The 57671-nt window shown below is 39.8% G+C and carries 47 protein-coding genes and 1 rRNA gene (1 of these 48 running past the window's edge); 31 read left to right on the top strand and 17 right to left on the bottom strand.

All coding sequences use genetic code 11. From position 1 onward, the window contains the following. Positions 1–506 carry the 3' portion of a non-canonical purine NTP diphosphatase gene (locus tag WH223_RS02175; protein WP_340045886.1) on the top strand. It extends 67 nt beyond the left edge of the window, so the window shows 506 of its 573 coding nt (coding positions 68–573); its start codon lies off the left edge, out of view; its stop codon occupies positions 504–506. Positions 507–552: 46 nt separating this feature from the next. Here WH223_RS02175 and WH223_RS02170 read toward each other — a convergent pair whose 3' ends face one another. Next, positions 553–2883 (bottom strand): OstA-like protein, encoded by a 2331-nt coding sequence (locus WH223_RS02170; protein WP_340045885.1) that lies wholly within the window; start codon positions 2881–2883, stop codon positions 553–555. Positions 2884–2978: 95 nt separating this feature from the next. Between WH223_RS02170 and tilS the strand changes: the two genes are divergently transcribed. Next, the gene (tilS, locus tag WH223_RS02165) at positions 2979–4310 is read left to right on the top strand and encodes a tRNA lysidine(34) synthetase TilS (RefSeq protein ID WP_340045884.1); all 1332 of its coding nucleotides are present in this window, start codon (positions 2979–2981) and stop codon (positions 4308–4310) included. Between the two features lie 4 nt (positions 4311–4314). Beyond that, positions 4315–4803, top strand: a complete 489-nt coding sequence (locus WH223_RS02160) for a hypothetical protein (protein ID WP_340045883.1) — start codon at positions 4315–4317, stop codon at positions 4801–4803. Positions 4804–4859: 56 nt separating this feature from the next. Here WH223_RS02160 and WH223_RS02155 read toward each other — a convergent pair whose 3' ends face one another. The 4 genes from WH223_RS02155 to WH223_RS02140 all read right to left on the bottom strand — a co-directional run bounded on the left by WH223_RS02155 (position 4860) and on the right by WH223_RS02140 (position 12962). Continuing rightward, positions 4860–6632, bottom strand: coding sequence for an alpha-L-fucosidase (locus WH223_RS02155; protein WP_340045882.1), 1773 nt, complete (start codon positions 6630–6632; stop codon positions 4860–4862). A gap of 107 nt (positions 6633–6739) precedes the next feature. Then, positions 6740–8632: a SusD/RagB family nutrient-binding outer membrane lipoprotein gene (locus WH223_RS02150; protein WP_340045881.1), complete on the bottom strand. Its 1893-nt coding sequence runs from the start codon at positions 8630–8632 to the stop codon at positions 6740–6742. A 10-nt stretch (positions 8633–8642) separates the two neighbouring features. Further along, complete coding sequence (locus WH223_RS02145; RefSeq protein ID WP_340045880.1) at positions 8643–11759, bottom strand: SusC/RagA family TonB-linked outer membrane protein; 3117 nt, start codon at positions 11757–11759, stop codon at positions 8643–8645. Between the two features lie 12 nt (positions 11760–11771). Continuing rightward, a complete protein-coding gene (locus WH223_RS02140; RefSeq protein ID WP_340045879.1) occupies positions 11772–12962 on the bottom strand; it encodes an ROK family protein in 1191 nt (396 codons plus the stop codon). A 476-nt stretch (positions 12963–13438) separates the two neighbouring features. On the opposite strand from WH223_RS02140, the gene WH223_RS02135 reads away from it, so the two are divergent. The 3 genes from WH223_RS02135 (at position 13439) to pnp (ending at position 17415) form a co-directional block, all read left to right on the top strand. Beyond that, positions 13439–14650 carry an acyltransferase family protein gene (locus tag WH223_RS02135; protein ID WP_340045878.1) on the top strand — a complete coding sequence of 404 codons (1212 nt, stop codon included), beginning with the start codon at positions 13439–13441 and terminating at the stop codon, positions 14648–14650. An 89-nt stretch (positions 14651–14739) separates the two neighbouring features. Continuing rightward, entirely contained in the window at positions 14740–15018 is a 279-nt protein-coding gene (rpsO, locus tag WH223_RS02130) for a 30S ribosomal protein S15 (protein WP_340045877.1), read from the top strand. 216 nt (positions 15019–15234) lie between these two features. Then, entirely contained in the window at positions 15235–17415 is a 2181-nt protein-coding gene (pnp, locus tag WH223_RS02125) for a polyribonucleotide nucleotidyltransferase (protein WP_340045876.1), read from the top strand. Between the two features lie 47 nt (positions 17416–17462). Here pnp and WH223_RS02120 read toward each other — a convergent pair whose 3' ends face one another. Together WH223_RS02120 and WH223_RS02115 are read right to left on the bottom strand one after the other, a co-directional pair. Continuing rightward, entirely contained in the window at positions 17463–17792 is a 330-nt protein-coding gene (locus WH223_RS02120) for a DUF493 domain-containing protein (RefSeq protein WP_340045875.1), read from the bottom strand. A 93-nt stretch (positions 17793–17885) separates the two neighbouring features. Continuing rightward, a complete protein-coding gene (locus WH223_RS02115; protein WP_340045874.1) occupies positions 17886–20123 on the bottom strand; it encodes a GH92 family glycosyl hydrolase in 2238 nt (745 codons plus the stop codon). Positions 20124–20277: 154 nt separating this feature from the next. On the opposite strand from WH223_RS02115, the gene WH223_RS02110 reads away from it, so the two are divergent. Next, positions 20278–21279 carry a LacI family DNA-binding transcriptional regulator gene (locus WH223_RS02110; RefSeq protein ID WP_340045873.1) on the top strand — a complete coding sequence of 334 codons (1002 nt, stop codon included), beginning with the start codon at positions 20278–20280 and terminating at the stop codon, positions 21277–21279. Here WH223_RS02110 and WH223_RS02105 read toward each other — a convergent pair. Then, positions 21254–21643 carry a methionine-R-sulfoxide reductase gene (locus WH223_RS02105; protein WP_340045872.1) on the bottom strand — a complete coding sequence of 130 codons (390 nt, stop codon included), beginning with the start codon at positions 21641–21643 and terminating at the stop codon, positions 21254–21256. The two genes, WH223_RS02110 and WH223_RS02105, sit on opposite strands and share 26 nt — an antisense overlap. A gap of 399 nt (positions 21644–22042) precedes the next feature. Between WH223_RS02105 and WH223_RS02100 the strand changes: the two genes are divergently transcribed. The 17 genes from WH223_RS02100 to WH223_RS02020 all read left to right on the top strand — a co-directional run bounded on the left by WH223_RS02100 (position 22043) and on the right by WH223_RS02020 (position 40230). Then, complete coding sequence (locus WH223_RS02100; RefSeq protein WP_340045871.1) at positions 22043–23323, top strand: c-type cytochrome; 1281 nt, start codon at positions 22043–22045, stop codon at positions 23321–23323. 38 nt (positions 23324–23361) lie between these two features. Further along, a complete protein-coding gene (locus WH223_RS02095) occupies positions 23362–26373 on the top strand; it encodes a TAT-variant-translocated molybdopterin oxidoreductase (protein ID WP_340045870.1) in 3012 nt (1003 codons plus the stop codon). A 27-nt stretch (positions 26374–26400) separates the two neighbouring features. Next, positions 26401–27882 carry an NrfD/PsrC family molybdoenzyme membrane anchor subunit gene (gene nrfD, locus WH223_RS02090; RefSeq protein ID WP_340045869.1) on the top strand — a complete coding sequence of 494 codons (1482 nt, stop codon included), beginning with the start codon at positions 26401–26403 and terminating at the stop codon, positions 27880–27882. Positions 27883–27887: 5 nt separating this feature from the next. Next, positions 27888–28424 carry a DUF3341 domain-containing protein gene (locus tag WH223_RS02085; protein ID WP_340045868.1) on the top strand — a complete coding sequence of 179 codons (537 nt, stop codon included), beginning with the start codon at positions 27888–27890 and terminating at the stop codon, positions 28422–28424. After that, positions 28396–29046 (top strand): c-type cytochrome, encoded by a 651-nt coding sequence (locus WH223_RS02080; RefSeq protein ID WP_340045867.1) that lies wholly within the window; start codon positions 28396–28398, stop codon positions 29044–29046. The genes WH223_RS02085 and WH223_RS02080 overlap by 29 nt, the downstream gene beginning before the upstream one ends. Positions 29047–29065: 19 nt before the next feature. Continuing rightward, the gene (locus tag WH223_RS02075; RefSeq protein WP_340045866.1) at positions 29066–30301 is read left to right on the top strand and encodes a quinol:cytochrome C oxidoreductase; all 1236 of its coding nucleotides are present in this window, start codon (positions 29066–29068) and stop codon (positions 30299–30301) included. A gap of 42 nt (positions 30302–30343) precedes the next feature. Next, on the top strand, positions 30344–31663 hold the full coding sequence (locus WH223_RS02070; protein ID WP_340045865.1) for a cytochrome c oxidase subunit II: 1320 nt from the start codon (positions 30344–30346) through the stop codon (positions 31661–31663). Between the two features lie 27 nt (positions 31664–31690). Then, positions 31691–33565 (top strand): cytochrome c oxidase subunit I, encoded by a 1875-nt coding sequence (locus tag WH223_RS02065; protein WP_340045864.1) that lies wholly within the window; start codon positions 31691–31693, stop codon positions 33563–33565. A gap of 50 nt (positions 33566–33615) precedes the next feature. Continuing rightward, positions 33616–34659 carry a COX15/CtaA family protein gene (locus tag WH223_RS02060; RefSeq protein ID WP_340045863.1) on the top strand — a complete coding sequence of 348 codons (1044 nt, stop codon included), beginning with the start codon at positions 33616–33618 and terminating at the stop codon, positions 34657–34659. A 70-nt stretch (positions 34660–34729) separates the two neighbouring features. Continuing rightward, complete coding sequence (cyoE, locus tag WH223_RS02055; protein WP_340045862.1) at positions 34730–35638, top strand: heme o synthase; 909 nt, start codon at positions 34730–34732, stop codon at positions 35636–35638. Next, the gene (locus WH223_RS02050) at positions 35638–36222 is read left to right on the top strand and encodes a cytochrome c oxidase subunit 3 (RefSeq protein WP_340045861.1); all 585 of its coding nucleotides are present in this window, start codon (positions 35638–35640) and stop codon (positions 36220–36222) included. Before cyoE ends, WH223_RS02050 begins: the two co-directional genes overlap by 1 nt. A 9-nt stretch (positions 36223–36231) precedes the next feature. Continuing rightward, entirely contained in the window at positions 36232–36969 is a 738-nt protein-coding gene (locus WH223_RS02045) for a cytochrome c oxidase subunit 3 (protein ID WP_340045860.1), read from the top strand. Between the two features lie 33 nt (positions 36970–37002). Continuing rightward, a complete protein-coding gene (locus WH223_RS02040; RefSeq protein WP_340045859.1) occupies positions 37003–37383 on the top strand; it encodes a cytochrome C oxidase subunit IV family protein in 381 nt (126 codons plus the stop codon). 19 nt (positions 37384–37402) lie between these two features. Beyond that, on the top strand, positions 37403–38122 hold the full coding sequence (locus WH223_RS02035; RefSeq protein ID WP_340045858.1) for an SCO family protein: 720 nt from the start codon (positions 37403–37405) through the stop codon (positions 38120–38122). Position 38123: 1 nt separating this feature from the next. Next, complete coding sequence (locus WH223_RS02030; RefSeq protein WP_340045857.1) at positions 38124–38669, top strand: DUF420 domain-containing protein; 546 nt, start codon at positions 38124–38126, stop codon at positions 38667–38669. A gap of 8 nt (positions 38670–38677) precedes the next feature. Then, positions 38678–39142 carry an ABC transporter ATPase gene (locus WH223_RS02025; RefSeq protein WP_340045856.1) on the top strand — a complete coding sequence of 155 codons (465 nt, stop codon included), beginning with the start codon at positions 38678–38680 and terminating at the stop codon, positions 39140–39142. Between the two features lie 407 nt (positions 39143–39549). Further along, positions 39550–40230: a hypothetical protein gene (locus tag WH223_RS02020; RefSeq protein WP_340045855.1), complete on the top strand. Its 681-nt coding sequence runs from the start codon at positions 39550–39552 to the stop codon at positions 40228–40230. A 57-nt stretch (positions 40231–40287) separates the two neighbouring features. Here the strand turns inward: WH223_RS02020 and pckA are convergent, their stop codons facing one another. Together pckA and WH223_RS02010 are read right to left on the bottom strand one after the other, a co-directional pair. Next, a complete protein-coding gene (pckA, locus tag WH223_RS02015) occupies positions 40288–41892 on the bottom strand; it encodes a phosphoenolpyruvate carboxykinase (ATP) (RefSeq protein ID WP_340045854.1) in 1605 nt (534 codons plus the stop codon). 196 nt (positions 41893–42088) lie between these two features. Continuing rightward, on the bottom strand, positions 42089–42994 hold the full coding sequence (locus tag WH223_RS02010) for a S66 peptidase family protein (RefSeq protein ID WP_340045853.1): 906 nt from the start codon (positions 42992–42994) through the stop codon (positions 42089–42091). A gap of 97 nt (positions 42995–43091) precedes the next feature. Between WH223_RS02010 and metG the strand changes: the two genes are divergently transcribed. From metG to WH223_RS01995, 3 genes are all read left to right on the top strand, one after another. Beyond that, the gene (metG, locus tag WH223_RS02005) at positions 43092–45161 is read left to right on the top strand and encodes a methionine--tRNA ligase (protein WP_340045852.1); all 2070 of its coding nucleotides are present in this window, start codon (positions 43092–43094) and stop codon (positions 45159–45161) included. Positions 45162–45357: 196 nt separating this feature from the next. After that, positions 45358–45678, top strand: a complete 321-nt coding sequence (locus tag WH223_RS02000) for a type II toxin-antitoxin system RelE/ParE family toxin (RefSeq protein ID WP_340045851.1) — start codon at positions 45358–45360, stop codon at positions 45676–45678. Positions 45679–45765: 87 nt separating this feature from the next. Then, positions 45766–46113, top strand: a complete 348-nt coding sequence (locus WH223_RS01995) for a helix-turn-helix domain-containing protein (protein ID WP_340045850.1) — start codon at positions 45766–45768, stop codon at positions 46111–46113. A gap of 99 nt (positions 46114–46212) precedes the next feature. On the opposite strand, the gene folP is transcribed toward WH223_RS01995, so the two are convergent. From folP to WH223_RS01975, 4 genes are all read right to left on the bottom strand, one after another. Further along, entirely contained in the window at positions 46213–47052 is an 840-nt protein-coding gene (folP, locus tag WH223_RS01990) for a dihydropteroate synthase (protein ID WP_340046039.1), read from the bottom strand. Between the two features lie 126 nt (positions 47053–47178). After that, entirely contained in the window at positions 47179–47655 is a 477-nt protein-coding gene (locus WH223_RS01985; RefSeq protein ID WP_340045849.1) for a DUF4920 domain-containing protein, read from the bottom strand. A gap of 6 nt (positions 47656–47661) precedes the next feature. After that, the gene (locus WH223_RS01980) at positions 47662–48240 is read right to left on the bottom strand and encodes an L-threonylcarbamoyladenylate synthase (RefSeq protein WP_340045848.1); all 579 of its coding nucleotides are present in this window, start codon (positions 48238–48240) and stop codon (positions 47662–47664) included. Positions 48241–48246: 6 nt separating this feature from the next. After that, complete coding sequence (locus WH223_RS01975) at positions 48247–49068, bottom strand: 2,3,4,5-tetrahydropyridine-2,6-dicarboxylate N-succinyltransferase (protein ID WP_340045847.1); 822 nt, start codon at positions 49066–49068, stop codon at positions 48247–48249. A 108-nt stretch (positions 49069–49176) separates the two neighbouring features. Between WH223_RS01975 and WH223_RS01970 the strand changes: the two genes are divergently transcribed. Further along, positions 49177–49590: an RNA-binding S4 domain-containing protein gene (locus tag WH223_RS01970; protein ID WP_340045846.1), complete on the top strand. Its 414-nt coding sequence runs from the start codon at positions 49177–49179 to the stop codon at positions 49588–49590. A gap of 47 nt (positions 49591–49637) precedes the next feature. Here the strand turns inward: WH223_RS01970 and mtgA are convergent, their stop codons facing one another. After that, positions 49638–50375 (bottom strand): monofunctional biosynthetic peptidoglycan transglycosylase, encoded by a 738-nt coding sequence (gene mtgA / locus WH223_RS01965; protein ID WP_340045845.1) that lies wholly within the window; start codon positions 50373–50375, stop codon positions 49638–49640. Positions 50376–50488: 113 nt separating this feature from the next. On the opposite strand from mtgA, the gene WH223_RS01960 reads away from it, so the two are divergent. Next, complete coding sequence (locus tag WH223_RS01960) at positions 50489–51484, top strand: hypothetical protein (RefSeq protein ID WP_340045844.1); 996 nt, start codon at positions 50489–50491, stop codon at positions 51482–51484. Between the two features lie 38 nt (positions 51485–51522). Here the strand turns inward: WH223_RS01960 and lat are convergent, their stop codons facing one another. Continuing rightward, entirely contained in the window at positions 51523–52809 is a 1287-nt protein-coding gene (gene lat / locus WH223_RS01955; RefSeq protein ID WP_340045842.1) for an L-lysine 6-transaminase, read from the bottom strand. A gap of 4 nt (positions 52810–52813) precedes the next feature. Continuing rightward, positions 52814–54343, bottom strand: a complete 1530-nt coding sequence (gene amaB, locus WH223_RS01950) for an L-piperidine-6-carboxylate dehydrogenase (protein ID WP_340045841.1) — start codon at positions 54341–54343, stop codon at positions 52814–52816. Positions 54344–54458: 115 nt separating this feature from the next. Between amaB and WH223_RS01945 the strand changes: the two genes are divergently transcribed. Continuing rightward, positions 54459–55625: an acyl-CoA dehydrogenase family protein gene (locus WH223_RS01945; RefSeq protein ID WP_340045840.1), complete on the top strand. Its 1167-nt coding sequence runs from the start codon at positions 54459–54461 to the stop codon at positions 55623–55625. Positions 55626–57133: 1508 nt separating this feature from the next. Next, positions 57134–57671, top strand: a 16S ribosomal RNA gene (locus WH223_RS01940); the annotation flags it as partial.

Below are 57671 nucleotides of genomic sequence, written 5' to 3'. Positions count from 1 at the left end.
ACCGTTTTGTCATTAAATCGCTTACAGATATTGACTGTCATGACGATATTCCCGAAACGGGAGAAACCTTCGAAGAGAATGCGAAGCAGAAGACGGATTATTTAGTTCGTAAGTATGCTGTTTCTTGTTTCGGTGATGACTCCGGTCTAGAGGTTGATGCCTTGGATAATGCTCCTGGTGTATATTCAGCACGTTATTCTGGCTCACGAGACATGGAAAAGAATATTGACCTTGTGCTCGAAAGCTTATTGGATAACCCAGAGCGTACAGCACGTTTCAAGACGGTTATATCGCTTTATTTGGACGGTGAACAACATTTCTTTGAAGGCAGTATCGAAGGTACTATCATCACAGAACGTAGGGGAGAAGGAGGATTTGGCTATGACCCTATCTTTATTCCTGATGGTTATACAAAGACTTTTGCGGAGATGACTGCTGAAGAGAAAAATCAGATTAGCCATCGCGCTATAGCGGTGCGTAAATTAGCCGATTTCTTAAATAGTTAGTCCGGCTAAAAAAATAAGCGACCCTTTTTGAGGATCGCTTATTTTTTTATTTGGTAAGCTCTTTGGCTTTTTCTTTTTTCTCTTCTACGCTTGTTTCTTCTTTCGTTTTCTCGTCTTCTTCTATTTCTTCTTCAAGCGTTATTTCTTTTTTCTTTTCGATTTTTATAGCGTTATTTTCCGCTTTGTTTTGGCCATCAGCTGTAGGTTTTATCGCTTCCTTCTCTACGCCTCTCTTGCGATGCATCATATCCTCTTTGGAAGTTGGCCGGTCTTGCGGTCGCCAAATAAATCCGGGGAGTACTTCATTTTCTTGCGTGACCAGTTTAAATGGATATACCTTTTGATCTACTTTGCGGACGGTGATGTAGTCGATAATCTTTTTATCCTCCATCGTAATCTTGATGCGTGAGCCACGGTCGTGAAACATATCCGTGATGGTGTGCGTTTGATCATTGGTGCTAAAGATGAGGTTCTCGGCATTACCATCGACGAATATTTTTTCAATCGCATTGTTGGCAAAGAAAGCTGTTATTTTTCGACCTTTAAGCTGGTTGAACTTCAAGCTGTCCAATACGGCATTTACCATGAAAGCATTGCCAATAAGTAGGGCGTTATCCAACTTTTGGTTTACCGCCTGCATATAAATCGTGTCTGCAGCAATCTGTGACCCCTGCGACCAAATCATCGGTTTTCCCATAAAACGAAACATCGAATCGGCCATTCCATAATAAGCGGAGTCCGCTACGGCTTGTAAATCCGATTTGTAGAGACGTACATTGTGGTAGGCTTTGATGATACGTGTTCGTGCCGTATCGCGATAGGCCGAATCCTTACCCACCAGAGCCATTGTTGAATCGGGAGTCTTAGCGATGGCCAATGCCTTCGTAATTTGATTGTCTGCTTCCGCTAAAGCTGGAATAACCGCTTTTTGACGAAGTATAGAGTCTTGCTTTAGCGTTTTGTCAATGCTAAGCGAGTCATTTGTCTTTTTAACAATAGCGGCACCTTTTGCTTTCGGTGCTACATTCTTTTTTACTACTTGAGCAGTCTTTGCTGCGGTTGCAATTGCTTTACTCGGCAGGCTATCGATGGCTACTGTAGCGCTACTATCTGTTGGTAAATCTATATCAATAGCATTTTCCTCGTCGTCTTCATCATCACCATAATCCTGTTCTTTTTCCACTTCAAGGGCACCGCCATTTCTGTCTAAATTGAAATGAAGTGGTTTATAGTCTTTCAGGAAAATAACTTTAGAATAAAGGGTATCTGCCGTCGTATAGACAGAGTCGTAAGCGACCAGCTTATTTTTATCCTCCGCAGGCGGAACAACAGCTGCGCCTTTAGGAAGCTCTTTAGTCGTTTTTTTACCGTCTTTATCGAGCTCTTCCTGTTGTGTCAAAACCATTTCTTTATCGGCTTTATCTTTACTTTTTTTATCCTTTTTATTAAGCTCTGTTTCTTTTTTGAACGCGATACTATCTGGTGTTGATTTATCAGCAGAGTCTTTTTTAACAACGGTAATGATCAATGGATTTTCCGTCATGGTGATGGAGCTGTCTCCTTGGTTGTACAGTCCATATCCGCCGTAGGCGTAAAATTTATCCGTCGTGTCGACGAATACTACATTTTTGAAGGCTTTACCAGTTCCGGATTGACGTTCATAGTAAAGACTGTCGCCTTTTAAGAAGCGTGACCCTTCCGTGTATAAGTTGTTCTTCGAGAAGCGTGCTACGCCGGTTGCGGTGTTGTAATTACCTTTCTCGGTGTATAAGTTTTCTCCTTTATTTCCCTTGATATTGGTTGGCCCATAGAAATTGGTGACACGGCTTATCCCGTTGTACAGCATACTATCGGTATATATTTTAACATCTGGTGTACGAACGACTACTTTATTGCGGAAGTAGGCATCTTGCGTGTCTTCAAAGTAATAGGCTGTTTTTGACGTTATGGTATCGGCTTGACTTACGATACGTCCTCCGCCGGTATAGATACCTACGCGGTCACGCATTTTGTAAACCAAGTTATTTGTTGTCAACACCGAATTAGGATTGACCATACGAATATTATTGTAAAGCGTAGCTGTTTGCGTAGAGGCTTCGTAATGCAATTTATCTGCATAAATAAGGGTTCCTGTACTTTGGTGGATAACGATGTTACCAAAGGCTTCAAAAAACTCTCTTCCTATTTGATCTTTATAAAAGATACCACTGTCGGCAGACATGGTATGGCCCTTGTGGCTATAAACAGGATTAATACTACTCAAGCTATTTTGCTCGGTGATATTACCACGGGTAGATGATACAATTCTAACCTCATCTTGTGCCCACAAGGAGGTCATGCTAAAAAGGCTGAATAAAAGGGCTAAATAATACTTCACGAGGCAAAAATAGTTAATTAAATAGCAAAAAATTGTTAAGGTCAAAATTTTAATCCTCCCTACGCATTAGCAGGATTATTGTTTTAACTTTGGATATGGGTTTGCTAGCAGATTTTCAGTCTTTCGTAACGCATACAGTCGGTATTCAACGGCAGGATAAGGTCTTGTTGGCGGTAAGTGGCGGTCGCGATTCTATGCTAATGGCGCATCTTTTTCAGGATGCTGGATTCGACTGTATACTTGCGCATTGTAACTTCCAGTTGCGTGGTGAAGATTCTGATTTGGACGAAGCTTTAGTACGTGGCTTTGCCGATGCTAAACAGATTCCCCTTTTTGTTAAGCATTTTGATACCAAGCGTTATGCCGAGGAAGAGCATGTCTCGATACAAATGGCGGCACGTGATTTACGCTATGCTTGGTTTGAAGAGCTGCGTCTAGAGGTTAGTGCCGATTGGATTGCCGTAGCGCAACATAAGAATGATCATATAGAAACTGTATTACTAAATCTTACACGTGGCACTGGCCTGCTTGGGTTGCAAGGTATTCTCCCAAAGCGTGGAAGGATTGTTCGCCCTTTGTTATTTTTGACTTCTGCGCAGGTGACGGCTGCTATGGAGGAGTTGGAAATCGCTTATCGTGATGATCAGTCAAATTTTTCAACAAAATATGCTCGCAATAAGATTCGCTTGGATATCGTTCCGGAGTTTAAGAAAATAGCTCCCGATTTTGAGGATATCATGGCGCGTAATATTCAGCATTTTCAAGAAGCGCAAACGCTCTTAGCCTCTTTCATTGATCCGCTGCGGGAGCAAATTTTTAGGGATGCTGATGGTGGATTAGTAAATGTGCGTAAGACCGATTTGCAGGGATATATTCATAATTTGCCGTTATGGTTTGAGCTTTTTCGGCCCTATGGTTTTTCAAAGGAGGTATTGTCGGATGTGCTATCCTGCTGGGATGGTGAATCTGGGCGTATCTTCCATTCATCGAGCCATGAACTGCTATTAGACCGTGAAATGTTGTATATACGCACAGTTCACCAGGAGGAGGCTGCTCATACCTTGTCTCTCCTTGATGGCGAAGTGTCTTGGTATTTTGCGGGAAGGTCCTTTCATGCGACTATCTCGGATGATACAGCGCTGGTGCGCGATACGCATATCGTGCAACTTGATGCAGACAAATTGGTCTTTCCTATGCAGCTGCGGTATTGGCAGGAGGGCGACTTTTTTATCCCCTTGGGCATGACTGGCCGTAAGAAGTTAAGTGATTTTTTTGTTCAGCAGAAGCTTAGTCTTTTTGAAAAAAGACTAGTGCCATTATTGGTGAACGGTAATGGAGAAATTGTTTGGTTAGTGCCATATCGTCTCGATAATCGGTACAAGATAACCGAAAGAACAAAAAAAGTGTTTACATTAGTTGTCAAATGATATTATGAGTACACAATTTCTATTTCAGGAAAAGCAATATTTAGGACGTGATGCGACATGGATTAGCGTACGTATGATTCTCGTTCTGTTCTGTTTTGTAGCTTATTATTTGAATTTGGAGGATTTACCATCCCGTCAGTTATTTTTTATTGTTGGGGTTGGCGTCATCATTGTCTCGCTCATCATGATTTACATGGTGCATTATAAGACGGTGGTTGATGGAAAGAATTTGATTTTAAGTGGGCTTTGGTCTTCTAAGTTGGTGAAGATTGATTTGTATAATATTGAAAAAGTTGAGTGTAAGCCGTACAGTACATTTGTATTTAATAATCCGGTTTATAACTTGCATAAAAATGGAAAAATTCGCTTCTACTCTGGCGGTAAAGATGCTGTTTGGCTAACGGATAAGGACGGATTGACCTATATAATAGGTTCACATCGCTCCGAAGAGCTTGCTCAAGCAATTATGAAAGCTAAAGAACGTTTGAAATAAAGATTTTAAAATAATAAAAAAGGGAAGTATTTATGCTTCCCTTTTTTTGTTGTTTATTATTTCTTTTGTAGCCAAATTCTATTGACCCATAGTGCTTGGTCGTCTTGTGATTGGAATTCTACTTTGTAGATTCCTGGTCTAGTGATTTTAAGGGTTCCGATGTGCTCATCGATGAATTCATCGGTATAGTTATGCTGATTGGGCTCTACGACCACTTTTCCGCCAGGGGCGACTTCTGCCTTTAGCGTTTGTTTATCGGCTACTATCGTCATGTGATTTGTTTTTTCATCCGGATTATGAACGGATAGATCAACATTATATTCTCCTGCCTCAGGGAGGTACATTTCCCAGCTTAAGGTTTTTCCAACACTGCGTATGTAGGCCGGTCTGGTGCCATCGTAAGGCTGTATAGCCAAACTTTCAGAATATAGCGCATTGCTAGCTTTAAGAGCGAAGCCCCCAAAGGTAGATTCTGCGGCAAGGGTAGGGGCTAGTGTTAGGCTTGTATAGCTCAGGCGAATAACAGAAACATAGGGGTCGCTTGCTTGATTAGGTAAGTTGATATGCAATAGCGGCCCATTTTGGTCAAATGTTAATTCTTGTGCTTTATCTCCATGGAGTAGCTCTATTTTGGTTGGTTTAGTGTTGATGCCTGTCACACGTAGGATACGATCTAACGGCCAGTTGAAAACATGGAGATAGACCGTGTTTGTATTTTTCTTGCGTGTTATTTTTCCCCAATCGTGCTGGTTTACTGCTAATTTTATCCCAGTGTTTCCATATACAGCTTCCCCATATTTTGAAAGCCATGTACCTAAGTCATGTAGTCGACTTTGGCTTTCGTAGGGAATACTTCCATCGGCACGTGGACCTATGTTTAACGTGAAACCTCCGTTTAGGGCGACGTTGCTAATTAACGACTCGAAAAGTTGTCCGGTGGATTTCCATTCTTTTTCATAACCACTATAGCCCCAAGAGTGGGCAATGGTGCCTGGTGTTTCCCAAGGATGGTCTAGGTAGGTGCTTCCAAATTGATTGTCGCCTAAGGTTTCGAAGTCTACGTGTTTAGCGTCCGTCGGCAGCCCTAAGCGAGAATTGATTAAGCAGTTGGGTTGTAACTCGCGGATAAGTGCTGCCGCTTGTTCGAGTTGTTCTTTCTTGAAAATAGTCTGCTGGTAGGGAATCCACATATCAAACCACATCAGGGCGATATCACCATAATTGGTGAGGAGCTCGCGTAGCTGAGGAATGGCTTTTTCTTGCCAGTATTGGTTAAACTGTGCATCGGTAACATGTCCGCTGAGTTCTTGGTTATGGTCCCAAGCGTAGGGATGCTCCCAATCTATCCAGTGTGAGTAGTAGAAACCAAGTTTCATGTTGTGCTTACGACAAGCATCAGCAATCTCTTTGATAACATCACGGTTTGTGCCCGATAGTTTGGGTAAGGAATAGTCTCCAACCTTAGTATCCCAAAGGGCTACGCCATCGTGGTGTTTGCTCGTGATAATAATATATTTCATGCCTGCCTTCTTTGCTTGAATTACCCACTCTTCGGGGTTTATCTGATCCCAAACAAAACGCTTAGCTAGGTCTCCATATTCTTCCTTACTGATGCGGTTTCTATAACGTATCCATTCTGCATAGTTGTTGAGATAGCGTAGCGGTTCGCCTTTCCATAATCCTTCGGCACCGCTGTATAATCCCCAATGTATAAACATCCCAAATCGGGCATCTTCAAACCAGTCTGTACGTACTGTTGATGGGCTTGGCTGCGCCCAGCTTGCGTGCATAGTAAAGAGTAGAAGCAGGATAATTAAGGTTCTTTTCATAACAAGAAGGTTAAACTTAAATATACATAATAAAGCGCAATTTAGCGGTCTCCGTAAATAAGAAAGACCCGAGCATGCTCGGGTCTTTCTATTGTTAAAGGCGTGTATTATTTCTTTTTCGCCCACCAAAGTGGTGTGAAAATGTCATCTGTTCCTTCAAGAAGAGAAACAGCTTTTGTATAGTTTTCTGGATCGGCATTACGGAAAGACGAAGGGTATCTTAATCGTTGAGGGAAGAAGTTAACCTGGTTTTTCGTGTAGTTTGACGCGTTTATTTGCGGCATTGTTGCCATCGGTTGCTCTACAGCAGGGTTTTCGAAGAATGGTAAACCTAATCTTCTGTGATCACTCCATGCTTCTAAAGGCAAGTAAGGGAATGCTGAAATATACTTTTGCGTAATGATTTTTGTTAATTTATCATTTTTAACGTTACCGTCTTTGTAAATGGTATTCGAAGGGTAAGCAATTTGCGTTGTTCCAGCTTGGCCTGTATAGGCATCTACATAGTTTGCGGTGAACGTCGCTCCTGGTTCTGTTACGTGGTCATACTTCACCGAAGTACCTGCACGGTTGTAGTCTGTTGAACCTAAGTATTGCGAAACATAGTTAGATGCTCCCCAGTATGCGAAGTTATCTTTCACCCCTTGCTCATAGGCTGCTTGGTCAGACATTGGTGTCGCCCAACCTCTTAGCGCTGCCTCAGCAATCAGGTAATAACTTTCCCAAGAAGCGAAGAAAATTCTTCTTTGTGAGCTATTTCTAAATTTGTTAATCATGCCTGGTTGGCGACCATTTTGACCTCTTAATACGATGTCAGATGCTTTAGCACCCCACGTTCCTGTAGAGAAACTGTTCCATGTATATTTCGTGTCTAATTGATCCGTGCGTGTAGCTGACACCTTAATTGTTGCCGCTTGGTTTGTTGCTAAAGACCAGTACTCTGGATTTGCAACGTCACCCGGTAGGAAGAAGGCTTTGTAAGCACGCGGATCCATTTTATTCGGTAAACCATCTAAGTAATAACCTTGTGAAGGGTCGTTAGACATGGTCGAGAAGTTATTCAGGTAACGGATACCCATGTCATTCGCTGGCTTAACTTTCGCTTTGATGTCTGCATTTGTAAATTGATCCGCCGTATTGATACCACCAAGACCAATAAACAGGTTATTCATTGTAGCAGAAATCATTTGCGTATAGGCTCTACTCATCACACCTGCCAAAGGATTCCATCCATCTTTCTCTTGCACACTAAAGTTCTGATCGGCATTGCTAATGTATAAATTTGTCGCAACAGCAGCTTCAAACTCAGTTTTAGCTTTAGCCGGGTCAACTTCTGACATACGCATCGCTAAGCGCATACGCATAGAGTTGGCATAACGTTGCCATTTCTCCCAGTTATAACCATAAGAGGCATCATAATCTTTAATTGCAGCTCCACTAATACTCAAGTTTAGCTTCGATTGGGCATCTTTTAATTCCTCAATCATGTAGTAGTATACATCCTTTACTGGGTCGAATGTTGGGTTTACTCCTTGGAATGCTGTAACTGGAGCAGGACCGAAGTTGTCTGTTAGTTCGCTTAGTAAGTAAGCTCTCCATATACGTGCCACTTGCTTAACATTTTCATTGTAAGCATCTGCAGTACCGTTCGCAACTTTCTTGTCTGCAATTTCAATTGCAGTATTGGCATTGTTTAGCCATTCAGATAGATATCTCCAATAATCGCTGTTATAGCTATCATTGTCACTACCCATGTTTAACCCATTGGAGTAGTTTTGACGCGCAACATTTTTCCAATAGATAATAAAGATACGTTCAGAAATATGTGGGTCCTGTTGTGCACCAATAATAGCGTTATTTAAAAAGTATTCAGGTTTTACCTGTTGTTCGTTGGCCGCAGTCGGGTCCGTGTTAAGATCTTCAAAGTTAGAGCAAGAACTCGAAAGTCCACCTAACAAAAGAAGAACAGATATTTTTGATAAAATAGTTTTAGTTTTCATGATTTTCAGTTTAGAAGCCTACAGCAATGTTTAAGAAAAACGATCTAGATGTAGGAAATGAAAGGTTTTCAAAACCTACTGCGTTTGAACCAGTAGCATATACGGATTCAGGGTCTACACCATTAGCATAGCTTTTTAACATCGCCAGGTTATTTACCGATATCCCAAATTTTGCACTTTTAACCATTGAAGATTTTAAGTTCTTCGAAGGAATAGCATAGTTTAAGGATACATTTCTAATACGGATATTTGTAGCGTTATATAAATTTTGTTCTGTAATACCTAAGTTCCCTGTTGATGTTGCTACAGCAACCCAATAGTTTTCTGGTGATACTGCAGTTGTGTTGGCTGCATATTGACCATCTTTCAAAACCACGCCATTTACAACAAAGTTATTTCTTTCACCATTTACTACTGTTTCAGCAGAAGATCCTGAGGCTTGTAATGCTTGTTGCGTTCCAGAGAAAAATTTACCGCCAAAACGGCCATCTACTTGGAAGCTTAATCCGAAGTTTTTATAGGCAAAGGAGTTGGTAATCCCCACTAAACCACGAGCTGTTTGATCTCCTAATAAAGATAGAGCAGTTTTACCTTGTGGTAAACCTGTTTGCGTGTTTAAAATCAATTGGTTGTAGAATTCGCTGTTTTTGTCTTCAACACGTAAAAAGGTTGTTCCATAAATTGCTCCATAACGCTGACCTTCAGCAGCACGGATTAAAACGTTATCGTATCCACCTAAGGTAAGTTGTTTAACTTCGCTATGTAATTCAAGAATTTTGTTTTTGTTCGTTGAGGCATTGGCTGTAATATTCCATTTTAATGGTGTATTTCTTAATACATCAAAATTCAAAACTAATTCATAACCTTCGTTTAAGATATCTCCTGCGTTTGCTTTGAAAGCACCATAACCTGAAAGATCATTCATCGGTATGTCAATCAATTGGTTTGTTGAATTGTTTTTGTAATACGCAAAATCTACTCCGATTCTATTATCTACAAAACGTGTCTCAAAACCAAACTCAATACTTTTTTGCAATTCGTTAACCACATTTTGATCATAACGAACACTACGTTTAGATGCAACAGTATTGTTGTTTGGATCATTTTCAATTTTGTAGGTATTGAAAATTTGGTATGGTGTCATATCGCGTCCAGTCTGTGCATAAGAAGCTCTAATTTTAGCAAAATTAAACCATGACGGCATAGTGCCTCCAGACTTATTAATCATTTCCGAAAGAACCAAAGAGGTACTTACTGATGGATAAAAATAAGTATTATGATCTTTGTGAAGAGCAGATGTCCAGTCTTGACGTGCTGTGAAGTTTACGAACCAGAAACCATCATAGTTTGCTTCTAAACTAGAATAGATAGAGTTGATTTGTTTTTTACTAATTGATTCATTAATCGCAGGGTTTCCAACAGAGTTTCCTAATGTAAATAAATTAGGAACACGTAACTTACCTGCAGAACCTACCATAGAATATCTATTGGTTTCCATAATTTGCCCGTATAGGGAAGCTGCACCACCCCATTTACCGAAAATATTATCTTTTCTAGCATGGATACTTGCGATATAGTTATTCTCATGGAATTTATCTACTCCAGAAGAATAAGAGTTGTCAATACGTGGATTTCCTGTATAAGTCTTTCCTTCCGTTTTTGTCGAATAGTTATCTGTACCAATACGAATGTCTGCACTTAACCAATCGTTGAAGTCATATTTCACCGTGGCATTCATTAAATAACGGTCACGTGTATCACTGCTTAATTTGTTATGTACTGCCCAGTATGGGTTTAAGCCAGAATCTTCTAGATACCAGTTTTGTTTTACACCCAATTGGTCCATCCCAGGTTCAAATTGAGTCAAGTCTAATGAACGAGGGAATAACAGTGTTTGTGCATAATAGTTTCCTGGGTTTTGACCTCCCGAGGCTCTGTTGTAGGCCATGTTTTTCATGTACTGCACTTTAACATCGGTAGACCATTGGTTTCTAGTACCAAATTTAGCATTTACTCTGTTAATTAAGTTCAAACGGTTTAACTTCATGCCCGGTGTCTTACTGTTGTCATGTAAGTACGTTGCTGAAGAGTATACATTTACTTTGTCAGATACCGCTTGTTGAAAGTTAACGTTTTGTGTCGTATTGAAACCTGTTTTAAAAAAGTTACCGATGTTGTCGTATGCTTTTAGGTTTGTTTTTGAACCATCCCACATATCAACCTCTTGACCTTCAATTTTCGCACCCCAAGATGAACCTGATAAACGACCATATTTACCTCCATCACCCTGTGAAAAATCGCTTTGAAGCTTAGGTGTTATAAAAATATTTTCAATACCTGTTGTGGTGGAGTAGGAAATTCCTACACCATCTTTTGCTTTACCTGATTTTGTAGTAATTAAAATCACACCATTAGAAGCTCTAGAGCCATATAAAGCTGATGCAGCACCGCCTTTAAGGACAGACATACTCTCGATATCTTCTGGGTTTAGGTCTCCTAAACCACTACCCATATCGGGGCTAGGGTTCCAATAATCATTATTGTTAGAGCCTGAAAAGTTATCCATCGGCACCCCATCGACTACGATTAAAGGCTGGTTATCTCCTGTCAAGGAGTTAAAACCACGTAAAACGATTTTAGATGAAGACGAAGGACCATTAGAACCTTTGATAACCTGTAAACTGGACACTTTACCGGATAAAGCATTCGCTAAGTTGTTTTCACGTGCATCGGTTAATGTTGAGCCTTTAATCTCTTGGAAAGAATAACCTAAAGATTTTTTATCTCTTTTTACACCCATTGCTGTTACAACGACCTCGTCGATTGTAGAATCGTTTCCTTTAAGGAGTACACTAATCGTTTTAGCATCGGACACTATGATTTCTTGTACCGCGTAACCTACCGTTGTAAAGCGTAATTTCTCTCCTTTGTTCGTTTGGATAGTGAAATTACCGGCATTGTCGGTTTGTGTTGCTTTGGCAGTTCCCGGTATGGTTACTGTGACCCCAGACAACGGGCCGTTTGCATCTGTTACTCTCCCCGTAACAGTTTGCTGAGCGAAAGCTGCCGATATCGACAGCGTCGACGCTACCAACATGGCGCAACTAGTTTGATAAAACTGTTTCATTGTTATTGTTTATTAATTGTTGTTTACAAGTTTGGACAAAGAGTACTCGAGTACGACACAGGCAGAGCCTACACGTTGTGCGGTGCTGCCGAGTTCTGAAATTTCGAGGCTTGTCTTTTGTGAAATTCTAGGTATACAAAATTCATTAATGGCGCTCTGAATTTGTGGCATTAAAAATTGGCCGGCTTCAGCACCTTGCCCACTAAGGATAATTTTTTCAGGGTTCATGATATGAATCAACGTTGCTATGCCTTTGCCTAGCATATAGCCAGATTTACTTAAGGCTGAGATAGCTAGTTGATCTCCATTTAAAGCGGCACGTATTAGAGATGCACTATCTTCTAATTGGTCATTGTCTAGGTATTCGGCAAGTTTTGATTTTTCGCCTTGCAGCAATCTTTCTTCCGCATAGCGGAGCGCTGCCGCGAGGGAAGCTTCCACCTCTAGGCATCCTCTTTTCCCACAGGAGCAAAGAAGGTTGCTATCTGAAAGCGGAATATGACTGAATTCGCCAGCATAGCCACTATAGCCCCGAAAAAGCTTGTTGTCTACAATAATTCCTAAGCCTACTCCCCAACTGATATTGATAATTAAGGCGTGCGATACATCGCGTGCTTTACCAAATTTCTGTTCAGCGATAGCGATGGCTGTGGAATCATTTTCTATGTAGGTTGGGATTTCAAAAATATCCTCAATCTCTTTCTCAATATTATATAGTTTTGAATCGCCCTCTTCATAGGAGCTGTTGATTCCTAGTGTGTTGTCAACGAAGCCAGGCATACTAATGCCAATGCCTAGGATATGGTCTTTAGCCTCCGGACGGTGTGATATCACCTCTTTAATTACTTCTACTAAATGCTCAAAAGTATTTTCGGGATCATTTTTGCGTTGGATAACCGGTGTTATTTCAATATTAGCAAGGTTGTATAAAACAGCACTTACATAATGTTGATCCATCGCAACGGCAAGCATATACCGGTTGATCTCGGTATTAATGATATAACGCGCTTGTCTTCTTCCACCAGTAGAAGGAGCATAACCAGCTTCAATGATAAGTTGGGATTGTACTAATTCGTTCAACACTTTAGTCGTACTTGGAATGCTCTTTCCAATTAATAGACTTAATTCTGAGATGGAATGCGACTTGTTGTAGTACAACGAGTTTATAATCATCTCTTTAAATCTGTTTTTCGGTTTTTCCATGCGAATTGAAAAGTGTTTATTTAGGATTAAAATTTTATTAAAGTTATGTTAAAAGCTGTTAAAATTCCAAATCTTTTTTAAAAAAAATAAAAAGTTCTTCTTTTTATTAAAAAATAGCAGGAAGATTGCTCGTTCTGATGTTTTCTTTTATTTTAATAAATTATTTTTATGTCCTTGTAATTTATTGGCCTTAAGTGTTTTTGTTGTTTTAATTTTATTGTCTTATAAAGAAATAATTGTCTTTTTTATTTACAGTTTGCTACTTAAAGAGGAAATACAATAGTGTAACAATCAGGTTCTATTTCTGCATAATATCGCGATTATGCATGTTTGGTATATATAATGCACAATAGTTTGTTTATGCGTGTTTAAAAAATAGTAAAAGTGAAGACTTTTAGTACCTTTACTTCTTAAATAGGCTGTTCACCTATAGCTTTTCAGAGCGCATAATAGGACAGCGTTTAACAAACCTAATTATGAAACAACGTTATTATTCTTTAGATGTCTTTCGGGGGGCTACGGTCGCTTTGATGATTATGGTTAATAACCCCGGGACGTGGGCGCATATGTTTGCTCCGTTAAAACACGCCCCTTGGCATGGTTGTACGCCTACTGACTTAGTTTTTCCTTTTTTTCTATTCGCTGTTGGTAACGCGATGTCCTTTGTGATTCCGCGATTGCAAGAAGCAGGCGATGCTACCTTTTGGCGCAAAGTCATTAAGCGCACGGTTTTAATTTTTGCAATCGGTTTGTTTTTAAACTGGTGGCCTTTTGTGCAGTGGGTGGGGGATCAGCTGGAATTTAGGGAGTGGGTGAATTCATCGAATCCGGAGCGTGGTATCCGTATTTTCGGTGTATTACAGCGTATAGCTATTGCCTATTTCTTTGCGTCTGTATTGGCCTATTACTTTAAGCCGAAGCAGTTGATTCGCATTTCAGCCTTGTTATTGTTCGCCTATTGGGGGCTTTGTGCTTTCTTAGGTACGGGTGACCCATATAGTTTAGAAGGTTGGTTTGGTACAGCTATCGATCAGCAAATATTGGGCGTAGCCCATATGTATAAAGGGGAGGGAGTTCCTTTTGATCCTGAAGGATTAATGAGTACGTTGCCAGCTATTATTCAAGTGGTGTTTGGTTATTTGGCAGGCGTATATATAAAAAATCAAGGAGAGGTTAGTTGGATATGGCCTAAAGTTCCTGTTTCTAAAGAGCCTCATTTTAAACTGATGGCTGGTTTGTTGGTTACGGGTTTTATCTTGGTTGTGTTGGGCTGGACTTGGTCGCTGGGTTTTCCTATTAATAAAAAAATATGGACAAGCTCCTATGTTTTATATACCACAGGGCTGGGGGTAATGACCATCGCGGGGATGATTTGGTTTATTGAGGTGCAAGGGGTGAAGAACGGATTGACGAAATTTTTTGATGTTTTTGGTAAGAATTCTCTATTCATTTTTGTGTTGAGTGGATTGTTACCACGCTTTTTAGGTTTGTTCCCTTTTGCTGATGGTGTTAATGATGCCGGAGAGGTGAACTATACAACGGCGTTAACTTGGTTTTATAAACATATTTGTGCCGCTGTACCTGGTCCGCCAGAAGTTGGCTCTTTTGTGTTTTCGCTATGTTTTTTAACGTTGATGTGGGCTATTTGCTATGTGTTGGATAAGAAGAAAATTTATGTAAAAGTCTAGTCTATCGTAAAGTTCTTTCAATTGTAGATAGAAAAGCTTACCTTTGCAGGCAATTAATTTATTTTTTAACGCTTTAATATTATTTAAGAATGTATTTAAGTAAAGAGTACAAAGCTGATATCTTCGCAGAATTTGCAGGTGCAGCAGCAAACACTGGTTCTGCTGAAGGACAAGTAGCTTTATTCACTAAGAGAATTGCTCACCTAACAGAGCATTTGAAAAAAAACAGAAAAGATTTTAACACACAACGTTCACTACAAATGTTAGTAGGTAAACGTCGTTCATTATTAGCTTATCTGTACAAAAAAGATATTAACCGTTACCGTGCGATCATCAAAGGTCTAGGTTTACGTGATATCATCAAGTAAGCTTTTAGTAAAGTAAAAAGAGAAGCCATTTACGCAAGTAAATGGCTTCTCTGCTTTTTAGGAAATAAGAATATATTCAGCTTAAAAAATACGGGAATCCTTTTTTTAGAAGCTCATCTATATCGTATAAATTTTATTTACCTTTGTATGATTTTAAAGGTCATAAAACTTGATGCATTATAAGAAAGATGAAACGTGCATCACAATTTAAAAACAATGAGTTATAACGAAAAGAAAGTTACAATTGATTTAGGTGGCAATTTGGCCCCAATCGAATTGTCTACTGGCAAGTTGGCGAAGCAAGCCGACGGTTCAGTTGTATTGAAACAAGGAGATACTATGTTGTTAGCTACAGTAGTATCTAACAAAGATGCAAAACCAGGGGTAGATTTCCTTCCTTTGTCTGTAGATTACCAAGAGAAATATGCGGCTACAGGTCGTATTCCTGGTGGTTTCTTACGTCGTGAAGCAAAATTATCAGACTATGAGGTTTTAATCTGTCGTCTTGTGGATCGTGCTTTACGTCCTTTATTCCCGGAGACATACCATGCAGATACGCAGGTTATGATTTCATTAATCTCTGCGGATAAAGATATTATGCCAGATGCATTAGCAGGTTTAGCAGCTTCTGCGGCTATCGCTGTTTCTGACATTCCATTCAACGGTCCAATTTCTGAAGTTCGCGTAGCGAAAATCGATGGTCAGTTGGTAATCAACCCTAAGCTTTCAGAATTAGAAAACGCTACATTAGAGTGTATCGTTGCTGGTTCTGCGCATGATATCGTGATGGTTGAAGGTGAAGCTAAAGAAGTTTCTGAAGAAGAAATGGTAGAAGCTATTGCTTTCGCTCACGAAGCTATTAAAAAACAAGTTGCTGGTCAGGTTGAATTGGCTAGATTAGTTGGTGCAGAGAAAAAACGTGAGTTCAACCACGAGCCTTCAAACTTAGAATTGCGTGATGCAGCTTATGCAGCAACATACGATCAAGTATATGCAGTCGCTAAATCAGGATCTACTAAAGGTGAACGTTCCGAGAAATTCGCTGAAATTGGTGCTGCCTTTTTTGAGACATTAGGTGAAGAACTTGATGAAGAAACGAAGTTCTTAGCTAAAAAATATTACCATGATGTACAGTATGATGCTGTTCGTAACTTGGTGTTAGATGAAGGTATCCGTTTAGATGGTCGTGATGTACGTAAAGTACGTCCTATCTGGTCTGAAGTTGATTACTTGCCTGCAGCACACGGTTCAGCAGTATTTACACGTGGTGAAACACAATCATTAACATCTGTTACTTTAGGTGCTAAAGATGCTGAGCAGATGATTGATGGTGCTTTTATCCACGGATATAACAAATTTATCTTACACTACAACTTCCCAGGATTCTCTACAGGTGAGGTTCGTCCTAACCGTGGTGCTGGTCGTCGTGAAATTGGTCACGGTAACTTAGCTATGCGTTCGTTGAAGCAAGTGTTACCTGCTGATTCTGAAAACCCATACACGATCCGTATCGTTTCTGATATCTTAGAGTCTAACGGTTCTTCATCTATGGCAACAGTATGTGCTGGAACATTAGCTTTGTTAGACGCTGGTATTAAATTGAAAGCACCAGTTTCTGGTATTGCTATGGGTTTAATTACAGATGAGAAAACAGGGAAATATGCTATCTTATCTGATATCTTAGGTGATGAAGATCACTTGGGAGATATGGACTTCAAGGTAACGGGTACAGAAAAAGGTATCGTTGCTTGTCAGATGGACTTAAAAATTAATGGTTTGAAATGGGAAGTGTTAACACAAGCCTTAGATCAAGCTAAAGAAGCGCGTCTTCACATCTTAGGTGAGATGAAGAAAACGATTGCTGCTCCACGTGAGGATTATAAACCACATGCACCACGTATTATCTCTTTAACAATTGATAAAGAATTTATTGGCGCTGTTATTGGTCCCGGTGGTAAAATTATCCAAGAGATGCAACGTGAGACAGGTGCTACAATCTCTATCGAAGAGGTTGATGGTAAAGGTATCGTTCAAGTATTCGCGGATGATAAAACATCTATCGATGCTGCTGTAACACGCATTAAAAATATTGTTGCTAAACCAGAGATTGGTGAAATCTATGAAGGTAAAGTGAAGTCTATTATGGCTTTCGGTGCATTCGTTGAAATCATGCCAGGTAAAGATGGTTTATTACACATTTCTGAGATCGACTGGACACGTTTAGAGACGATGGACGGTGTGTTTAAAGAAGGTGATATGGTAACGGTTAAATTATTGGATGTGGATAAACAAGGTAAGATGAAGCTTTCTCGTAAAGTATTATTGCCGCGTCCTCCACGTGAAGATAAACCAGCAGGTGATAAGCCAGCGGGTGAAAAACCAGCTCCTCAAGCATAAGGAACATATTCTAAATAGAAAAGGCTGTCAGTTTGACAGCCTTTTTTTTATAACATAATAACGGATTCGATTTTCGAAACCTCTTTATAGTAATTGATGACCTCCTCCGCATTTGTCACGAAAGTTTCTACGGTGATGGATTTGTATTTACCCCCTGAAGATTCTTTCTCTGCAAATTTAGTGCTCGGATGTACAAAGATTGTTTTAACCTGTTCAATTTTGTCGGCATCTGCCTTTAAAATAAATTTGAAGGTATATAATGCTGGAAATTGCTCTACGCTATTTAATTTCTCACGGAAGTTATCATAGAAGTCCTGTGGCGTATTGCTATTGTCTCCTAAGTCTTGTACGTTGATTTTGTTGTTGAAATCTGTCATTTTTAATTCTCCTTATAGGAAAAACATATCAATAAGTATACCCAAAAATAAAAGCGACTCTTTGTCGCTTTTATTTTATTGTTACTATCGGTATTAGTTTTCCATTGAGGTAGGCCAACTGTCTTTTGTTTTACCAAAATTTTTGTTCGGCTTACTGTCCATTTGGAAAATTAACTCACCACCTTGCAACATCTGCTGGTGTGTGATATATGTTTTTGTATACGGTTTACCGTTTAAGGTAACAGCCTTAATGTATACGTTCTTTTTACTGTTGTTATTAGCGCTTATGGTGAATGTTTTGCCATTAGGCATGGTGATCGTCGATTTGTCTAAGCTAGGGCTTCCAAACACATATTCACCACCTACAGGCGACACAGGGTAGAGACCCATCATTGACCATACTGCCCAAGCACTCATCTGTCCAGCATCTTCATTTCCGGCGTAGCCGTCAGGACGATCGTGGTACATAGAGTCAACAATCATACGAATCTTCTCTTGTGTTTTCCAGGCTTCACCAATGTAGCTATACATATAAGCTATATGATGACTAGGTTCGTTTCCATGTGCATATTGGCCAATAAAGCCACTAGCATCTGGAGATTGGTTTTCTCCCGTCATGTAAGAAGGTGCGGCAAATAGTTTATCTAACATTTTGCTTAAGCCATCTTTTTGTGGGAAAAGCTTCGCTAAGCCTCTGATATCGTGAGGAACAAAGAAAGAATGTTGCCAAGCATTTCCTTCGATATATTGGCTTTTATCGAAATCATGCTCCGAGTAGAATGGGTCAAACGGCTCTACAAACTTTCCGTTTTTGTATTTAGCGCGCATAAAGCCCGATTTAGGGTCAAAATGGTGCGTATAGCTTTTTGCTCTTTTAGTGAATAAAGCGTAATCTTCTGTTTTTCCTAGTTTTTTAGCCACCAACGAGATGCAGTAATCATCGAAAGCATACTCTAATGTTTTGGTAACACTACCACCGTTTACGTCTTGTGGTACATAGCCGTATTCAATGTAAGCAGGAACTTCACGGATGCGCTGAAATGCAGAGTTGCGCATCGCTTGGTAGGCACGTTCATAATCAACACCTGGCCAATCTTTAAGGATAGCATCTGCGATAACAGGGATAGCATGGTAGCCCGTCATTGTATTTGTTTCAGCAGTGCTTAAATCCCATACTGGAAGCAAACCGTTTTCATCATGAAAAGCAAGCATGCTATTTAAGAAGTCAGCATGTTTTTCTGGTTGCGTAATGGTAAATAAAGGTTTTAATGCGCGGAAGGTGTCCCATAACGAGAAGAACGTGTAACGTTGACCGTTGTTAGGCATTTGTTTTAATTCGTCTTTCGCATTTCTATATTGTCCGTCAGCGTCAGAGTATAGGGTAGGAGCTACCGTAGTGTGGTAAAGAGCCGAGTAAAATACTGTTTTTAAACGGTCGTCGTTAGATTCTACTTTAATCTTTCCAAGTTCTTTTTCCCATACTTGAGCTGCCGCTAAGCGTGTTTGCTCAAAGTTCCATCCTGGTATTTCTTGTAGTGCTAATAAGGCTTTCTCCGTGCCACTCATCGATAAGGCTACTTTAACTTCGATTTGATCACTTGGCTTGAAGCCTAGTTGTGCAATAAGGCCTGTTGTTGTAATCTCCTGCACTTCTTTATCGCTCGCTGCTACCTCGGTAAAGCTGGTGAAAGGCTTAGAGGTTTGAATAGCGAAGAAAACTTGTTGCTTGCTTGCCCATCCTGTAGATTCACGAACACCAACGAGCGTGTTTTCGTTAATTTTCTTTAAGAATGTTCTAGTAGGTTTATCCCAGTTGTATTGGTGCTTTAAGTCTATGCGTACAACAGGTGTTTGTGTATTCGCGGGGAAAGTGTATCTGTGGTAGCCAACTCTTTCAGTCGTTGTAAGCTCTACGTTAATACCGTTTTCGAATTTTACTTGATAATATCCAGGAGTTGCTTTTTCGTTGCTACGCGTGAACTTCTGTTTAATTGCTGCTCTTGGGTTTGTGCTTTTTTGCAACATAGGCATCAAGGCGATATCTAACCAGTCGCCAATTCCAGTACCACTCAAGTGCAGGTGGCTAAAGCCAGCGATGCTATCTGAAGAGATATGGTAACCACTTACCCAGTCCCAACCACTCACACCATTGTCTGGTGATAGTTGAACCATTCCGAAGGGAAGTGTCGATCCCGGGAATGTATGGCCGTGGCCGCCCGTTCCAATTAACGGGTCAACATATTTTGTTAATTGTTGCGCTTGACTTTGTGAAACATATAGGCCTAGCCCTAGTATCAACATGCTTGTGCGTATGCGTAATTTGTTTATCATAATTTGCTATTTGCAGATTCAGATATAATGATACGAAAAAAAGCTTATTCTTTCAATAAAACCTTTTAGCAGCAGATGATTTTAGCAGATTTTTACTATTTGCTAAAATTTTTTAGTAGCTTAGTAGCACTGTATCTAACCATATATTGACATTATGAAGAAAAGAATTTTGATTAGCGATATTGCGAAAGCATTGGGAATCTCGGTAACAACTGTTTCTTTTATCTTAAACGATAAAGCGAAAGAGAAGCGTATCAGTGAGGCGTTAACGAAGCGTGTGTTGGATTATGTGGGGAAAGTTGGTTATAAGCCAAATCAGTTAGCTAAGAGTTTGCGTACAGGGCAGACCAAGATTCTAGGTTTGCTTGTTGAGGATATTGCGAATCCTTTTTTTGCTAATGTGGCTAAGTATATAGAGCAGCAAGTATATGAAGCGGGCTACCATATTATCTATTGTAGTATGGATAATGATGAACACAAAGCAAAAGAGTTAATTCAACTATTTTTAGATCGTCAGGTTGATGGTTTTATTATTACACCGTCTGAAGGTTTAGAAGAAACGATTGCTAGCATTAAACAAAGTAATATTCCTGTTGTGCTTTTTGACCGTTTTCTTCCAACGGTAGATACCAGCTATGTAGTGTCTGATAATAAGAAAGGTGCTTATGATGCTACGAAGCATTTGCTGAGTGAAGGTAATAAGCGGATAGGCCTCATTTCTCTTTATTCTGGTCAGACGCAGATGCGTGATCGTTTGGATGGATACATGCAGGCTATGGATGAGTTTCAAATACAGTCTTTCATTCGTAAGGTGAAGGTTGACGATGGGGAAGCAGATACATCACAGGAGCAGATTTTAGAGTTTATTCAAGATAATAATTTGGATGCTGTATTATTTGCTACAAATTATTTAGCCATTACAGGATTGAAGGCTTTGAAAGGGAAGCATGTGAAGCTACCTAAGATGGTCGCGTTTGATGATCATACCTTATTTCAGTTTCATGACCCTACAATCAGTGTGGTGTCTCAGGATATTGAACAATTAACGTCTGCTTTAATTCAAACGTTAATTGCTGAGATTGGCGGTACCTTAAAGCAAACGCGTAAAAAAGTAATTCCTTGCGAATTGATTATTCGGGATTCTTCACTTGCGTAGCCGATACAAATTTCATAGATAATGAATTTACACAATGTCTCGTGTTTTTGGAGGTGAAGCCTTCGCCTTCGAAAACATGGCCCAGGTGTGCATCGCAGTTTGCGCATAGAATTTCTGTACGTCGCCCATCGGCATCCGTCTCTCTATGTACAGCTCCTTTTATTTCATCGTCGAAACTTGGCCATCCGCAATGAGACTCAAATTTGTCGGCCGATTGGTATAGTGAGCTGTCACATCGCTTACAGATGTATGTTCCTGCTTCTTTGTTGTTCAACAGAGCTCCGGTAAAAGCTCTTTCTGTTCCTTTGTGAAGTATGATGTATTCTTCTTCGGCGGTAAGGCTGTTGTAGGTGTTGTCGTTCATGCTGTTCTTATTTATTTGTCTACTTCTTCTTTCGAGAATTGTACTTGTCTTGAAATAGATTAGTTAAACTAAACTTTTATTCGACAATTTTGTTTTTCGTGAAGCTGTTACAAAGATAATGAATTGTGTGTAGGGGAGGCTTTGGAGAAAGTCAATAGCGTTAAAAAAAATAATTTGAGGAGGTATATAGTTTCCTCTGCAATTTTCCTAAAAAAGGGGCTTGCAAGTATATTCTGAGGGGTTATTTAGAATCGTTTTAAATTGATAATTTGAGTCATTAAATTGTCACTGATTGCTTAAATAGTTATACTTTTGTGCATTGATTAGTGGGATTAAACCCTCTAATCAATACATTTTAAAAGTTATTACATCATAAATAAATAGTATAAAGTGCTAAATATGAGAAATATCTCATCCGTTTTGGGAAGACTTGCAAAGACAATATCAGTCGGAATGATGTTGTTGTTTGCCGTTACAATGTCGCATGCGCAGGATGTCAAAGAAGGACAGGCGCTCTTCAAGTCGAAATGTACCAGCTGTCACGCTGTACAGAAAAAGTTGGTAGGACCTGCTTTGGCGGGGATGACCGAGAGACACTCTGAAGAGTGGTTAATCAAGTGGGTTCATAACTCACAAGCATTGATCGCTTCTGGAGACGCTACTGCAAAAGCGCTTTTTGAGGAGTACAATAAGTCGGTGATGACTTCATTCACTGATTTATCAGAAGATCAAATTAAAAACATCATCGCTTACGTGAAAGATGAAGAAGCAAAAGCTGCTGCTGGCCCTGCTGCCGGTGATCCTGCTGCTGGAGCTGCGAAATCTGAAGACGCAAACTTGTTGATGATTTTTGGTTTGGTAGCTATCGTTGTTTTGGCGATTGTTGTTATCGTAGTGTTAAACCGTGTTATTCGCACTTTAGAGAAGGTGATTGCGAATAATCAGGCAGCTATCGAAGCAGCACAAGCTAGAAACGAAGAGCACAAAGAAAACAAAACTGCGAAGTTTGCGAAGGCATTCTTGAAAAACAAGAAGCTTGTTGGTTTTGCAGTATTAATGGTTGTTGCCTTTGTCGCGGTGCTTGGTTGGAATACCATGTGGAATATTGGTGTACATAAAGGATATGAGCCGGTTCAGCCGATCAAATTCTCTCACCAGATTCACGCAGGTGTTAACCAGATTGAATGTCAGTACTGTCACGGTGGTGCATTCAAATCTAAAAATGCATCTATTCCTTCGGCTAACGTGTGTATGAACTGTCACAACACGATTACAGGTTCAGATCATTACGATGGAGAGCTTTCGCCAGAAATTGCGAAAATCTACAAAGCGTTGGATTACAACCCAGATACACGTCAATATGGAAATAATCCAAGACCTATTCAGTGGGTTCGTGTACACAATTTACCTGACTTCGCTTACTTCAACCACTCACAGCACGTTGTAGTTGCTGGTGTTGAATGTCAAACATGTCACGGTCCAGTTGAGAAAATGGAAGAGATTTACCAATATTCTCCTTTAACAATGAAATGGTGTATTGATTGTCACCGTGAGACAGCAGTAAATGCTGATAACGCTTACTATGATCAATTAATTTCTGCACACGAGAAATTGAAAAAAGGTGAGAAGATGACAGCTGCCATGATTGGTGGTTTGGAGTGTGGTAAATGTCACTATTAATAATTAATTTGAAATACGCAATCTTATATACAGCTTAAATGGATAGCAATAAAAAATATTGGAAAGGTTTGGAAGAATTGCAACAAACGCCTGCTTTCGTTGAAAGTAGTAAGGGTGAGTTTGCCGAATCTATTCCTGTAGAAGATGTATTAAATGAAGCCGGCCTGAGTACGAAGACACCTCGTCGTGACTTCTTAAAAGCTTTAGGTTTCGGATTAGGGGCTGTTACTTTAGCAGCGTGTAACCGTACACCTGTACATAAAGCAGTTCCTTATGTTATCAAGCCAGAAGAGGTAACTCCTGGTATTCCTAACTACTATGCATCGTCATTCAACGGTCAGAGTGTGTTGGTAAGAACACGTGAAGGTCGTCCTATTTCCTTGACAGCAAACCCTAATTCTGTTGGTTTGACACAAGGTACAGATGCAACAACAGCTGCATCAGTATTAGATTTATACGATATGTCTAAATTGCAAAACCCACAGTTGGGTGGCAAAGACGTAGAGTGGTCTAAATTGGATAGTACTGTAATCGCCGCTTTAGATAAAGCTGCTGCTGCAGGAAAACAGATCACACTTGTTTCTAGTACAGTAAATGGTCCTTCAACGTTGGCAGCTATCGCTAAGCTTGCTGCGAAGTACCCTACAACAAAACACGTTCAAGTAGATGCTGTATCTTACAGTGGTATCATCGAGGCAAACAAAGCTAGCTTCGGTAAAGCAGTAGTTCCTACTTACCATTTCGATAAAGCACAAGTTGTTGTTTCTGTTGCTGCTGATTTCTTAGGAACTTGGTTAGCAGGTGAGGAGCACACACAAGATTATATCACAAACCGTGATCACAAATCGTTGAAAAACGGTAAAATGTCACGTCACATCCAGTTTGAGTCAGGCTTAAGCATGACAGGTTCAAATGCCGATGTGCGTATTGCAATCAAACCTTCAGAAGAAGGTGCTGTTTTAATCTCGTTATACAACGCAATCACAGGTCAATCATTGGCTGGTGGCGTAAGCAACAAGAAAGCGCAAACAGCGATTACTTTAGCAGCGAAAGAATTAGTAAACGCTAAAGGTAGTACTTTAGTAGTTGCAGGTTCTAACGATGTAAACATCCAATTGTTAACAAACGCGATCAACAGTGCATTAGGTGCTTACGGAGCGATTATCGATTTCGATAACTTCTCTAAACAACACCAAGGTTCTGATGCTGCTTTCCAACAATTTGTTGCTGATGCAGCAGCTGGTAAAGTAGGTGTAGCATTCTTCTTAAACAGCAACCCTGTTTATGATTACTTCAAAGCTGATGATGTTAAGGCAGCTTTAGCAAAAGTAGACTTCACGTTATCTTTTGCTGACCGTGCTGATGAGACAGCTTCTGAATTGAAAGCTATCGCGCCTAACTGTACATTCTTCGAAGCTTGGGGCGACGCTTCAGCAACAGAAGGATACTACACTGTTATTCAACCAACAATCAACCCTGTGTTCAATACGCGTCAAGCAGAGCAGAGTTTATTAGTTTGGGCTGGTGACAACACAAACATTTACGATTTCGTAAAACAAAACTGGGAAGCTAACATCTTAGCTGGAACAGGTAAATCATGGAATGATTTATTACAAACAGGTTTTGTTTTCAAAGGATCAAAATCAGGTTCAGCTGCTTCAGCTAGCGTTGACGTAAACGCGGTTGCTTCGGCTATCGTTTCTGCATCAAAAGCTATCGCTGGTGAAGTTGAATTGAAATTATACGAATCTACGGTAATCCGCGATGGTCGCTACGCGAACAACGCTTACTTACAAGAGTTGCCTGATCCAGTATCTAAAGTAACTTGGGATAACTATGCTGCTATCAACCCTAAATTTGCTGAAGAGCTAGGTTTAGGTGAGAATGGTAAAGTTGTTGTAGAGGCAAACGGTTACTCTTTAGAGTTGCCAGTTGTTCTTCAGCCAGGACAAGCGTTAGGTACAGTTTCTATCGCTGTAGGTTACGGTCGTACAAAAGTAGGTAAGGCTGGTAACAACGTAGGTAAAAATGCTTTCCCATTTGCGCGTTTAGTGAATGGTACTGTTCAATTCGCATCTAAAGCTACAGTTGCTAAAGCTTCTGGAACTTACGAATTAGCACAAACACAAACACACCATACTATTGAAGGTCGTAATATCATTCGCGAAACTACTTTTGCGAAGTATAAAAAAGATCCGACATCAGAGTCTGGCCGTTTCTCAGATACCCATAAGACATACGATTTATGGAATAAATTTGAGTCTCCAGGTCACAAGTGGGTGATGGCAATTGATTTAAATGCATGTACAGGTTGTGGATCTTGTATCGTAGCTTGTAATGTTGAGAATAATATTCCAGTAGTAGGTCGTGACGAGGTTCGTCGTCGTCGTGAGATGCACTGGTTACGTATTGACCGTTACTACACCATCGAATCAGGTGATGAGAAGTTAACGAAAGAGAAAGAAATCGCTCGCGCAGAAGGTTTAGACTACGAAGATGTAACGGTAGTTCACCAACCAATGTTGTGTCAGCACTGTGATCACGCTCCTTGTGAGACGGTATGTCCAGTATTAGCGACTGTTCACTCTTCGGAAGGTCTTAACCACATGGCTTACAACCGTTGTTTCGGTACACGTTACTGTGCAAACAACTGTCCATACAAAGTACGTCGTTTCAACTGGTTTAACTACTGGAATGATTCACGCTTTGACAATTACTTGAACAACGAGTTTACACAATTAGTATTGAATCCAGATGTTACTACACGTTCACGTGGGGTAATGGAGAAATGTTCAATGTGTATTCAACGTATCCAAGGTGGAAAGTTGAAAGCGAAGATGGAAAACCGCAAGTTGAAAGATGGCGATGTTAAAATGGCATGTCAAGAAGCTTGTTCGGCAAATGCAATCATCTTTGGAGATGTGAACGATCCAGAATCAGAAGTTTCAAAAGCGCTGCGTAATGAACGTGTTTACTATGTGTTAGAAGAAATTAATGTTCAACCGAACATTGGTTACATGACCAAAGTTAGAAACACTTTTGAAGCGTAATTTATTCTAATTTGAAATAAAAAAACTATGTCATCGCATAACGAATCAATATTAAGAGAACCTTTAATAACCGGCAAGAACATCACTTACGCCAAAGTGACGGACGATATTTTATTGCCGGTTGAAAATAAACCAAACAAAGCTTGGTGGATCGGTTTTACCGTTGCCGTATTAGGAGCTATGTTATGGGTTGTGAGTGTTGGATACACCTTTTGGACAGGTATCGGCGCTTGGGGTCTGAACAAAACTGTAGGTTGGGCTTGGGATATCACCGACTTTGTATGGTGGGTAGGTATCGGTCACGCCGGAACGTTAATTTCAGCCGTATTATTATTATTCCGTCAAAACTGGCGGAACTCCATTAACCGCTCGGCCGAGGCGATGACTATCTTCGCTGTAATCTGTGCTGCTACCTACGTTGTAGCTCACATGGGTCGTCCTTGGTTGGCGTACTGGATTTTCCCACTTCCAAATCAATTTGGTTCTTTGTGGGTAAACTTTAACTCTCCATTAGTATGGGATGCGTTCGCGATCTCTACTTACTTTACCGTTTCCTTAGTGTTCTGGTACTGTGGATTGTTACCAGATATCGCAACTGTACGTGACCGTGCTACGGGTATTAAACAAAAAATTTACGGGGTTTTATCTTTTGGATGGAACGGTTCTGTAAAGACTTGGCAACGTTTTGAGATCGTTTCCTTGATCTTAGCAGGTATATCTACACCATTAGTACTTTCTGTACACACGATTGTATCTATGGACTTTGCAACATCCGTTATTCCTGGATGGCACACGACAATCTTCCCGCCATATTTCGTAGCGGGTGCGATTTTCTCTGGTTTCGCGATGGTACAAACCTTATTGTTGATTTTACGTAAAGTAATGAACTTTGAGGACTACATCACGATGTTCCACATCGAGTCTATGAACAAGATCATCATGGTAACAGGATCTATCGTAGGGGTAGCTTACTTAACAGAGTTATTTATCGCCTGGTATTCGGGTTCAGAGTACGAGATGTACGCTTTCGAAAACCGTATTGCAGGTCCTTACGCTTGGGCTTACTGGGCGATGATGACATGTAACGTTATCTCTCCACAGTTATTCTGGTTCAAGAAGATCCGTACAAGTATTCCAATTTCATGGGTATTGTCGATCATCGTAAACATCGGTATGTGGTTTGAGCGTTTCGTAATTATCGTTACTTCTTTACACCGCGATTACTTGCCATCATCATGGGCAATGTTCTACCCTACATGGGTTGACGTAGGTATCTTCATCGGATCAATTGGTTTATTCTTTACCTTGTTCCTATTGTTCTTACGTTTCTTACCAGGTATCGCGATTGCAGAGGTGAAATTATTATTGAAATCATCTAGCTTACAACATAAAACTAAGTTGATTAAGGAAGGTGCTTTCCCTGCAGAGCAAGTTGAGCATTTCGCTAATTCATTAAAGAAATACGATACGGTATCACAAGAAGAAATTAACGCATTAAAACAAAAATAATAGCAATGAGCAACACAAAATATATATTAGGTAGTTTTGCTGATCCTGATGATATGATGCATGGGATTGATAAATTGCAAGCAAACAATATCAGCATATATGATTGTTTTACACCTATGCCTATCCACGGAATCGAGGCTAAGCTTGGGGTGAGACCATCACGCTTACCAATTGCAGCTTTTGTTTTTGGTGCGCTAGGTACATGTTTAGGTTTTAGCTTGTTGTATTTTACAATGGCATATGATTGGCCAATGAATGTTGGTGGTAAGCCTTCATTACCGTTGCCGAACTTTGTTCCGGTAACCTTTGAGGTAACCATTCTATTATGTGCATTAGGTATGGTAGCGACTTTCTTTTTTCGCAATCACTTATTTCCAGGACGTACCCCTAGGGTAATGGATTTAAGAGCCTCTGATGATCGTTTCATCATCGCGGTAGACGCGAAAGAAAACGGCGATCATACATTAGTAGAGTCTTTGTTGAAAGAAGCAGGTGCTGTAGAAGTTAAATACAATGAAAGAAAATATGTTAGCTATGAATAAGAAGAGTTTTCTTGGAACTGTATGTGCTGCTTTCGCTTTGGCGGCAGTAGTTTCTAGCTGTGGAGATGGAAAGACGCGGAGTACAGGCTGGGAATTCTCCAGAAATATGTATGATCCAATCGCATACAATCCGGATCAACCAAACAACAATTTTAAAAATAAAATAACTGCTCAACTTCCTCCAGCAGGTACTAATCCTATTGGTTTCGAGCGTTTCGCTTTCGCAAACACATTGGAAGAGTATGAACGTGCTGGACGTGAGTGGAAGAACCCTTTAGAAGTTAATAAAGTTAACCTTGCAAAAGGAGACGCTTTATTCCACACCTACTGTGCTGTTTGTCACGGTAAAGATGGTAAAGGTGATGGTCCAATTACAAAAGATAGAACGGTAGAAGATTCACGTGGAAAACGTCCATTAGAAAACTTCCCTACGCCGCCATCTTATCATAAATCGGATGCAGCAAATTCTTCACGTGGAGGTTTGATGAGTGACTTAACAGATGGTAAGATTTATCATACTATCTATTACGGACATAACAGTATGGGATCGCATGCTTCACAATTGTCTCCAGAAGAGCGTTGGCAAGTTGTTATGTATGTTCATGAATTACAAAAAAAATAATTTAACATCAATATAATAAATGGGAACTCACAATCATCATCACGATTATAATTTCGGCGAGAAATTTCAATTCGCGGGTATCGGAAAGATACTTAGTCTTGTTGGAATTGCGGTAGGAGTTATAGCAATTGTTATAGGCCTAATGTCCAGCGACCATATTATGGTTGAACGTACATACGCTAACCTATTATTGATGGGTTATTATTTCACTTGCGTATGTGCTGCAGGTGCTTTCTTTGTAGCACTTCAAATGGTTACGCAATCAGGTTGGTCTGCCGGCTTGATTCGTATTCCGCAGGCAATGGCTAGTGTTCTTCCTATCGCTGCAATAATCTTATTAGTTATTGTAGGAATGGGTTTGACTACGCATAATTTATATCATCACTGGAACGCGGACGGTCTTACAGATCCTAATTCGCCCCACTATGATCAATTAGTAGCAGGTAAGTCTGCTTTCTTAAACGTACCTGGATTCTTGATTCGTCAAGTAATCTTCATGGGTACTTACAGTATCTTTGCTGTAATTTTTGCCAAATTATCTTATAAAGAAGATTTAGAAGGTGGATTAAACTCTTACAAAAAGACGTTCAAGCTTTCCGCTATCTTCTTAGTTATCTTTGGTTTTACAACACCTATTTGGTCTTTCGATACCATCATGTCTTTAGAGGCACACTGGTTCTCTACCATGTTCGGTTGGTACAACTTCGCAGCAATGTGGGTTAGTGGTATTTCTACTATCGTTGTTATCTTAATCTTGGTTAGAAAAGCTGGTTACATGGCTTGGGTTAACGAAAACCACCTACATGACTTAGGTAAATTGATGTTCGGATTTTCTATTTTCTGGACCTATGTTTGGTTTGCTCAATTTATGTTGATTTGGTATTCTAATATTCCGGAAGAAACAGTGTATTTTTACAAAAGATGGGAACCAGAATATAAACCTTGGTTTTGGTTAAACATCATCATCAACTTCTTAGCACCGTTGTTGTTATTAGTTGACCGTGATGCTAAACGTAAAGAAGGAATTATGTTGTTCGTTGCTATACTTTTATTGTGTGGTCACTGGTTAGATTACTATATCATGATCATGCCAGGTACAGTTGAAGGACACCGTGGTTTTGGTTTCGTTGAGATTGGTACTGCTTTAGGTTTTGTTGGTTTATTCACTTTCTTAGTGATCACTAAACTTAGCAAGCACCCATTGGGACCAAAAAATCACCCTTTCTTGGACGAAAGTTTACATCATCAAATATAATTTCTAATCGTTGTAGAATACGTTTAAACGTTTTAATAAGAAATGAAATTTAACATTAATTACAGATTAAAAGCCGTGGCGGGATGCTTACTTGCTGTAGGGTTATTGTTCTCTACACCTAGTTTTGCAACGCAACAAGATTCATTAGCGAAAGACTCTACGGTTGTTGTAGCTACTGAAACAGCGGCTACAGTAGATACGGCAGCTACGGCTGCCGCTGCTACCAGCGAGACGGTTTCGGCTGCTGAAGCTACTTCCACTGTTGCAGCAACGCCTGCAGCTCAGGAAGAAGTAAAACAAATCGATCCACAAGCTTATAAGAACCTTACTTATTATGTATTGTTATTCTTGGTTATTGTAACCATTGTAGCAGTAATCTTAAAAGTTCTTTCAATCTACGAACTTACACGTCGTATGAACGGTAAGTACAATCCATTAGCTAACAATACGTTCCAAGCAGCGTTGTTGTTCATCTTCTTGGTATTGTTCTTAGCATTCGTTTACTATGGCTATGCAGTTTGGGGATCATGGGCATGGAGACCTGCTGCTACAGAGCATGGTGCACGTATTGATAGCATGTTTATCGTTACTACGGTCATCATTACTTTCGTATTGGTTGTTGTACATATCCTATTGCTTTCATTCACGTACATTTACAGAATGCGCGCGGATAGAAAAGCATATTACTTACCGCATAACGATGCTATCGAGCGTATTTGGACAATTGTTCCTGCTGTTGTGTTAACTGTATTGGTATTATTTGGTTTCTTCACATGGAGATCCATTACTAATATCCCTGAGGATTTGAAAAACTCTGCTTTACAAGTTGAAGTAATGGGTGAGCAATTCCAATGGCAAGTACGTTACCCAGGCGCAGATGGCGTTATTGGTAAACGTAACTACAAGTTGACAACACCATTAAACTCTTACGGTATTGACTTTAGTGATAAGGCAGCATGGGATGATATTCAGGCATCTGATATCGTTATCCCAGTGAACAAATCTGTTCGTTTCCATATCATCTCTAAAGATATTATTCACTCATTCTACATTCCTGACTTCCGTGTTCAAATCAATGCGGTACCAGGTATGACTAACTACTTCCAATTCACACCTACGGTAACTACCGAAGAGATGCGTGAGCGTATGAACGATCCGAAATATGATTTCGTGATGTTATGTGCTAAAATCTGTGGATCTGGTCACTGGAATATGCAGAAGAAAGTAATCGTTGTTACTGAAGCTGAATACAAAGAGTGGTTAGCGAAGCAGAACAAGTATTTTACTGAAGATTTGCAAAAGGAGTTTAGTGCTTTAGAGGCACCAGCCGCTAAAGAACTTTCTACGGCTTCATTAAATTAATTTGAGATAAGAATTTATTAAACGAATATGTCAAGTACAGTTATATCGCACAGCGCAGCGCATCATGATTCACATGATCATCATCATGAGACATTCTTAACTAAATACATATTTAGTCAAGATCATAAGATGATTGCGAAGCAATTTTTAATCACAGGTATTGTGATGGCAGTCTTCGCTATGGTGCTTTCACTCTTATTCCGTATCCAATTAGCTTGGCCGGATAAAGATTTCCCGATTTTAGAAATCTTCTTAGGCAAATGGGCTGAAGGTGGTCGTATAAAACCGGAGTTTTTCCTATCCTTGGTTACCATTCACGGTACCATGATGGTATTCTTTGTTCTTACCGCGGGTTTATCAGGTACATTTAGTAACCTTTTAATCCCGTATCAAATCGGTGCCCGAGATATGGCATCGCCTTTGATGAATATGTTGTCCTACTGGTTCTTCTTCACTGCTTGTGTGATTATGGTAGCATCTTTCTTCGTTGAAAGTGGACCAGCAGCAGCAGGTTGGACGATTTACCCGCCACTATCTGCCGTGCCAACAGCCATCTCTGGTTCTGGTTTAGGTATGACATTGTGGTTAGTATCGATGACCTTATTTATCGCTTCTCAGGTTCTTGGTGGTGTTAACTACATCAGTACGATCTTGAACATGCGTACTAAAGGTATGGATCTTTGGAGAATGCCGTTAACAGTATGGTCTTTCTTCTTAACAGCTATCGTAGGTTTATTATCCTTCCCAGTATTAGTTTCTGCGGTTGTATTATTATTCTTCGATCGTTCAGTAGGTACTTCATTCTACCTTTCTGATTTAGTTGTTCAAGGACAGATTTTACCTAACGAAGGTGGTTCACCAATTTTGTTCCAACACTTATTCTGGTTCTTAGGTCACCCTGAGGTATATATCGTTGTTATGCCTGCATTAGGTTTAACTTCTGAGGTTATCTCTACAAACTCGCGTAAACCAATCTTCGGTTACCACGCGATGGTTTACTCTTTGGTAGGTATTACTGTGTTATCGTTCATCGTATGGGGTCACCATATGTTCGTAACAGGTATGAACCCATTCTTAGGTGGTGTCTTCATGATTACAACCTTAATTATTGCGGTTCCTTCAGCAGTTAAAGCATTTAACTACATCGCTACTTTATGGAGAGGTAATATCCGTTTCACACCAGCGATGTTATTCGCTATTGGTATGGTTTCTTTCTTCGTATCGGGTGGTTTAACAGGATTATACTTAGGTAACGCAGCATTAGATATCAACTTACACGATACATACTTTGTTGTAGCCCACTTCCACTTGGTAATGGGATCTGCATCTATCTTCGGTATGTTGTGTGGTGTGTATCACTGGTACCCTAAAATGTTCGGTCGTATGATGGACACTAAATTGGGATACTTACACTTCTGGTTGACTTTCATCGGTGCATACTTAGTATTCTTCCCAATGCACTTTATGGGTATTGATGGTGTTCCTCGTCGTTACTACGCTTTCACAGCATTCCCTTTCATGGAGAAATGGGTATCTGTTAACTTGTTAGTTACTTGGGCAGCTATCGTTGCAGGTTTAGGTCAGTTGGCGTTCTTATGGAACTTTTTCTCTTCAATCTGGACCGGTAAAAAAGCTACACAAAATCCTTGGGATGCTAATACGTTAGAATGGACTACACCTGTTGAGCATATCCACGGTAACTGGCCAGGAGAAATTCCTGAAGTACACCGTTGGCCATATGACTACAGTAAACCTGGTCATGACACGGATTTCATTCCGCAACACATTCCTTTCTCTGAGACGATGAGCTCTAACTTATCGCATGATTTTGAAGGTGATGAAGAAGCTGTTCGCATTCAAGAAGAGTGGAACAAACAAAATAACAGACAAGTAGAAGGGTAGGTTTCGACCTACCTCTCTTTATACAATTGATAAAGTAGGAGAGCGGATATATGTATCCTCGTGCAGAAAAACGATTTATAAATACCAACAGACTAACCATTATTGTCCTTTTCTTGGTGATTGTGGCTGGTGGTGTAGTTAGAAGCACGGGCTCGGGAATGGGGTGTCCGGATTGGCCAAAATGTTTTAATCGTTTAGTGCCACCAACGGATGTGTCTCAATTGCCGGAAGGATATGAATCACACTACATTGAAGGAAGAGCAAAGAAGAATCAACGTTTTGCGAAAATCGTCGACTTCTTTGGTTATTCAGAAGTAGCCGATCGTATACGTCATGACGAGTCTATTTTGCAGCATGAAGAATTCAACGCAGCAAAAACTTGGACCGAGTATATTAATCGACTAGTGGGGGTGGTAGCAGGGTTCTGTCTTTTATTTACCGCGATTTACTCATTTGTATATATAAAAACTAAGCCCTCCATCGTTGTATGGAGTGTGCTTAATGTTTTTGTGGTCGTAGTTCAAGCTTGGTTAGGATCTATCGTTGTATCCACCAATTTAATGCCTTGGATTATTACCGTTCACATGTTGTTAGCGCTCTTGATTGTGGCTATAAGTATTTATACCTTTTTCAAAGCAACAACATTACGTAACAAGAATATACTCGCTAACAAAGATTTAAAAGGTCTTAAATTATTAGCCTTTGTTTCTTTAGTAGTGATGATTATACAGGTTGTGTATGGAACAGGAGTTAGAGAGACGATTGATCATTTAAATGAACAAGCAGTACCTCGCTCGGAATGGATAAACCAAATTGGGACCTATTTCAATATACACCGTGTATTAGCTTATGTGTCATTAGCAATTACAGTAGTTTTGTTTTTTCTAGTGAGACGTACGTTTCGTTCATTGACATTGCACAGTAAATATGCTTGGATTGTACTAATCTTAACTTTGATGCAAATGCTTTCGGGTATTGTGTTAGCTCGTTTTAATGTACCAGCCTTTGCGCAAACAACTCACCTGGTTGTAGCCAGTTTGTTATTCGGTGCTCAGTATTATTTGATGCTATTAATGACAAAACTACAACGTTAGTGTAAGGCAAGATGTGGACCTTTGTCAAATTGTAGTATTCATGTTGGATTTAAAAAGAGAAACGTATTAAATGAAAGAGTTTATAGCTGATTTTAAGAAATTAGTAAAGCTTAGGCTAACTTTAACAGTCGTATTTTCGGCTTCCGTAGCCTTCTTAATTGGTGCTAAGCAACAAGGTGATATCATCTGGATAAATTGGTTGATTTTAACTGTAGGTGGTTTTTTCATCACAGGATCAGCAAATGGATTCAATGAAATCATTGAGAAGGATTTGGATAAGCTGATGAAGCGTACTGCAGATAGACCTTTGCCATCGGGACGCATGACAACAGGACAGGCATTAGTGCTTAGTGTTTTCATGGGTATCTTTGGGACGATGTTATTGCTTCGCCTTAACTTCATCGCCGGTCTATTGTCGGTATTTTCAATTATCCTTTATGCTTTTATCTATACACCGTTAAAGCAGAAATCACCGATTGCTGTTTTAGTAGGTGCTTTTCCAGGAGCATTGCCACCACTTATCGGCTATTATGCAGCTTTTAAGTCGGCAGGTTTTGGATTGGAGTATGCAGCAGTAAGTGAAGCCGCTATCGTGATTACACCATTAGTACTTTTCGGCATTCAGTTTTTCTGGCAATTTCCCCACTTTTGGGCTATTGCTTGGGTAGCTGATGAAGATTACCGTAATGCTGGATTTCGCTTATTACCGTCTTTAGAAAAAGATAAGATATCGGCGTGGATGATTTTTATATATGCTGTTATCATGATTCCTGTAGGCTTTTGGCCGCTGTATTATGGTTTCGGAGGATGGATGTTCACTGTCGTTTCCTTATTGGGCGGATTGCTATTTGCGTATTACGGATATAAGCATTTGAAAATCATGACTGATGTCTCTGCAAAGAAAGTAATGTTTGTATCATTCTTTTATTTGCCATTGACGCAGCTCGTGTTATTGTTTGATTTTATTCCTTTTAAATAATGGGAAATACAGATTATATTAATGAAGATCTTCTACAATCAAGAAAAGCTAAGAAGTTTAATCTTTGGCTAGGAATGATTGGGATGTTCATGATGTTTGCCGCTCTATCAAGTGGTTTTATTGTGTACACCGCGAGTGGTGTAGATAAAGGAATTAAGACTTTATTGCCAAATACCTTTATCTATAGCACATTGATGATCGTGTTAAGTAGTATCACTATGTTTGTTGCTCACAAAGCAACAAAAGATGGTAATACCTCAAGACAGAAATTGTTCTTGCTTATCACGCTTGTGTTTGGTGTTTTGTTCTTTGTGTTTCAAGTAGATTCATGGTCCGTTTTATTCGGACGCGGTATTACTTTTGTGAACCCTAATGCTTCACAATCGTTTATCTACATCTTTACTGGTTTGCACTTAGCGCATATAATTGCGGGTTTGGTCGTGTTGGTCAGATGTTTAGTGGGAGTTTTGAGAAAAATACCACAGGCAGATAACCTATTCCGCATGGATTTAGCTAGTATTTTCTGGCATTTTCTCGATCTTTTATGGATTTATATTTATGTTTTCTTACTTTTGAATCAATAATAGTAAAAAATGAGTACAACAACTGTATCGCAATTAGATAAGGTAAAAGACGGCCCATGGAATGGTGGTAAGTCGCCTTGGAATTTAGAGTATGGAAAGATCATGATGTGGTTTTTCCTGGTATCGGATGCATTTACCTTTTCTGCATTCCTGATTTATTATGGAACGCAAAAGTTTGCACAGCCGACTTGGATTGACGCGGATAAAATCTTCCAATCTGTACCAGGTATTGCTGAATCGGGTCAACCTTTAGTATTCGTAGGTATCATGACCTTTATCTTGATTATGTCCTCCGTAACGATGGTATTGGCCGTAGATGCTGGACATAGAAATAGAAAAGACGAAGTTGTTAAGTGGATGTTATGGACCATTCTTGGTGGTTTAATGTTCTTAGGCTGTCAGGCTATTGAGTGGACTCACTTACACCATGAAGGATTTTGGTTTGGTAGAAACCCTGCTACTGGTTTAGAAGGTGATGCTATCGCGGATGCATTAAGACCTTACTTTACGAATGACATTTCGTATACTGCAGCATTACAATTCTCAAACTTGTTCTTTACCATTACTGGTTTCCACGGTTTCCACGTATCAATTGGTGTGTTATTGAATATCATCGTATTATTCATGACTTTGAACAATACATTTGAAAGACGCGGAACTTACTTAATGATTGAAAAAGTTGGTTTGTACTGGCACTTTGTAGATTTAGTTTGGGTGTTTGTATTTACATTCTTCTACTTAATCTAATTTATTTACAAGCTTTAAAAAGAATTTAACATTATGTCAAATCATAACGGAAACGTAGCTGCGCACGATCACCATGATGATCATGCGGGAATGGACAAAAAAGGTATCTGGAGAGTATTCTTTATTCTATTAGCATTAACAGCATTAGAATTCTTAATCGCTCTAGGTTTTGTTCACCACTGGGAAATCTTACATAAAGGAGCTCTTGTAAATACAATTTACATTGTTTTAACTTTAGTAAAAGCTTTCTACATCGTTGCATATTTTATGCACTTGAAATTTGAGAAATCAGGATTCATCGTATGTTGTAGTGTCGTATTTATATTTATTATCTACTTCATTGCATTGATGCTTACAGAAGGTGACTTCTTACACGGTGCAATGCAACATCACACGATTTTTCCAAACAAATAATTAATAGGAGATATTTTCTATGAGTAAATCTACTCAAGGAAGAAAATCGAAAGTCATAATCCTGGCAATGGTATTACTGTTGCCAGGATTTCTGTATATAGCGGTTAATAGATTAGGATCTAACGAGTACGTTTCCTTACCCGTTTTCGGGGAGAAAAAGCTTAGCGGCGAAATGAAACGTAATTGGGGCCGTGAATATCCAGATACCATATTCCACACACTTTCTGATATTAACTTTCTTAATCTTAAAGGAGACTCAGTTACCCTTTTAGATGTCGATACCGCGATGACCGTTGTTCATCTTTTTTACAGTAAGGATCAGTCCTTTTCCCGTTTGATGTTGGATAATATCGATGGCTTAGCTAATCGTTTTAAAGAAAACCCTTTGGTGCGATTTTATTCCATTTCTGTAGATCCTCAAGAGACGGTAGCGAGCTTACAAGCTTTCACAAAAAAATATAAACAAATTGACCAGCGCCATTGGCAAGTTGTATTCCACCCTTCGGTGAATATTTTCGATTATGCCAAGAAGGATTTGTTGATTGATGCGATGGTTGATCCATCGGATAGCACTAAGTTCTTAATCAGTAATCAATTTGTATTGATAGATTCTAAAGGTCGTATTCGTGGCTACTATGATGTAAGCCAAAAAGTCGATGTCGATAGATTAGAAGATGAAATTAAATTACAAGTGGTCGAAGAAGTACGTAATCGACCTTTAAAAATTGAAACGCACTAATATGGCAATGACCGAAGAAGAAAAAAAATATAAAAACTGGATCATCATTTTATCCGTTGTTATTCCCGTTGTAGTCGCTATTTTGTTTGGTGTAAATCTACGTAAATTGGGTTATGATGTACAGCCCTTATCTTTCCTGCCTCCAATTTATGCAGCAGTTAATGGCTTGACGGCAATCTTATTGTTTGCTGCTGTTGCAGCAATAAAGAAAGGCAATGCAAAACTGCACGAGCGTTTGATTAAGTTATGTATCGCTTGTTCCGTGGCATTCTTAGGAATGTATGTCGCCTACCACATGACATCTGATTCTACACCTTACGGTGGAGAAGGAGCTTTACGTTATGTGTATTTCTTTATCTTGATTTCGCACATCCTATTGTCTATCATTATTATTCCTTTTGTATTGATTACCTTTGTAAGAGGAATTGCTGGAGCTTATGAACGCCATAAAAAACTAGCACGTATTACGTATCCGATGTGGATGTATGTTGCTGTTACTGGCGTTATTGTATACTTAATGATTTCTCCTTATTACGTACACGCTTAATATTTAGAATGATGAAAAAGTTGTGGATTTATCAAAGTAATCGTTTCTTATCTGATGCTGAAGTAGCACACCTGTCAGAACGATTAACTTCTTTTGTACAGCAATGGTCTGCCCATGGCAATCAATTGGCTGGTTCTTTTGAAATTAAGTACAACCTTTTCGTTTGCTTGATGGTCGATGAGTCTATTGCGCATGTTACAGGTTGTTCTGTGGATAAATCAGTAAATACCTTGAAGCAATTGGCGCAAGAAGTAGGTATTGATTTGTTTGACCGCTTACAAATTGCTTATCGTGATAACGAAACAGCAACAATACAGGTCGTGCCGAGTTCCGTCTTCCAAGAGTTGATGGACGAAGGCAAAGTAAACTTAGATACCGTTGTTTTCAACAATATGTTGACGGACGCAGATGCTTTAGAAACAGCATGGGAAGTTCCCGTGAAACATAGCTGGCATGCTAAAGTATATGCTTAATCTTTAGTTAGATTAAAAATAATAATAGAAAAGAGCTCAATAATATATTGAGCTCTTTTCTATTATTATGGATTTTCTGGTTTTAACGCATCTTATACTTAGCTAGTATTATTAAAACCAATAGATTTATGCGTTTCCATCATATATTGCTGTGCATTTTCTTATTTATGATGTCCTCATCTTTTGGACAAACCCGTAAATATGTATTGCTCGGAAAAGAGTGTGATATAACAAATAGGGGATCTGAAGATTATCCCTATTGCTTAACAACTCTTTTATTAGAGACCGACTTTCTTTATAAACGTCCGCACCATGTAGAGCTATACAATTTTTTATTTCCAAAGCATATACATAAGCACGAATCCTTGGTTCTATTTTCGATACTTCCTGATTTTAAAGATGGGACTTTGTGGAAAGAAATAAAGGATACGACAATTTTGGCTGACGCCATACCTCCAATCGATTTACAGTATTTATTTACGCCTTACCTTGGTTATGTAGAAGGGATGAAACATATGCAACGCAAATTCATGAATGAATATGTATTGGTGAAAAAGGAGCAGGGCAAGTATTATTTTGCACCATATTGTTTAATGGAACTGTTTGAGTACAGAGCCATAAATCCCATTTTTAATTCATCTTACGGTGCCTTAAATCCAAGAGAAGAAATCGTTACCATTACGGACTTTATTAAAGCTTCGGAAGTAAAGGATTTCGATTTTGATGCTGTAAAGAGTTTTTATCCAGGGATGAATGAAGTTATCTACTCCGAAGGATGGCGTTCATGGAAAGAATACCTCTCTAAAAATCTTATTGTTAACGGTGAAAAGGCTTATCAATATTGGACTTTCGCGCCAGATAATCAAACACATGGCTATAGTTATGCTACGGGTATAAATCGTTTTGTTTACCTGCCAAGTAAAGGGATTATCGCAGGCTCCTATGATTTCTTCTTCCGAACCGCTTTTCCAGGTTCGTTTATGCAGGATGACTATGCAGGTGTTTCCAATGGACTATCGGCAGCTGAATGGGAACAAAATATTTTGGATGAGAAATTAATATGGGCTAAGGACTTTAAAATTGACTAATTTGTTTATTAAAAAAGCCACGCTAGCGTGGCTTTTTTATTTATGGGTAATTTTATACTATACAATAGGAGAGGCGCTGCGAATTTCAGCGTTAGCCTTGTCTGCATAGTTTTCAAAGTTTTTGATAAATAAAGAAGCCAATGCTTTAGCTTGTTTATCGTATGCCTCTTGGTCAGCCCAAGTTTTCTTAGGATCCAATAATTCTGTAGGTACATTAGCACAGCTATCTGGCATCAAGACACCGAAAATAGGATGTGCAGTGTAACTAACGTCATTTAATTCACCTTCAATAGCTGCTTGAACCATTGCTCGTGTATATTTCAAGCTAATACGGTTTCCTGTGCCAAAAGCTCCAGCAGTCCATCCCGTATTTATCAACCACACATTAACATCTGTATGCTTATCTAATTTATCACCCAATAGTTCCGCATAGCGTGTCGGGTGTAGCGGTAAGAATACTTTACCAAAACAAGCAGAGAATGTTGTTTGTGGTTCCGTAACGCCAACCTCTGTTCCTGCAACCTTAGCCGTGTAACCCGAAATAAAGTGATACATAGCTTGCGCTTTTGTTAGCTTTGAAATTGGAGGCAATACCCCAAAAGCATCACAGGTCAAGAAGAAGATGTTCTTAGGAACATTACTTATAGATACCTCTTTCGCATTTTCGATAAAATTAATCGGATAGGCAGCACGTGTATTTTCTGTAGTCGTTGTATCTGCATAATTAACCGTATTAGTGTCAGGGAAGAATTGGATATTCTCCAATAATGTCGTCTCACGAATCGCAGCAAAGATTTCAGGCTCTTTTTCCTCCGTTAGGTCTATACATTTTGCATAACAACCACCTTCAAAGTTAAATATGCTATTGTCTGTCCATCCATGTTCATCATCACCAATCAACTGACGTTTAACATCCGCTGAAAGCGTAGTCTTACCCGTGCCACTCAATCCGAAGAAAAGAGCGCTATCGCCATTGTCACCTTCATTAGCTGAACAGTGCATAGGTAATACCTGGTGTTCGTTCGGAAGGATGCAGTTTAATACAGAGAAGATACCTTTCTTCATCTCTCCAGTATAACCTGTTCCACCAATCAAAATCATTTTCTTCGTGAAATTGATAATAGAAAAGTTAGACTGGCGTGTGCCGTCTACTTCAGGATCTGCTAGAAATTCTGGAATCTGAACGATGGTCCACTCCGGACTGAAGTTCGTTAGCTCTGCCGCTGTAGGTCTCAAGAAGAGGTGGTGGCAGAATAGATTAGCCCATGGTAGCGTATTGATAACAGTAACGTTAAGACGGTAACCTGAATCGGCACCGGCGAAACATTGACGAACCCATACTTCTTTGTCTTTTAAATACTGCTCCATTTTCTGAAACAGATTATCAAAAACAGCTGTAGTTACTGGGATATTAATATCTCCCCAATCCACGACAGATCTGGTGTAATCATCTTCAACAATAAAACGGTCTTTAGGTGAGCGTCCTGTAAATTTACCCGTTTCAATACATAGTGCCCCGTGGTCACTTAATTTTCCCTGCCCGCGTTGAATAGTTTGTTCGACTAATGTTTGTGCATCTAAGTTCAAGTGAACCGTTGCTGCTAAACTGTCTAAACTATCGCTGGTGTTCAGTGGATTTGGTTGTCCCATTTCCATTACCATATCATAATTTTTTTTACTACGGCAAAGTTATGGAGAATATCAGGAGGAACAGACTCACGGATATTTTTCGTAAAGAATTGAATAAATATGTTTAAATATTATGAATTTATACCTTATAAAATTTTATAAAACCAATAGTTTTACCGCTTCGCGGGAATCATTGCAAATATTAAAATCGAAAAAACCGAATTTTCAACTAGTCAGTTATGTATTTCACTGAAGTTTCTTCGTTTTTTACTGAAAGCTCGATTTTGGCGCCCATCACCAAAGTATGGTTATTATCGATATGTCCAGCAGGATAACCAAAAGCAACAGGGTAGTTAAATTCTTGTACCTTATCTAGGATAATTTCTTCGAAGCGCTGACCAAAAGGAGGCTCGCTATCTTTTAGCGATGTGAAGCCACCAACGATTAAGCCGGCCAGCTTATCTAGTTTTTGTGCACGCTTTAAGGTCCATAGCATCCGATCAATATTATAAAATGACTCGCCTACATCCTCGATGAAAAGAACTTTTCCATCATAACTACCATCAGAAGGAGAACTCAAGATACTTTGTAATATCGCCAAATTACCCCCAATAAGCTCACCTGTTCCATCTCCCGAACGGTTAGGAAAGTCGGTTTGCTCATAGCTATAGTCCATCTTACCGCCGAAGAGTGCGCGATGTAGAGATTCCAAAGCTTCCTTCGAAGAGTCGTCAAAAGACTTAGGCATCTGCCCGTGTAATGTAGCAACCCCCAGTTGGTTGTGAATATGGCTATGCAAAACCGTGATGTCACTAAAGCCAATCAGCCATTTCGGATTTTTAGCGAATGTGCTGAAGTCAAGATGGTCGATAATGCGGACGGTGCCGTAACCACCACGAGCAGCAAATACAGCTTTAATTTCCGGATTGTCGAGTGCCTTTTGTAAATCCTGCGTGCGCAGTGCATCGGTACCTCCAAACTGGTGAAATTGACTACTTACTGTTGCGCCCACTTCAACCACTAAACCCCAATCTTTTAATATGGTGAGGGCTAGGTCGATGTTCCCTTTTATATAGCTCGCTGGACAGACAATGGCTACTTTATCGCCTTTCTTAAGAAATTCAGGTATTTTCATGCTACTCGCTTATTTTAATCGCAAATTGAGTTATCTTTGTCAAAGAAACAAGACTTTTGTTTCTTTTTTTAGTCGTATTACTTAAAATTCATATACCTTGAGTATTTTATCTAAAAATCGCTATACGCTTACCTCAGCCTTGCCTTACGCTAACGGTCCATTACATATCGGGCACTTAGCAGGCGCTTATATTCCTGGCGATATCTTTGCGCGATTCTTGCGCTTAAACAATAAGGATGTTGTTTATGTATGTGGTTCCGATGAACATGGAGCTGCCATCACTATAAAAGCAAAAAAAGAGGGGGTTACTCCTCAACAGATTATCGATAAGTATAATAAACAAATTAAAGAAAGCTTTGAAGATTTCGGTATTCAGTTTGATATATATCACCGTACTTCAGAGAAAATTCACCACGAATTGTCGCAAGAGTTCTTCCTTAATCTCTATGAAAAAGGAGAGTTTATTGAGAAGTTTTCCGAGCAATACTATGATGAAGACTTTCATCAGTTTTTAGCCGATCGTTATATTGTAGGTACATGCCCGCATTGTCATAACGAAGGTGCTTACGGTGACCAGTGTGAGAAATGTGGTACTTCTTTAAATCCTACGGATTTAATAAACCCTAAATCTACATTGAGTGGCAAAACGCCTGTGTTGAAAGAAACGAAACACTGGTATTTACCTTTGGATAAATACCAACCATGGTTAGAGAAATGGCTAATTGAAGGCAAGAAAGATATCTTGAAATCTAATGTTTTCGGCCAATGTCAATCTTGGTTAAAATCAGGATTGCAACCACGTTCAATGACCCGCGATTTAGACTGGGGAGTTGATGTGCCTTTGGAAGAAGCAGCAGGCAAGAAATTGTATGTATGGTTAGATGCACCTATTGGTTATATCTCGGCTACAAAGCAATGGGCAATCGATAATAATAAAAACTGGGAACATTACTGGAAGAAGCAAAGCAATGAAGCTGATGATTCTACCTTAATCCATTTTATTGGAAAAGATAATATCGTATTCCACTGTATTATTTTCCCAGCAATCTTACATGCACACGGAGAATATATCCTTCCAGAAAACGTACCAGCCAACGAATTCTTGAACTTAGAAGGCGATAAATTATCGACTTCACGTAACCATGCTGTTTGGTTACACGAGTATTTGGAGGAGTTCCCTGGTAAGCAAGATGAGTTGCGTTATGTGTTGACGTCTATTTTGCCTGAAACTTCTGATAGTGAGTTCACATGGAAAGACTTTCAAGCACGTGTAAACAATGAGCTTGTGGCTATCCTAGGTAACTTTGTAAATCGTGTGATGGTATTGTCACATAAATACTTCGATGGTGCCTTAAGTATCGGTTCTCCGTTGAATGCACAAGATGAGCAAACATTAAACGAATTGAAATCTTTCCCTACGGAAATTACAAACTCTATTAGTCAGTACCGTTTCCGTGAGGCTTTAGGGCATTTTATGAATGCGGCACGCTTGGGTAATAAATACCTAGCAGATGAAGAGCCTTGGAAAGTATACAAAGAAGATCCTGAGCGTGTAAAAACAGTATTGTATGTTGCTACACAAATCGTGGCTAACTTAGCTGTTTTAGCACAACCGTTTTTACCTAAAACATCCGACAAGTTATTCAATATGTTGAATATTGATAAACAAGGATGGGATAAAGTTGGCGCTGCAGATATTCTTCCTGTAGGACATATATTGGGTGAAGCTTCCTTGTTGTTTGAAAAAATAACAGATGAGCAAGTCGAATTCCAATTGCAGAAATTAGCCGATGCTAAAGCACGTAATGCACAAGCATTAGCAACAGCCGAGCCTGCGAAACCAAATATCAGCTATGACGACTTCTTGAAAATGGATATCCGCGTAGGAACAATTTTGGAAGCAGAGAAAGTAGCGAAAACAAAGAAATTGTTGAAGCTTAAAATCGATACTGGTATTGATCAGCGTACAGTAGTTTCTGGTATCGCAGAATATTTCGCTCCAGAAGATATTGTAGGTAAACAAGTATCTATTCTAGTAAACTTAGAGCCGCGCGAAATTAAAGGAATCACCTCGCAAGGGATGATCTTGATGGCAGAGGATGCTGATGGCCGTTTAGATTTTGTAAGTCCGCCAACAGCTATCAAACCCGGAAGTAGCGTTCGTTAATCGCATTCTTTAATCTTGAAGATTAATTAAATCTCAGGATATAAATACTACAAGGCCCCTAAATGTTTTTATACTTTAGGGGCCTTTTGTCATAATATTTTGCCCTATCATCTAAAACATCAATAATTCTTGTTTTTGAAATGTTTCTAAATATGGAAACATTTTGTGTATATTTAATTTATTAAATCAATACAGGATGGGTAAGTATGATTTAGAAGTAACAAACGAAGTGTTGGTATTTATTAGAGGATTTGATGAAATTACACAAGACAAGATTCTGAAAACGTTTGATAAAATCGTATTAGGATATTTTGGGAATCATTACAGTAAAATGCCGGGAACAGATCTTTATGAATGCAGAGTAGGAACACGAGATTTTTGGTTAAGATTTCTGACGAGGCATGAAAAAAGACATGACGGCACAATAGTGATTGTACTACACGGCTTTAAGAAGAAAACGAATAAGATTCCTCAGAAGGAAATAGATAAAGCAAATAATATATATAATAGACGGTAATCTCTGTAAAGGGATTAATAAATAAGGTAAGTATAGCTTTTACCCTACTTTATACTTCGTAGGTTCATCGAAATTAACTAGATTAAAATGAAAAAAGTTAAAGGGAAACAAGGTAGTGTTACTAATTTAACTAGCCTAGCATCACTTAAAAATGAATTAATAGGTTCAATAGGAACTGAAAGAAGAGATAGATATGAAAATGAACTTAAAATTGAAGTTCTTCAAGAATTGATGCGTGAGATTAGAAAGAAAAGAAAATTATCACAAGAAGAGCTGGGAAATATTGTAGGGGTTAAGAGAGCACAGATTAGTAAAATTGAGTCCGGTTATAGTAATATATCCTTGAATACGATAGCAAAAATTTTTGCAGCCTTAGACGCTAAAATCAAAATTAGTGTTGAATTGGAAGAGGGGAATAAATTTGAATTATTATAAGATCCGTATTATTCAGTTACACAGTTCTTTATTAACTTGATATATAAAAGCAGTAGTCTCGACTACTGCTTTTTTGTTATTGTAGGATGTGCGATAAAACTAAAACAAAAGATCTACCAATTGCTGTGCTTCTTTCACATCGTGAACACGTAATATCTGTACCCCTTTGCTTAACAAAAGTGTGTTTAGAGCAACAGTGCCTAACAAAGATTCTTGAGGGCTTATGTTCAGTTTCTTATAAATCATAGATTTACGCGATAGACCACCTAAGATTGGTAAGCCTAAATAATGAAGCTCATCAATACGGTGGAGAAGCTCGTAGTTCTGTTCTATATTCTTGGCGAAGCCAAAACCAGGGTCTATAATAATGTCACGCACACCAAGTTCGCGTAGCTTCGAAACTTTATCCGCTAAGAAGTAAGCTACATCATGTATAATATCTTCATAGTCGGTCAGTTGCTGCATGGTATCAGGTGTGCCTCGCATATGCATAAGAATATAGGGCACTTGCAGACGAGCAACCGTAGTAAACATATTTTCATCCATGGTACCGCCGGAGATATCGTTAATGATATGTGCTCCTGCTTCAATGGCTGCTTCAGCCACTTCTGCACGGAAAGTATCAATCGATAAAATAGTGCTGGGAAAGTGTTGTCTTAATATTTTAATTGCTGGAATAGCACGGTCAAGCTCTTCCGAAACACTAATCTCTGCTGCTCCGGGACGCGATGAGTAGGCACCAATATCGATTAAGGAAGCACCTTCGTCAACAAGCTGCTTAGCCTTTGCTAAGGCTAAATCGATAGATTGATGTTGACCGCCATCAAAAAAAGAGTCCGGAGTGACATTAAGAATACCCATAATTAGCGGTTTCTCAAATGTCAATAAAGTACCACCAGCGTTGATGCTCTGGGTGGGGTAGGTGCTTAAGCTTTTCATCAAAGCGAAGATACTAAAACTTGAATATAAAAGCCGAAGGTTACTAGTTGTAGGGAGACCGTAAGAAACAAAAAAGCTGCACATTGAAAATGTACAGCTTAATATTTTTACCCCGTTAAGGAGGATTTATTTGATGACATAAACACCATCAGCAACAATGCTAATTTCTGTTTTTGGCTTTGTGATTTTAGCAATCTCTTCTTTAGAAGCACCTTTATCCTCCGCGTAGTGTTTTAACCACTCTACAGAAGTCTCTTTCACTTTAGCACGTCCTTCGATAGCCACTTTTTTACCGATTAAATCTTCCGGTACAAAGTAAGCATAGTCCGTAAAACGAACTAATATAGGATCACCATTGTCACTCTTTAGCGTTAAGAAACATCCTTTCTTTTTACAGACTTCAACGACTTCTCCTTCAATTTTTCCGGTATAGTTTTCTGATTTCTTTAAATTATCAGCCAACTTATTTAAGGAAATAGCATTTTTGGCGTCTATTTTCTTACCATATTGAACACCAGCTTTAGCAGGCTCAATTTTTTGTTGTGCATGACTTACTTGAAAGGCCACAAGACCACAAAGTAACAGTTGAACAATTTTTTTCATCTTTATCTATTTACGTAAAAATTCAAATTTACCACTCGGGTCAAGTTTCATCACTGTCGATGAAATACCATCACCTTTAGCATCTTGTTGGTATGCTACTACATAATCTACCCCATCAATAATATGCTCCGAAATATCAGCGAAGCTTTTAGGTGACGGCTCTCCACTAATATTAGCAGAGGTGGAAATAATAGGTTTTTTAAACCTTTGTAGCAGATGCTCACAAAAAGGATGCTTAACCACACGAATACCAATGCTACCATCTTCTGCAGGAACATTCGCTGCTAAGTTTTTAGCATTAGAATATACAATCGTCAATGGGCGTTCGTTATACTCCATGAGGCTATAAGCCACTTCGGGAATATCGTTAACATAGCTCGCTAGTTGATTGTCATTATGTAAAAGAACAATCATACTCTTTTGCTTGTCACGACCCTTCAGTGCGAAAATCTTCTCAACAGCTTCCGCATTTGTCGCGTCACAACCAATACCCCAAATGGTATCCGTAGGATACAAAATTAGCCCGCCATTTTTCAGTGTTTCGAGGGCTTTGTTTAAGTCGTCTCTATCGAAAGGTTGGTACATCTGCAATTATACTGCTACGTTATGATCACGCAAAGCATCATTCAACGACGTTTTCTTGTCTGTAGACTCTTTACGCTGACCAATGATTAATGCACAAGGTACTTGGAAATCTCCCGCAGGGAATTTCTTTGTATATGAACCCGGGATTACAACAGAACGCGCAGGTACATAACCTTTATATTCTACAGGTGTGTCACCCGATACATCAATAATTTTAGTCGATGCTGTCAATACAACGTTAGCACCCAATACAGCTTCTGCTTCTACGCGAATACCTTCAACAACGATTACACGAGAACCTACGAAAACATTGTCTTCAATGATAACTGGTGCTGCTTGAACAGGCTCCAATACACCACCGATACCAACACCACCACTCAGGTGAACGTTTTTACCAATTTGTGCACACGAACCAACCGTTGCCCACGTGTCAACCATAGTACCTTCACCTACATAAGCACCAATGTTTACGTAAGAAGGCATCATGATAACACCCTTAGATAAGAAAGCTCCGTAGCGTGCTGAAGCACCAGGTACTACACGAACACCAATTTGCTTGTAGTTCGTTTTCAACTTCATCTTGTCATGGTAAACAAAAGGACCATTGTCGATTTCTTTCATGTCACAGATTGGGAAGTATAAGATAACAGCTTTCTTAATCCAATCGTTTACATGCCAACGTGTACCAATAGGTTCAGCAACGCGAAGCTCGCCTTCATCCAATTTTTGGATAATCGTGCGAATAGCCTCTGTATACTCTTTAAACTCTAATAAGTTTCTATCTTCCCAAGCGTCTTCTATGAATTTCTGAAGTTTTTGAATTTCCATGTATGATTATAATGTTTGTATTTGTACTTATCTTACAAATATTGCAAATTTTTAGGAATTGAAGGCCAAACAGTATTCAAAATTAGGTCATTTAAAGTACTTTTGTGTATGGCAGCAGAAACAGAAAAATTAAGAATCGATAAATACCTCTGGGCTATCCGCATTTTTAAAACGAGAAGTTTAGCAACAGAAGCCTGCAAGGCGGGACGAGTGAAATTAAAAGGACAAAATATTAAGGCTTCCTATGTTGTGAAAGTAGGAGAGGTCTATCAGATCCAAAAAGGACCTGATCGTAAAATTATTGAAGTAACAGGCCTCTTAGAGCGTCGTGTAGATGCCAAAACCGCCGTACAGTTTTATATTGATCAAACGCCTGAAGAAGAAACACATGCCTTCAAGTCGGTATTTCATGCTCCAGTGTTAAAAAGAGATCGTGGTACTGGTCGCCCAACAAAAAGAGATCGTCGAGAGATTGACGAGTTGCAAGCAGATTGGTCCGATGAAGAGAAATTTGAAAATTAAGCTAATTATAGCAGCATAAAAAAGGACAGCCGAGCTGTCCTTTTTCTTTATTCTGGAATCCGATAATAATTCATGTAACGAACAATATTGTTAGCCCTACTATTTACGTAGGTTGAAGGTCGGCGTGCATCCCATTTTTGTGGGCTCGGCAGAATGGCAATAATCAGTGCAGCCTCTTTCTTGCTTAGGCTCTTGGCCGATTTATGGTAATAATATTGAGAAGCAGCTTCAGCACCATAGACACCTTGCCCCATTTCAATCACATTGAGGTAAATCTCCAAAATACGCTTCTTACTCCAAAAAAGCTCAATCAATACGGTGAAGTAAGATTCCAAACCTTTACGAACCCATGAGCGACCAGGCCACAAAAATACATTCTTCGCCACCTGCTGGCTGATGGTACTCCCGCCACGCAATTTTTTACCGTCTTGGTTTTTCTTAAAAGCCTCCATGATCGCCTTGGTGTCAAACCCATTATGGTCTAAAAAAGTAGCATCTTCTCCACCAATAGCGGCACGCTTCAAATTGTCTGAAAGCTCATCGTAGTTTAGCCACGACTTTTCAATCTTCCATTCCTTGCCGTCCGTTTTACGCTCAAAAGCACGAAGCAGCTGTAAGTAGGTAACCGGAGGGTTCATCACCTTTAATAGCAACACCCAAAAGAGGGTGAATCCAAAAAAAATAAAAACAATACGGGCTATCCAGATGCCCACTTTACGTTTCCAGCTCGCTGGAGTATTCTTCTTTTTTCTATTTTTAGTTGTTGCTGCGCGTTGAATAGCCATTATTTTACGTTTGACAGTGCAAATCTATAGGAAATTTATATAAAAGCTAGAACAATCTTTATTGACATTAGTCATACATGAATATCTGTGAAAAGAAATACCTTTGCAGCTATATGGCAGTGAAACTTTATAACCCATTTTTAGATTTTAAATTCGACAAGAAAAGCTGTTTCTTGACAGGCAGTCCTTTGGTTTCTTCCGATGAGCAGATTCAGGTTTTTCCTGTTTGGATGATGCGCTCCTTCGATCTTGAAGATAAGCCTTTTAAAATGTTGGATGAAAATATTGTTACCTACAAAAGTTTGCAGCTACCCTGCTCCATAGAAGCAGCAACTGCCCTTGGCAAAGTGGAAGAACAAGTGGAGGCTGCTATGGCGCAAGGTTTTGATGGCGTAACGGCGCTATCGCAAGAAGTGCTTTTCCAGTGGGTAGCCAAAATCTTGTACGGCGTTGTGTTCAACGAAATTCAAGCAGGCGTACGCCAAGCCGTGCTAACTGGTGAAGACATCAACTTCTCCCAAGCATTAGTGCAGAAATTTCGTAACCTCCACGCGATGTTGCAGTCTGTCATATTGCCGATGGAGTTTGAACATAAAAATCCGTTTACCGTACTTATCCTACCTGTAGAAAATCCAGAAGAAACGTTCAACTATAGAGATGAAATCAATACGTTGGTATTCTCCCTACGCATGAAAGACTTCGCCTTGATTGCTACATTACAAGATAATGGTACACATGCGATTTACCATGAAGATATTTTGAGTAAAGTAGAAGGCAAGCGTTTGCATCCTATTCAGTTTGAGGAAATATGTGCCCGTTACTTCTATTCGGCCTACCTTTTTAATCGTTTGCCAGAATATACATTCATGGAAACACCACAAAAAGTATATGTAGACCCGATGCCACTAAACGATTGGACGCTAAAACCAATCTTTGACAACTGGCAAGCAAAAACTTATGGGCAGGTTCTAGAAAACTTCTGGAAGCCTTGGGGCTATACTCTCTTTGAGATCATTAAAGATCCTGAAAATCCGATGACTTTTATCCTCGATGAAGAAGGTAATTTTAGAGAAGAAAATCAACTGCCGCTAGCTGGCAATATCGTATAAAAGAAAAGGGAGCTAAACGCAAAGCTCCCTTTTTCCATTTACAAAGATTGTTTAACAATCGAAAGCGCTTTATCAATATCGGCAATGGTAGCCGTTAAATGCGGACGGAAGCGAATACTTTTTTCGCCACAGCCCAAGATGAGTAACTTATCCTTAAAGGCACGGTCAACAAAAAGATCCCGCTGCTCACTATTTTCAAAATCAAAAGATACCATAAGGCCTAGCCCTCGTGCATTGCTAAGTTGCGGTTTAGCATGAACCAAAGCTTTCACTTGATCCAATAGATACTTACCGGTTTTCTCCGCTTTGTCTACTAATTTTTCCTGCTCAATAACCTCAAGAATCAGTTTGAAGCGAAGCATATCAATAAAATTACCGCCAAACGTAGAGTTGATACGGCTCGACTCTTTAAAAACATGATGCTCCACCTGATCCAGTTTCTTACGGTTTGCTAAAATACCGCATACCTGCGATTTTTTGCCAAAGGCGATAACATCAGGAACAATATCGTAATGCTGATAAGCCCACATCTTGCCCGTCATCGCCAGTCCTGTTTGTACCTCGTCCAATATCAATAAGATCTCATGATCATCACATAGCTGGCGCAATTTCTTGAAAAATTCCTTCCGGAAATGATTGTCGCCACCCTCCGCTTGTATAGGCTCGATAATAAGGCAAGCTACCTGATTCGGATTTTTATGTAAAGCATCTTCAATTTGGCGAATAGCCTCTTTCTCTAGCTCAATAGTTTCGTTAATCGAATCTTCCGTCAATGGAAAAGTAAGCTTCGGATTAAGAATCCTTGGCCAATCAAATTTCGGAAAGTACATATATTTACGAGGATCCTTCGTATTGGTCAGCGAAAGCGTATAGCCAGAGCGACCATGAAAAGCCTGCTTGAAGTGGATGACTTGCGAAGCTTCCTCCTGTATTCCACGTGAAATATTCAAGCGCGTACGCCAGTCGAAAGCAACTTTCAATGCATTCTCAACTGCCAGCGTGCCACCAGAGATAAAAAAGCAGTAGGATAGCTCTTCAGGAATAGCCACACGAGCAAACGTATTCACCACATCCGCATATTGAAAAGGGTAGGTATCCGACATCGCAGGCTTATTAATAGCCATCTTTCCGAGAAAGTCTTTTTGTGCCACTACGTGAGGATGGTTATAGCCAATGGGTGAGGAGGCGAACATACTGAACATATCCAGATACTCGTCGCCATTCTGGTCCTTAAGATAAGAACCATGTGAATTTTCTAAATCAACCTCAATAGGGAAACCATCCGCTAAAATATATTTCGATAATTCTTTGTGTAATGTTCTCATATCCTTAAAAATCAAATTTAATACCCTGTGCTAGCGGTAAGCTATCACTATAGTTGATTGTATTCGTTTGACGGCGCATGTAAGCCTTCCAAGCATCAGAGCCCGATTCACGTCCGCCACCTGTTTCCTTCTCACCACCAAAGGCACCACCGATTTCAGCACCCGAAGTACCAATATTTACATTAGCGATACCACAGTCCGAACCATTATGGCTCAAGAAATGCTCCGCCTCCCGTAGACTATCCGTCATGATGGAGGACGACAAACCTTGCGCAACACTATTCTGCAAGTGAATAGCTTCATCCAAGTCGCCAGCATATTTAATTAAGTAAAGAATAGGCGCAAAAGTTTCCGTCTGTACAATCGCATAGTGGTTTTCCACTTCCGCAATAACAGGCTGTACATAGCAACCACTCTCGTAGCCCGCGCCAGAAAGAACGCCACCAGCAACCAAAAGATGCCCACCTTCGGCTTTGATTTTAGCAATAGCCTGTACATAGCTTTCTACAGCATCTTTATCAATCAAAGGACCCATATGATGTTTAGCATCCAGCGGATCACCAATCTTAATTTGCTTGTAAGCCTCCACAAGTGATTGCTTAACCTGCTCGTATACTTTTTCGTGGATGATTAGGCGTCGCGTACTTGTACAGCGTTGGCCAGCCGTACCCACAGCGCCAAAGACAGCACCGATAATAGTCATCTTCAAATCCGCCTTTTCTGTAATAATAATAGCATTGTTACCACCCAATTCCAATAACGAACGACCTAAACGTTGCGCCACTGTTACCGCCACCTCTTTACCCATACGCGTAGATCCCGTAGCCGATACCAAAGCAACACGTTTATCAGCAGCTAACCATTTACCCACTTCAGCACCACCCGTCACCAACGAGGAAATGCCTTCTGGTAAATTGTTTTCCTTCAAAACCTCCGCCAGTAAACGCTGGCAAGCAACAGCGCAAAGCGGAGTTTTCTCACTTCCCTTCCAAACAATGACATCTCCGCAGATTAACGCTAAAGCAGCATTCCACGACCAAACAGCCACCGGAAAGTTGAAAGCCGAGATAATACCAACAATGCCTATAGGATGGTACTGCTCATACATGCGATGAGAAGGACGCTCTGAATGTATCGTGAATCCATAAAGTTGGCGCGATTGCCCAACAGCAAAATCGCAGATATCAATCATCTCTTGCACCTCGCCCAAGCCTTCTTGATAGGATTTTCCCATTTCATAAGATACCAGCTTGCCCAATACTTCCTTCTGCGCACGAAGTTTGTCGCCCAATTGACGAACAATTTCACCGCGCTTAGGAGCAGGAATGGAGGCCCATATTTTTTTTGCTCCTTCCGCTGCGGTTAATACAGCTTCATAGTCTTTTTGTGTGGAGGAAACGACCTGTCCAATGACTTTGCCATCTACTGGAGAATAGGAAATTATGTGATCACCGTGGGCAAACCAAGTGCCACCCGTCGATGTCCCATCAACGAGCCCAGTAATGCCTAGCGTTTTTAATTCGTTATCAATCATAAGGTGGTTTATATTATTCTATTGTTCTGTGAATATAGTGAATAATATTCAAAACATTAAATTTTAAACGGTTAAATATTTTGTATATTTATAGGTATAACGAATAGCCTAGCCCATGAGACGTATAAATGCAGATTATTATCAATTAGATGAACTGTTAACCGATGAACATAAACTTATCAGAAATGCAGTCCGTGAATTTGTAACAACAGAAATCAAACCACACATTGAAACATATGCGCAGCAGCATAGCGAGATTCCCGATTTAATGCGCAAACTAGGAGCCGTTGGTGCGTTAGGAGCCTATATTCCCACACAGTATGGAGGAGCAGGGCTAGACCAAATTTCCTACGGATTAATTATGCAAGAGCTCGAAGCCGGAGATTCAGCCGTCCGTTCAGCAGCATCCGTGCAATCGTCCCTCGTTATGTACCCCATCTTTAGCTTCGGCTCCGAAGCACAAAAGCAAAAATTCTTACCCCGCTTGGCGACAGGCGAGCTTATTGGTGCTTTCGGACTCACAGAGCCCAACCATGGTTCCGATCCAGCAGCCATGGAAACACGACTGAAAAAAGAAGACGATGGTTACCGCCTGACAGGAGCGAAAATGTGGATAACCAATGCGCCTGTCTGCGATGTCGCTATTGTTTGGGCACGTGATGATGCTGGAAAAGTGCGTGGCGTACTCGTCGAAAAGGATACTGAAGGATTTACACGAATAGAAACAGGCAACAAATGGTCATTGCGTGCTTCCCGCACCGGAGAGCTCGTTTTTGATAACGTATATATAAAAAAAGAATCCATTCTGCCAGCCGTAGATAGTATGCGCGGACCATTATCATGCCTCAATTCTGCGCGCTATGGTATTTCTTGGGGCGCTATCGGTGCTGCGGTAGATTGCTATCAAACGGCAGTTCGCTATGCAATCGAGCGTGAGCAATTTGGTAAACCCATCGCATCGTTCCAGCTGCAACAAAAAAAGATGGCCGAAATGCTCACGGAAATTACCAAAGCACAGCTGCTATCGTGGCGCCTTGGCATATTAAAAAATGAAGGAAGAGCCACGCCGCAACAAATTTCCATGGCCAAGCGTAATAATGTACAGATGGCACTGCAAGTAGCACGAGAAGCACGACAGATGCTCGGCGCTATGGGCATTGTTGGCGATTATCCATTGATGCGCCACATGATGAACCTCGAATCCGTCATCACCTACGAAGGTACACACGACGTACACCTACTCATCACTGGGCAAGACATCACAGGCCTATCCGCATTCTAGAACATAAAAGATACATATAAAGAATAATAAGGGCGCTCCGTTAGGGGCGTTTTTAAATTACGCCCCTACGTCGGGCTTTCCGCACTCGCTTTTTATTTTGTGGTTCCCCTCGCGTATCGCTCGAGCCCCAAAACAAAAGAGCTCAAACAATCGCTCCAATCCCTAGCGCAATTAGTATTCAACAATCCCTCATCGTTATATAACAAAAGGAATACATATATAAGGAATACATATACTATATGCGCTAATGGCCGCTGTGTCACCCTGAGCTTGTCGAAGGGTTCCATAAGTATAAAAAGAAGGATAAGTTCAAAGCCGAAATGTGTTGCAAAACAGAACTGACTTGCTTTGCTAAGAAAAAGGCCTAGGCATCTGCTGCGTAAAATCGTAGTGCGGTAAATTCCGCAAGAACAAAACTTTGTCTGAGCGCAGCGAGTTCGTTTTGTTCCGGAATTTACAAGTGGAGATAGCAGCTTCTGCCAGCCTTGATTTTTGCCACCCTTTTCATCAAGAAAAAGTGTGAAGCCCTGTCCTGGCTAAGGGCACGTACTATAATTAAGCAAAAGACTCCAATCAGCGTTGCAAACGCTATGCTCTGGCATCCTCGTTTCAAACGAGGACGATAGACAGTGCAAGTAAACCGTTCTAACAGGATGCTTCGACAAGCTCAGCATGACAACTTGGGAAAGGGAGTGCAAAATAGATAAGTCTTGTAATTAAATGGAGAGATGTAAAACCTAGTATTCCTTATATATAGGAGTAAGCCTTTCTAAGACGGTATTTCGACTTGTCATCCTGAGCCTGTCGAAGGATAGCATGATAAATAGGGGAGGGGAGTATAAAATAAATAACCAGCAATTCAATCCAGCGGATTGACATCATTATAGCCAAGATATAAGAATCCATATAACAACCCCCGCGGGGTCGCATCCTATATAACAGCCCTAATTCTCTATCAAAACCGCCTATTTCCGACTCAAAAACGGACCCAAGGAAAGATTATCTAGTATCGTTATCAAGTACTTAAGGAAAACCCGTAATAAATAAGCTAAAAACATTTGGAAGTAGGGGTATAAAACTTCTATCTTTGCACCACTCCGCAAGGGAGGGACGATTGAAATAAAGGGTTAAAAACAAGGATAGCGGCATTATAAATGCGGTTTTTTCTAAATTTAACGAAAGAGGAGCTAGAAAAAATAAAGTAAAATTTATTTTGGAAAATCAAAAAGCTTTTCTACCTTTGCAGTCCCAACCGAAACGAAGGGCATACATCGCAAGGATGTATGAAACAAATAAGATTAAGTTTAACCTAGCGATAGGGAAAATATATAGCCAAAGCGCGACGCGGCGGCGAGAGAAGTTCTTTAAGAAAATGATCATGAAAACGTAACGAGTAGTTGGTTATACTAACGAAAGTTAACAAATAACCTAGTCAGTTCAAATTAGATATTAAAAAAAGACAATTCTAATTATTTTATAAATAGTTAGGTTTCTAACAATTCATTTTTACAATGGAGAGTTTGATCCTGGCTCAGGATGAACGCTAGCGGCAGGCCTAATACATGCAAGTCGAACGGGATCCAAGGTAAAGCTTGCTTTATTTTGGTGAGAGTGGCGCACGGGTGCGTAACGCGTGAGCAACCTACCCATATCAGGGGTATAGCCCGGCGAAAGTCGGATTAACACCGCATAACAATACGGAATCGCATGGTTTTGTATTTAAATATTTATAGGATATGGATGGGCTCGCGTGACATTAGCTAGTTGGTAAGGTAACGGCTTACCAAGGCTACGATGTCTAGGGGCTCTGAGAGGAGAATCCCCCACACTGGTACTGAGACACGGACCAGACTCCTACGGGAGGCAGCAGTAAGGAATATTGGTCAATGGACGGAAGTCTGAACCAGCCATGCCGCGTGCAGGATGACTGCCCTATGGGTTGTAAACTGCTTTTGTCGAGGAATAAACCTACTTACGTGTAAGTAGCTGAATGTACTCGAAGAATAAGGATCGGCTAACTCCGTGCCAGCAGCCGCGGTAATACGG

It is taken from the genome of Sphingobacterium sp. MYb382, assembly GCF_037572665.1.
In the GTDB taxonomy this organism is placed as follows: Bacteria; Bacteroidota; Bacteroidia; order Sphingobacteriales; family Sphingobacteriaceae; genus Sphingobacterium.
Note: the sequence above shows the minus strand (reverse complement) of the source record. Positions and strands in the feature narration are given on the sequence as shown.

What these genes read in the sequence shown, in the direction of transcription:
- WH223_RS02115 (WP_340045874.1), bottom strand. Translation starts at nt 20,123, where the DNA reads ATGATAAACAAATTACGCATACGCACAAGCATGTTGATACTAGGGCTA.
- nrfD (WP_340045869.1), top strand. Translation starts at nt 26,401, where the DNA reads ATGTCATCGCATAACGAATCAATATTAAGAGAACCTTTAATAACCGGC.
- WH223_RS02070 (WP_340045865.1), top strand. Translation starts at nt 30,344, where the DNA reads ATGAAATTTAACATTAATTACAGATTAAAAGCCGTGGCGGGATGCTTA.
- tilS (WP_340045884.1), top strand. Translation starts at nt 2,979, where the DNA reads ATGGGTTTGCTAGCAGATTTTCAGTCTTTCGTAACGCATACAGTCGGT.
- WH223_RS02140 (WP_340045879.1), bottom strand. Translation starts at nt 12,962, where the DNA reads ATGGAAAAACCGAAAAACAGATTTAAAGAGATGATTATAAACTCGTTG.
- folP (WP_340046039.1), bottom strand. Translation starts at nt 47,052, where the DNA reads ATGAAAAGCTTAAGCACCTACCCCACCCAGAGCATCAACGCTGGTGGT.
- mtgA (WP_340045845.1), bottom strand. Translation starts at nt 50,375, where the DNA reads ATGGCTATTCAACGCGCAGCAACAACTAAAAATAGAAAAAAGAAGAAT.
- rpsO (WP_340045877.1), top strand. Translation starts at nt 14,740, where the DNA reads ATGTATTTAAGTAAAGAGTACAAAGCTGATATCTTCGCAGAATTTGCA.
- WH223_RS02100 (WP_340045871.1), top strand. Translation starts at nt 22,043, where the DNA reads ATGAGAAATATCTCATCCGTTTTGGGAAGACTTGCAAAGACAATATCA.
- WH223_RS02135 (WP_340045878.1), top strand. Translation starts at nt 13,439, where the DNA reads ATGAAACAACGTTATTATTCTTTAGATGTCTTTCGGGGGGCTACGGTC.
- WH223_RS02095 (WP_340045870.1), top strand. Translation starts at nt 23,362, where the DNA reads ATGGATAGCAATAAAAAATATTGGAAAGGTTTGGAAGAATTGCAACAA.
- WH223_RS02030 (WP_340045857.1), top strand. Translation starts at nt 38,124, where the DNA reads ATGGCAATGACCGAAGAAGAAAAAAAATATAAAAACTGGATCATCATT.
- WH223_RS02105 (WP_340045872.1), bottom strand. Translation starts at nt 21,643, where the DNA reads ATGAACGACAACACCTACAACAGCCTTACCGCCGAAGAAGAATACATC.
- WH223_RS02160 (WP_340045883.1), top strand. Translation starts at nt 4,315, where the DNA reads ATGAGTACACAATTTCTATTTCAGGAAAAGCAATATTTAGGACGTGAT.
- WH223_RS02150 (WP_340045881.1), bottom strand. Translation starts at nt 8,632, where the DNA reads ATGAAAACTAAAACTATTTTATCAAAAATATCTGTTCTTCTTTTGTTA.
- WH223_RS02145 (WP_340045880.1), bottom strand. Translation starts at nt 11,759, where the DNA reads ATGAAACAGTTTTATCAAACTAGTTGCGCCATGTTGGTAGCGTCGACG.
- WH223_RS01980 (WP_340045848.1), bottom strand. Translation starts at nt 48,240, where the DNA reads ATGTACCAACCTTTCGATAGAGACGACTTAAACAAAGCCCTCGAAACA.
- WH223_RS02075 (WP_340045866.1), top strand. Translation starts at nt 29,066, where the DNA reads ATGGGAACTCACAATCATCATCACGATTATAATTTCGGCGAGAAATTT.
- WH223_RS02045 (WP_340045860.1), top strand. Translation starts at nt 36,232, where the DNA reads ATGAGTACAACAACTGTATCGCAATTAGATAAGGTAAAAGACGGCCCA.
- WH223_RS01960 (WP_340045844.1), top strand. Translation starts at nt 50,489, where the DNA reads ATGGCAGTGAAACTTTATAACCCATTTTTAGATTTTAAATTCGACAAG.
- lat (WP_340045842.1), bottom strand. Translation starts at nt 52,809, where the DNA reads ATGAGAACATTACACAAAGAATTATCGAAATATATTTTAGCGGATGGT.
- WH223_RS02010 (WP_340045853.1), bottom strand. Translation starts at nt 42,994, where the DNA reads ATGAAAATACCTGAATTTCTTAAGAAAGGCGATAAAGTAGCCATTGTC.
- pckA (WP_340045854.1), bottom strand. Translation starts at nt 41,892, where the DNA reads ATGGTAATGGAAATGGGACAACCAAATCCACTGAACACCAGCGATAGT.
- amaB (WP_340045841.1), bottom strand. Translation starts at nt 54,343, where the DNA reads ATGATTGATAACGAATTAAAAACGCTAGGCATTACTGGGCTCGTTGAT.
- WH223_RS02040 (WP_340045859.1), top strand. Translation starts at nt 37,003, where the DNA reads ATGTCAAATCATAACGGAAACGTAGCTGCGCACGATCACCATGATGAT.
- WH223_RS01975 (WP_340045847.1), bottom strand. Translation starts at nt 49,068, where the DNA reads ATGGAAATTCAAAAACTTCAGAAATTCATAGAAGACGCTTGGGAAGAT.
- WH223_RS02080 (WP_340045867.1), top strand. Translation starts at nt 28,396, where the DNA reads ATGAAAGAAAATATGTTAGCTATGAATAAGAAGAGTTTTCTTGGAACT.
- pnp (WP_340045876.1), top strand. Translation starts at nt 15,235, where the DNA reads ATGAGTTATAACGAAAAGAAAGTTACAATTGATTTAGGTGGCAATTTG.
- WH223_RS02120 (WP_340045875.1), bottom strand. Translation starts at nt 17,792, where the DNA reads ATGACAGATTTCAACAACAAAATCAACGTACAAGACTTAGGAGACAAT.
- WH223_RS02035 (WP_340045858.1), top strand. Translation starts at nt 37,403, where the DNA reads ATGAGTAAATCTACTCAAGGAAGAAAATCGAAAGTCATAATCCTGGCA.
- WH223_RS02000 (WP_340045851.1), top strand. Translation starts at nt 45,358, where the DNA reads ATGGGTAAGTATGATTTAGAAGTAACAAACGAAGTGTTGGTATTTATT.
- cyoE (WP_340045862.1), top strand. Translation starts at nt 34,730, where the DNA reads ATGAAAGAGTTTATAGCTGATTTTAAGAAATTAGTAAAGCTTAGGCTA.
- WH223_RS02050 (WP_340045861.1), top strand. Translation starts at nt 35,638, where the DNA reads ATGGGAAATACAGATTATATTAATGAAGATCTTCTACAATCAAGAAAA.
- WH223_RS02110 (WP_340045873.1), top strand. Translation starts at nt 20,278, where the DNA reads ATGAAGAAAAGAATTTTGATTAGCGATATTGCGAAAGCATTGGGAATC.
- WH223_RS02065 (WP_340045864.1), top strand. Translation starts at nt 31,691, where the DNA reads ATGTCAAGTACAGTTATATCGCACAGCGCAGCGCATCATGATTCACAT.
- WH223_RS02025 (WP_340045856.1), top strand. Translation starts at nt 38,678, where the DNA reads ATGATGAAAAAGTTGTGGATTTATCAAAGTAATCGTTTCTTATCTGAT.
- WH223_RS01985 (WP_340045849.1), bottom strand. Translation starts at nt 47,655, where the DNA reads ATGAAAAAAATTGTTCAACTGTTACTTTGTGGTCTTGTGGCCTTTCAA.
- WH223_RS01995 (WP_340045850.1), top strand. Translation starts at nt 45,766, where the DNA reads ATGAAAAAAGTTAAAGGGAAACAAGGTAGTGTTACTAATTTAACTAGC.
- WH223_RS02085 (WP_340045868.1), top strand. Translation starts at nt 27,888, where the DNA reads ATGAGCAACACAAAATATATATTAGGTAGTTTTGCTGATCCTGATGAT.
- WH223_RS01945 (WP_340045840.1), top strand. Translation starts at nt 54,459, where the DNA reads ATGAGACGTATAAATGCAGATTATTATCAATTAGATGAACTGTTAACC.
- WH223_RS01970 (WP_340045846.1), top strand. Translation starts at nt 49,177, where the DNA reads ATGGCAGCAGAAACAGAAAAATTAAGAATCGATAAATACCTCTGGGCT.
- WH223_RS02155 (WP_340045882.1), bottom strand. Translation starts at nt 6,632, where the DNA reads ATGAAAAGAACCTTAATTATCCTGCTTCTACTCTTTACTATGCACGCA.
- WH223_RS02060 (WP_340045863.1), top strand. Translation starts at nt 33,616, where the DNA reads ATGTATCCTCGTGCAGAAAAACGATTTATAAATACCAACAGACTAACC.